Genomic DNA, 57,671 nt, shown 5'->3' with positions numbered 1-57,671 from the left:
GGGACCGCGCCCGGCCGGTGCTGGCCCGGGTGCTGGAGCGGATCGGCCAGGGCGAGACGCTGGTGGTGGTGCGGATCGACCGGCTGGCGCGCTCGCTGCCGCATCTGCTCGAGGTGATCGAGCGGCTGGAAGCCAAGGGCGCTTTCTTCCGCTCGCTGCAAGACCCGATCGACACCGCCTCGCCGCAGGGCAAGTTCACGCTTCAGGTTCTGGGGGCGGCGGCCGAGTTCGAGCGCGCGCTGATCCGCGAGCGCACCACGGCTGGTCTGGCCAGCGCCCGCCGCCAGGGGCGGATCGGCGGCAATCCCGGCCTGCGCGCGAGGGATCCGGCGGCGCTGCGCAAGGTCCGGCTGGCGCGCCAGAACGGTTATCTGGAGCGGCTGCACGCGACGGCGCCGGACTGGGTGCCCCAGGTGCGGCGCTTGCGCCCGGACATGGCTTGGGAGGATGTGCTGCGGATCGTCAACGCGCCTTTGCCCGCGGCGCGGCGCTGGACCCAAAGCCGCCTGCTGCGCGCGGTGAACGCCTATGTGCGCGACGGTTTCCTGCCCGCGACGGTGCTGGGCCGGGCCCGGCGCCGCGAGAGCGACGACCGCCTGCCCGCCATTGTCGCGGCGATCAAGGGCGCCGATCCCGAGATCACCTTGCAGGCGATCTGCGATCGGCTGGAAACCATGCGCGAACGCACCCCGCGCGGGCGGAGCAAATGGCAGCCGTCCTCGGTGAAACTGCTGCTCGAACGGGCACAGCGTCTGGGGCTGCTCGACTGAGAAAACCGCCTTTGCGCGGGCCGCTGGCGCCCTGCTTGCCCAGCGGCACGGGGCTTTCGCTGCGGTTGCCTCATGCCGGGCGAATGGATTACGCTGCGGCCATGAGCGAACATTCCTTATCCGGCAGACATGTTGCGGTGACCGGCGGCAGCGGCGCGCTGGGGCAGGTTGTCGTTGCGCGGCTGATCGCGGCCGGGGCCATCTGTCATGTTCCCACGCACCGCCGCGAAACCGCCCCCGCCAGCACCGCGGATCGGCTGCTGATCACAGCGGGGGTGGACCTGACCGATGAAGCGGCGGTGCAGGGGTTTTACGCCACCATTCCGCAGCTTTGGGCCTCGGTCCATCTGGCGGGCGGCTTTGCGATGGCACCATTGGCCGAAACCGACCGTGCGGAATTTCTGCGCCTGTTCGAAATGAACACCCTGACCGCTTTGCTGTGCTGTCGCGCCGCCGCCCGCGCCATGGGCGAAACCGGGCAGGGTGGGCGCATTGTCAATGTCGCCGCCCGTCCGGCGCTGGAGCCGCGCAGCGGCGCGAAGATGGTCGCCTATGCCACCAGCAAGGCCGCCGTCGCAGCGCTGACACAGGCGCTGGCCAATGAGCTCAAGGGCGAGCGGATTCTGGTCAATGCGATTGCCCCCTCGACGCTGGACACGCCAGCCAACCGCGCCGCGATGCCCAAGGCCGATCCGTCGAAATGGCTGAGTCCGGCGGCGGCGGCTGAGGCGATCCTGCAGCTGGTCTTGCCGGAGAATATGGAAATCAGCGGGGCGATCCTGCCGCTGTATGCGCGCGCCTGAGCGCGTTCGGGCCGGAGCAGGAGCGGTGCGTATCCGCCAGCCATGGCGGCCACCGCTCTCTTGGTGCTGCCGGCACATCAGGGCCCCGGCAGCGGGTTTTGCATCAGGCTGCGGGCATCGCCGCGATGATGATGATCTCGACGCGGGAATTGGGATCGAGCACGCTGACTTCGCCGCAGGAGCGGACCGGGGCACAGCCCTCGGGAACCCAGGCGTCCCAAACTTCGTTGACGGCGTCGTAATCGCCCATATCGGCCAGCCAGATGGTCGCCTGCAGCAGGTGCCGCTTGTCGGTACCGACTTCGGCCAGCAGGGCATCGATCCGCGCCAGGCAGCTTTTGGTCTGTTCGGTGACGGTTGCGCCTTCGCCAATCTGACCGGTCAGATAGACGGTGTCATTATGGCGCAGGACCGGGCTGGAGCGGGTTTTGACCCGAATGCGTTCAATAGTCATTTTCTTTTCCATTCAGTTGTTTGGCCGCAGCTATTCCACGGGATGGCATGCAGCTGATGTTAACGCCGCCCGTGTATAGGGGGGGCGCATGGGCGGCACAAGCGCGGCCCCCAGGATCGGGGCAGGCCGTCCGCCGCGCCGGACCCTGCGGATATGAACCAGACCCGTCCCCCTTTCAGCGAAACAGGCGGGCGTCGTCGATCGCCTGGTGCAGGAACCGGTCGCGATCGCTTTGCGGCGCCCAGCCCAGCAGATGCCGGGCCTTGCGGTTATCGAAGGGCGACAGATGGCCGCGGGATTTCCAGTCGGCCAGCGTGATCGGAACCACATCCTTGCGCCGCAGACCATGTTTCTTCAGCGCGGTTTTCACCTGATCCGCGGCCCAGAGCAGCGCCAGATTCGACGAGGACACCTTCAGCCTGGCGCCAAGACGCTGGTGGATTGCGGCGAAGTAATCATGCCCGCTCAGCAGGGGCTCGCCAACCAGGTTGAAGCTTTCTCCGGCGGCTTCCGGGTGCTCCATCATCCGGATCAGCCCATCCGAGACATCATCGACCAGAACGAATGGCAGGATGTTGCGGCCATTGCCCCACAGCCGCACCGCACCCGAACCATGCCAGCGGCCGATGCCCCAATGCTGCAAGGGCCCGCCGGCCCCGACGACGATACCGGGGCGGGCAATGACCAGCGGCACATCTGCGGTCTCTTGATCCGCGATCAGGCGGCGCTCGCATTCGGCCTTGGAGCGGGCATAGAGATTGCGCTGGCTCATGTCGCCAAAGGGCGTGTCTTCGGTGATCACGCGGGCCGGGTCGGACATATCGTAAGAGGCAATCGTGCCGGTATAGATCAGCCGGGCGACCCCGGCGCGCCGGGCGGCGCGGGCAATCCGCAGGGCGGTGCCCACATCGTTTTCCAGCGCGGCGTCCCAGGTGGTGTCATTGGAGCGGGCCAGATTGAAGACATAATCGATCCCCTCCATGGCACGGCTCAGCGCGGCTTCGTCGTCCAGCGCCACGGCGCGCAGTTCGACATGGTCGGAAATGTCATCAAAGGGCCCATTGCGCCCGCGTGAGAGAACGCGGACGTCATGGCCACGGGCCACCAGATGGCGGGTCAGGTTGCGGCCGATGAACCCGGTGCCGCCGATCACCATGACTTTCGGCGTGGGGGGTGCGGCCGGGGCCGGCGGCGGGGCTTTTTGCGGCGGCAAAGTTGCCAGGCAAGCCTCAAGCGCCTGCATGATCTGAAGCGCCCGATCCGGCGCGAAACGCGGATCCGGACGGCCCTTGCGCACCCCGTCATAAAAGCCGCTGAACGTGCCCCTGAAACTGAGGGCATAGGGGCTTTTCTGGTTCAGCGAGACCGCCTGACGCAGAGCATTGCCCATGCCTTCGCGCAGATGCGCCGCCGCCTTGCCCAGCTCCTTGCGCAGCGGGTTGAGCACCAGTTCCGACGTGTTGTCGCGGGCCACCACCAGCGTATCGGCGGCATAGTCCAGCCGCGCCATGCCCGACGAGCCACACAGCGTCACCGAGCGGTCATCAAAGGTTTCCACCAGCGACAGGGTCAGGGTGACATCCACCGCGCCGGCGCGGGCCAGGATCCGCCAGCTTTGCGGGCGCCGCTCGCCGCCGGGCAGGTCGATCCATTGGCCCAGGCTGACATGTTCGATTTCAAGCGGGCCGCAAAGATCGATGGCGAAAGAGAACGGATGCGGTCCAAGTTCAAGCAGCAGATTCCGGGTCTGCTCCAGCAGCCAGATCCCGTAAGGGCCAGAGCGCAGCGGCGGCAGGGGCAGCGCCCAATTGATTTGGAGGGCGGAGATCACCCCCAGATCCCCCGCAGCCCGGATCTTGCGCAGCTTTTGATAGGCGGGCAGGCCAAGGAAATTGTGGCAGATGCCAAGCTGCTTGCCTGCCGCAGCGGCGGCTGCCGCCATTTCCTCAAGCTCGGCCAGCGCCACGGCGGCGGGTTTCTCGACCAGGACATGCAGCCCCGCCTGCAGACATTGCAGGGTCAGGGGGTGATGCAGTTGCGGCGGGGTCAGGATATGCACCGCGTCGCAGATCCCGGCCTTGAGCATCGCGTCAAGGTCGGTGAAAGCCGCCACCCCATGGGCCGAGGCCAGCGCCGCGGCGGCGTCTTGCGCGCGGTCGCAGACAGCGGCGAGCCGGACCCCGGGCGTCGCCTGCAGCGCCTGCGCATGCCATTGCGCGATATATCCTGCACCAATCAGGCCGACGCGCCATTCTTCTGGGACCATGATGGTTTTCCTACTTGTACTCGATAATTTGCATGTCACCGCCTTTGCGGCGGCGGTGATGATAAATCAGCATGCCTGAAAGATTGGGAAATTTGGAAATCGTCAGAAAAAAAGCCTGTTTCAGCGCCAGCACCGCATCAACCCCGCGCTGCCGCAGGTTTCGCGCCGTGCGAAGATAGGACATTGCATAGACCGCCAGCACCAGAATCGAAATCCAGGGGGTCAGGCTCAGGCCCAGAAGGAAAATCAGCGGCAGCACCAGACCGTAGACCCACACGCGCAGACGTTCGCGCCGGAAATGGGCCGGGTGCATCCAGCCGACCTGGGCAAAGCCATGGCCGTCACGGATGGAACGTTTCCACCAGGGGCCAAAGCTTTTCATATTGGCATCGTGCAGGGTCATTGGCCGGGCCAGACGTTCCAGTTGCCAGCCCGCCTGTCCCAGCCGCAGGCAGAACTCGTCATCCTCGGCGGCGATCACATGGGGGGTGAAACCGCCGATCTGGCGGAACGCTTGCGTTCGCACCATCATGTCACCCCCGCAGGTTGTGATCGGCCCGGCGGGGCGGTGCCAGTCGGCTTCGAACAGGGCATTATACACCGAGGCCTCGGGGTGAATCTCGCGCCGCCAGCCGGTGACCAGACCGAGGCCGGGATTGGCCGCCAGCGCCGCCACCCCGGCCTCCAGCCAGCCCGGAACCACCTCGCAATCGCCATCGACGAACTGGACCAGATCCAGCGGCCCCTGTTGCGCCAGCGCCGCGAAGCCGGCATTGCGGGCGCGGGCGGCGGTGAAGGGGATCTCGAGGTCCAGTTCGACCACGATAACCCCCAGGCTGCGGGCGAAGGCGACACTGTCATCGGACGAGCCGCTGTCAACATATACGACCCGGTCGCAGACCCGGATCAGCGAGCGCAGACAGGCCCGCAGCCGCGCGCCCTCATTGCGCCCGATTGCCACCGCACCAAGATTGGGGCGGCTCATGATGACCTTCCTGGGTCAGGATCAAAGCGGTTTCGGACGGTGATGACCATGTCTTCCGGATTACGCCGAAGCCAGAGCGGTTGCGAGAAAAATTTGCCCGCTCGCAGACAGGGACAGGGGGCGATTGCGCACAGGTTTTCTTGATGCCAGCGCGCGGGAACCGCTTCGGGAGTACAGTTTAGCGCGCCACCCTGACCCGAAACGCGCCGGGTTTTCAGAGGGTTCAGACCCTTGCGCAGGCTCTGCCGCATCCCGAATCACGTATCGGATTGAGGGGGCTCTGCCGACCTTGCCGGGGGATCGAATCCCGCTTGGGTTGACGCGTACAAAACTTGGTCGACCAAGTGCAGAAATGTTCCGGCGGGATTTGGGATTCTGATCCTAACTATATTCCAATAGTTTTATCAGATGGTTGCGCAATCTTAAAATAAACGTTGCGCAAGGTAATTTTTGGCATACCATGCAACTGACATATCAGATGACTTGGGAGGTCTCACCGATGGCACAACACACGCGCGCCCTTATGCAGTCTAGCGAAGGCGCGGTTTCTTCGCCCCATTACCTTGCATCAGTGGTCGGGCTTGAGGTCTTGCAGAAAGGTGGCAATGCCGTCGATGCAACGATTGCGATGAATGCGACTCTGGGGGTCGTCTATCCGCATATGACGGGCATCGGCGGGGATGCGTTCTGGTTGATTTACGATCAGGCGGAAAAAAAGGTTCACGCGCTGAACGGCACCGGGCGCTCGGCCCGCAATGCCAGCCGCGATATCTATCGCAATGCCGGCCTGAACCAGATTCCCGAGCGCGGCGCGCTGGCGGCGGTGACGGTTCCGGGCGCGGCCGACAGCTGGTGCAAGGCCCATGAGCGGTTTGGCAAACTGGGTCTGGAGGAGATCCTGAAACCGGCGATCGGCTATGCCCGCAACGGCTTTCCGGTGACCGCCGGGCAGGCGCGGTTCTCGGCCGACCGGTTCGATGTGCTGTCGCAGTCCGACAGCACCCGCAACACCTATCTGCCCGGCGACAAGGTGCCCGAGATCGGCAGCATCATGCGTCTGCCCCAGCTGGCGGAAACGCTGGAAGCGGTGGCCAAGAATGGCCGCGAAGGGTTTTACGACGGCCCGGTCGCCGATGAGATCCTGCGCTCGCTGAATGCGGCCGGCAGCTATTGGCAGAAATCCGACCTGCAGGACCATCACGGCATCTGGGACGAGCCGATTTCCACCACCTATCGCGGCCTCACCGCCTATCAGCATCCGCCGAACTCGCAGGGGTTTGTGCATCTGATGCTGCTGAACGTGCTGGAACAGTTCGACCTGTCGAAGATCTCCGACACCAGCGCCGATTACGCGCATCTGATCGTCGAGGCGTCCAAGCTGATCTTCCAGGATCGCGACCGCTATCTCACCGATCCAGCGCATTGCGACATCCCGATGGAGCAGCTGCTGTCCAAGGAATACGCCAAGGAACTCGCCGGGCGGATTAGCATGGAGAAAGCGGCCGATGATCGCCGCGAGGCGATGGGCCGGGACACCACCTGCACCGTGGTCGTGGACAAGGACGGCAACGCGGTCTCGATCATCCAGAGCATCTATCACGAATTCGGCTCGGCCTTCGTGGCCGGGGACTCCGGGGTCCTGTTGCAGAACCGCGGCGCGTCCTTCTCGCTGGACGAAAACCACGTGAACAGCCTGGAAGGCGGCAAGCTGTGCTTCCATACCCTGATGCCGGGGATGCTGCTGAAAGACGGGCGCCCGCATCTGGTCTATGGCACCATGGGCGGCGAAGGGCAGCCCCAGACCAGCACGATGCTCGCCTCGCGGGTGGTCGATTACGGGCTCGATGTGCAGACCGCGCTGGACCGGCCGCGCTGGCTTTATGGCCGGACCTGGGGCGAGGACACCAAATCGCTGCGGGTCGAGACCCGGTTTGGCGAGGCGGTGCTCGACGATCTGCGGGCGCGGGGCCACAGCGTGGAACCGGTGGGCGAATGGAGCGACCTGGCCGGTCACGCCGCTGCGATCCAGTGCAATCACGACACCGGGGTTCTGGCCGCCGGCGCCGATGCGCGCGGTGATGGGATCGCCCTGGGCTGGTAACAGAGGGGCGCGCGCGAGGGGCGCGCGCCCGCATTTCGGATAGGGAAAGTCATTGGCCGAATGACAAGCCGGGGAAACACCCGGTCGCAGGGAGGAGAGACTATGACGATCGATATTACCTGGGTCAGCTGGGGGTTGGCATTTCTGCCCCTGGCGATCCTGTTGCTGCTCATGCTGGGCGCGAATTGGGGCGCCGCCGAAGCCGGGCCGGTGTCCTGGATTGTCGCTTTGGCGATGGCCTTCTTTTATTTCGGCGCCCCGCTCGATGTCATCGGCTATGAAAACGCCAAGGGCATCTGGAGTGCGTTGACCGTGCTTTACGTGGTCTGGGCGTCTATTCTCATCTACGAGGTCTCGCATGAAGGCCAGGCCTTCGAGCCGTTGCGCCGGGGCATCACCCGGATGCTGCCCGATCCGCTGATGCAGGTCATGGCCTTTGGCTGGGCCTTTGCCTCGTTCTTGCAGGGGGTGACCGGGTTCGGCGTGCCGATCGCGGTTTGTGCGCCGCTGCTGGTCGGCATCGGGGTGCGGCCGCTTTATGCGGTGACGATCCCGCTGATCGGCCATGCCTGGAACAACACCTTCGGCACGTTGTCGGTGGCCTGGCTGGGGCTGAAAGAAGTCACCGGCATGGATGTGGTGACCGCGGCGCAGACCGCGCTTTACGCGGCCAGCTTCATCTGGGTGCTCAACATCTTTGGCGGGCTGCTGGTGTGCTGGCTCTATGATCGCTGGACCGGCATCCGCAAGGGGCTTCCGGTTGTCATCGTGATGTCGCTGATCCAAGGCGGCCTGACCCTGGGCCTGTCGCAGTGGAACGACACGCTGAACGGCTTTATTGCCAGCAGCGTCGCCTTTGTCGCGATCTTCGTGGTGGGCCGGATGAAGCTGTACCGGGATCCCAAACCCGCAACCAGCCACATCTTTACTGAAGAGCGCCGCCAGGCGGATGTCGCGCCCGAGGAGATCGACACCGGTGCTGCCCCTGCAGCCGTGCTCGGATCCGGTGGCGCCGCGGTGGCGGTGGAGAGCCGCCAGGAGGCGGGGGGAATGTCTTTGCAACAGGCGTTCATTCCCTATTTCGCCTTGCTGATCATCACCTTTGGCGTGCTGCTGATCCCGCCGGTCAAATCCGCGCTTGGGGCCTGGTCCTTTGGGCTGAGCTTTCCGCAAACTGTGACCGAGCTTGGCTTTATCCGCCCCGAAAGCGCGGTCCGGTTCTCGCCATTGACCCATGCCGGCACCTTCCTGCTGCTGTCGGCGGTGATCGGTTACCTGGCGTTCAACAGCTTCGGCACGATCTCGAAAGGTGGGCTGGGCCGGATCGTCAGCCGCACTGTGGACAAGTCGATTCCCTCGACCATTGCGGTGGTCGCGCTGATCGCGATGTCCAACGTCATGGCGGGATCAGGTGCGGTGAACGTGCTGGCGCAGGGCGTGGCGGCGGCCACCGGACAGGGCTATGGCTTCCTGGCGCCGATGGTCGGCGGGCTGGGGTCGTTCATGACCACATCCAACCTGGCCTCGAACCTGCTGTTTGGCACCTTCCAGCAATCCACCGCGCAGGTCACCGGTCTCTATGGCCCGGCGATCCTCGGGGCGCAGACTGCAGGGTCTGCCGCTGGAAACATGATTGCCCCCGGCAACGTGCTGCTTGGCACCACCACCGCGGGGATTCTGGGCCGAGAGGGCGAGGTGCTCAAGATCACCATCCCGCTCTTTGCCATCGTCGCGGTCATCATCGGTGCCTGCGTCGTTCTAGTCGCCTGAACCAACCAAGGGAGAGAGAACCAATGAACAATGTAATCAAACTGCAAGTTATCGCCGGAATTACCGCCGTGATCGCCTTGCCCCTGATGTATCTCGGGCTGCACAATGGCAGCACGACCATGCCATGGCTTGGCATCACCCTGTTCCTGCTGGCGATGTTGGTGACCCCGGCCTTGCGGGTGCTGCCGGCACATCTGATCGCGGGGAAAAAGCCAGCCCATGTTTGATAGCATTCTCGCCCCCACGGATGGGTCAGAGCATGCCGGGCGCGCAATCGAAGCGGCCGTCGACCTGGCGTTGAAATATGACGCCAGGCTGGTCATCCTGCATGTCGAGATCCATCACGCGACCGCGCAGGAGATCACCCATATCCTGCGCGACAGCACGATCCCGGCCGAGATCCAGCGCGAGATCGGCCGGCTGCAAAACGTTTCGGCGCCGATCCCGGTCGGCGGCTCGCGCGGCAAGCGCACCTTGTCGTCAAAGCTGGAACAATATGTGGGCGAATTCCTGGTCAAACGGGCGGTGGATTATGCCACGGAAAAAGGCGTCACCAACGTGACCTCGCATATCACCGATGGCAGCCCCCACCGGCGGATCATCGAGGCCACCGAACAGGAGAAGGTCGACCTTCTGGTGATGGGGACCCGCGGATTGGGCGGGATCCATGGCTATCTGCAGGGCAGCGTGTCGCAATCGGTGCGCAGCCATTGCCGCTGCGCCTGTCTGCTGATCCCGTAACGTGATCCGGGGCGGCGGGCCGGTCCTGAGCCGGTCCGCCGCCCCCCGAACCTTGTGCCGGGCGCGGGCAGCGCGCCCGGACGCGGCTCACCGCTTCAGCGCCGCCACCGTCCGGCGGGTATATTCCTCGACATAATCCATCAACGCGTCAAATGCCCTTTGGGCCGCCTGTTCATCGTTGGCGGCAACCGCCTGGGCAATCCTGGCATGGGCCGGGCTGACCTGGTCCAGTTCCCCGAACCGGTCGAAGGTCAGATACCAGAAGCGCCGGGTCTGGGCCTGGATCTGGGCCATCGCGGTCGCGGCATATTTGTTGTCTGCGGTGGTGGCGATCATCAGATTGAATTCGCGATCCGCATCGATGAAAAGCGTTTCTCTGCCGGTTTTGGCCGCCGCGTGAAACTGCCCCGCCAAACGGGTGAAACTCGCGCGGGCGGGGGCATCGGCCAGACGCGCCGCCTGAATGGTGACAAACCGTTCCACTTCCCGGCGAAAGGCAATCAGCTTGAATTGATCGGTCACGTCGACTTCGGACACGATCGCCCCGGCGCGGGGCAGGATCCGCAGATTGCCCTCGCTGGCCAGTCGCTGCATCGCCTCGCGCACCGGGGTGCGGCCCAGACCCAGATGCTGGCTCATCTTGGCTTCGGAAATCCGGCTGCCGGGCATCAACTCGAGCGTGATGATCATTTCCTCGATCTGCTCATAGGCTTGCTGGGCCTGGGTTCGTGGCGGCAGCGTGGCCTGATCGGTTTTTTCCTGCATCTTGCTTCCCGGTATTACTCGTTCTGAACAATCCAGGGACTGCCCCCTTTGCACGGGCAATCCCCGGGCAGGGGGATAGGCCCAGAAGGCGTCTGGATCAGATGCCTAACCTATATACAAGACTGAAACTTTTTGAAATCCGGTGACCGGATAAATCGCCCGTGCCGCATCCGAAAGGGCACTCGGCCCGGCAAGCCACAGCCGGGCCGTGCCATTGTGCTGGTCTGGATCGCCGATCAATCACGGTGGAGGCCGGTTTTGCTGCGCGCGGCGCTTGGGTTTTGGTCCTGAATGGGACCGGCATGGGGCCGGAGATCGCCCATGCGCGCGGGCCCGGCAGCAGCCGAATCGGTTGGCGACAGGTCGCGCGCAGGGCGGCTTCGCCATGCCCGGGCGGTCCGGGGCATGGCGGGAGATATGATCCGGGCCGGGCCCGGGGCAGGTTCAGCCGGCGGCTTTGGCGTTTTCGGCCAGCTTGCTATCGACCAGGGCCACGGTGGCGTCGATCTCTGGATGCGCCACGCCGCTGGCCTTGGCCACCAGCTGGATCAGCTTGTCGACCCGTTCGATATTCTGCGCGCCGGCATAGACCGCCCGCGCCGCCGAAGAGGGCTTCAGCAGGTTTTCTGCGGCCTTGGCGTATTTTTCGAACGGCACCAGATCTTCGGGATCAGCGCCGAGCTTGACCACCAGATCGTTGACGAACCCGTAAATCTCTTTTGATTTCGCCGGATCGCCATGGACCGCATCCTTGATCGCGCGGGGCCCGTCGGGGGTGATGCAGCGATAGTTGCCGGTGGCCAGCATCGCCCATTTCGCGAAGGGCACGAACAGCGAATCAAACACCCGCAATTTCACCGGCACGTCCTTGCCATCGATGCGGTAGTCGAGAATGCCCTGCTCCAGCTCGGCCAGCATGGCGTCGTGTTTTGCATTGTGAAAGCGGGTGACCTTGAAGTTGGTCGGCAGGCCCACATGCAGCACATTGGCTTCTTCTTCAGGCGGGCGGAACGCCTGCGGATCGGGCGAGCACAGGGTCATCAGCGCCGGATCGAACTTTTCCCAGATCGAGGGGCTTTCAAAGGCCCCGTCCATGCCCGAACAATCGAGGCCGGGAATCCGCTTCATATAGGGCAGCGGCGGCATGTTCATGATCGACATGCAGGGCACTTTCGCCTCGGCCACCCGGGCCAGCAACTCGCGCAGGGAGGGGTGTGAATATTGCGGTTCCTGCATCGCCAGGCAGACCAGGTCGTAATCCTGCGGTTGCGCCTCTTCCGGAGTCTTGGCGTCAAGCGTTCCGGCCAGGTCGCCGGAGAAGAAACTGCGATGGTCGTCTTCGTCGCGCAGCTTGATCCGCACTTCGGTGCCCTTGTCGTTGATCAGGGCGGCGGTCTGGTCGCGGCAGACCAGCGTCACATCATGTCCGGCTGCGATAAGTTTTGTACCGAGAAGCGACCCATAGGACGCTCCGAGAATCAGGATACGATAAGACATTGAATTTTCCTCTTTCTCTGTTGCGGGTGGGTACCATCCATTGGCAGGAATTTCCCGGAAAATTGTGTTGAGGAGTGAAGACAAGTTACCAACAATCGTGTAGATTGTTAATTTGTTAACTTTGGATGTGACATGAGCAAAGCCTTCGTCGGCCCGCAACTGCGCCAATTGCGCCGTCAGCACGATCAGAGCCAGGCCGAAATGGCCAAGGCACTGGGGGTCAGCAGCGCCTATATCAACATGCTGGAAAACAATCAGCGCAGCCTGTCGGTGCGGATGCTGATGGCGCTGTCCGAGGTCTATCAGGTGGACTGGCGCGCGCTGGTCAAGGACCCGCCGCAAACCCTGTTGGTGGATCTGCGCAACATTCTTCAGGATCCGATATTCGAGGACGAGGCGCCGGATCTGCAGGAGCTGCGCGCCGCCATTGAACACGCGCCCCGGCTGGCCGGATGTTTCGTGAAACTGCATGGCCACCATGCCCGCACGCTGGACCGGATCATGCGCCAGAGCGAGACCACCACCCGCGACGCGCTGGCCGAGGCCTCGCCGGAAACCCTGATTCATGATTTCTTCCGCAGCAATGAGAATTATTTCGATATTCTGGAACGCGCCGCCGAAGCCCTGCACGAGCAGATCCCCGGCTCAAGCGAAGACATCTTTCAGGGGCTGCGCCTGCGGCTGCAATCGATCCATGGCACCCAGGTGGCGATCCGCCCCGCCGAGGCGATGCAGGAAGCGCTGCGCATCCACGACCGGCAGGCGCGCATGGTCTATCTCTCCGAGGCGCTGGATTTTCAGAACCGGGCGTTCCAACTGGCCCATGTGCTGGGGCTGATCGAGATCGAGGGCATTCTGGAGCGGCTGATCGAGGACAGCGAAATCGCCCCCGGCCGCGGGCGGGCGCGGCTGCAGGTCGAACTGGCCAATTATTTCGCCGCCGCGTTCCTGATGCCCTATGCCCGGTTCCGCAAGACCGCCGAAGAAGCCCGCTATGATGTCGAGCGCCTCGCCACCCGGTTCAACTGTTCCCATGAACAGGTGTGCCACCGGCTGACCACGCTGCAACGGCCCTCGGCCAGGGGGGTGCCGTTCTTTTTCCTGCGCATCGACCGGGCCGGGAATGTCACCAAACGGTTCAATGCGACGCCGTTTCAACTGGCGGAATTCGGCGGCTCCTGCCCGGTGTGGAACATTCACAGCGCCTTCATGCAGCCCGGCGAGATCATTCCGCAATTCGTCGAAATGCCTGACCGGCAACGGTTTTTCACGCTCAGCCGCACCGCGGACCGGCCCGCGTTCAACCCGGCGACGCGCAACCATCGGGTCGCTGTGGCGATCGGTTGCGAGATCCAGTACGCCCACAAGATCGGCTATGCCAAGGCGTTCAATTTTCAGGTGCCCAACCGGTTCAGCCCGATCGGGATCAATTGCCATATCTGTCCGCGCCAGGCCTGCGCGCAGCGGGCGCACCAGCCGCTGGTGGTGGACCTGCCGATCGATCCGGGGCGGCGCGGCAATACCCGCTACGAAAGCTAAAGCGCGCAGATCAAGCCGATAAAAAAAGGGGCGCTCCGCAGAGCGCCCCAAGCTACTTACCAATCCAGGGAGGACTTGGTCAGTAAACTCAGCCCAGAAGATCCAGCAGGGTTTCGCCCAGTTTCGCCGGCGATGGCGAGACCCGGATCCCGGCGGATTTCATGGCCTCGATCTTGTCCTCGGCGCCGCCCTTGCCGCCCGAGATCACTGCGCCGGCATGGCCCATGGTGCGGCCCGGCGGCGCGGTGAGTCCGGCGATGAAGCCGACCACCGGTTTCTTGCGGCCCTTCTTGGCTTCGTCCTTGAGGAACTGCGCCGCCTCTTCCTCGGCCGAGCCGCCGATCTCGCCGATCATGATGATCGATTCGGTTTCGTCATCCGCGAGGAACAGTTCGAGGATGTCGATGAACTCGGTGCCTTTGACCGGATCGCCCCCGATGCCGACCGCGCTCGACTGGCCCAGCCCGGCATTCGAGGTCTGATAGACCGCCTCATAGGTGAGCGTTCCCGAACGCGACAGCACACCGACCGAGCCCTTCTTGAAGATCGCGCCGGGCATGATGCCGATCTTGCACTCGTCCGGGGTCATCAGACCGGGGCAGTTCGGGCCGATCAGGCGGCTGGAGGAGCCTTCCAGCTTTTCCTTGACGCGCACCATATCCAGCACCGGCACACCTTCGGTGATACAGGTGATCAGCTCGATCCCGGCATCAATCGCCTCTTCGATGGCCGCCGCGGCGCCAGCCGGGGGCACATAGATCACGCTGGCGGTGGCGCCGGTGGCATCCTTGGCTTCGGCCACGGAGGCATAGATCGGCAGGCTCTGGCCGTCGGCGCCGGACCATTCGGTGCCGCCCTTCTTGGGGTGGGTGCCGGCCACCATCTGGGTGCCGTGATAGGCCAGCGCCTGTTCGGTGTGGAAGCTGCCGGTCTTGCCGGTCAGGCCTTGCACGATGATTTTGGTGTTCTTGTCGATCAGAATGGACATTCGCGTTACCCCTTCACGGCCTTGACGATTTTTTGTGCGGCGTCGTCGAGATCGTCCGCGGCGATGACGTTCAGCCCGCTGTCATTGATGATGGCCTTGCCTTCTTCCACCTTGGTGCCCTCAAGACGGACCACCAGCGGCACTTCCAGCCCGACATCCTTAACCGCCTGGACCACGCCTTCGGCGATCACATCACAGCGCATGATGCCGCCGAAGATGTTGACCAGAATGCCTTTGACATTGGGGTCCGAGGTGATGATTTTGAACGCTGCGGTGACCTTTTCGGTGGTCGCGCCACCGCCGACATCGAGAAAGTTGGCCGGCGAGGCGCCGTACAATTTGATGATGTCCATGGTCGCCATGGCCAGCCCGGCGCCGTTCACCATACAGCCGATATCGCCGTCGAGCGCGATATAGGCCAGATCGTATTCCGAAGCCTCGATTTCTTTTGCGTCTTCTTCGGTCTTGTCGCGCAGTTCCATGATGTCGGGATGGCGGAACAGCGCGTTGCCGTCAAAGGACACCTTGGCGTCGAGAACCTGGACATCACCGGCTTTGGTGACAATCAGCGGGTTGATTTCCAGCAGGCTCATGTCCTTTTCGACAAAGGCCTGGTAGAGCGATTTGAACAGTGTCTTGCCCTGTTCGCGGGTGTCGCCGCTCAGTTCGAACGCATCGGCGATGCGCTCGGCATCGGCGTCGGTCACACCTGTGGAGGCGGTGATGCCGATGGTGTGGATCTTGTCCGGGGTCTCTGCGGCCACGGCCTCGATATCCATGCCGCCCTCGGTCGAGGCGACGAAGGACACTTTGCCGGTTTCCCGATCGACCAGGATCGAAAGGTAAAGCTCGCGCTCGATATCGGCACCGTCTTCAATATAGAGGCGGTTGACCTGTTTGCCCGCCGGGCCGGTCTGCTGGGTCACCAGCGTCTTGCCGAACATTTCCCGGATGTTCGCCAGCGCTTCCTCGGCCGAGAACGACACCCGCACCCCGCCCTTGGCGTCGGGGCCCAGTTCCTTGAAGGTGCCCTTGCCGCGCCCGCCGGCATGGATCTGGCTTTTCACCACCCGGACCGGACCGGGCAGGTCCGCAACCGCGGATTCGGCCTGATCGAGACTGGTGATCGCAACGCCGCGTGCGACGGGGGCGCCATACTCCTTCAAGAGCTGTTTGGCCTGATATTCATGTATGTTCATTTAGGGTCTCCCGGTTTGTCGGACTATTTTATCAGTGGCAACAATTCTTTGAACTCGGCCGTGCCGGCGCGGCCGAGCCATTCGAAAATGACCATCTCGGTCGTGACCACGGTTACGCCGGACGCCCGTAGACGTTCAAGACAGGCGTGTTCGCTTTCCAGCGTCCGCGAGGCGGTCGCGTCGGATACGACAAAGACGTCGTGGCCCTCTTCGACCAGGCCCTCGGCGGTCTGCACCACGCAGATATGCGCCTCCATCCCGGCCAGCACCGCCTGTTGACGGTCCAAGGCGCGAAACGCCTCAGCAAAGCCGGGGTCCTCCATGCAGGAAAAATGCATCTTGGGCAGGATCGGCGCGGGGCCCGCGACCTTTTTGATTTCGGGGACGGTGGCGCCCAGACCTTGCGGATACTGCTCGGTCAGCAGCGCCGGCACGCCGGTGCAGTGCGCCGATTGCAGCAGCCGCCGCGTATTGGCGATGGTGCGGGCCGGGGCCTGCATGGCAGGAACCAGCCGCTCTTGCATGTCGATCACGACAAGCGCCGATTCCTCTGCTCTGATCAGCATTGATTTGCCCCCGGAATTCCGTTGGTTGCTTCATGGTGTTTTGTATACCACGGCCCCGCTTGTCAAGTTTTTTAACTGTAAACCGGCAAATTGTTTTCGTTGACGGATGGCAGATCAGGTGTATGGTATACAAAATGTTGACCGTTCGGAGAGCTGGCTGGAGGAGGCTGGAGCGCCGATCGCCTGGAGGGGGTGAAATCGCGTGTCGATCAGTGACAATCTGAGGCCCATATCTGTCAGTTTCACGCTGAAGGATCATACGTTTCAGGTCCTGCGCGAAGCCATTCTTAACATGGATATCTATGCGCCGGGTGCGAACCTGAAGCTGGACGAGCGGCAGCTGGCCGAACGGATGGCGATCTCACGCACGCCGATCCGCGAAGCATTGGCCCGGCTGGCGCAAGAAGGGCTGGTCGAGATCATCCCGCGCCGGGGGGTCTTTGTCACCCGCAAGACCCGCGAGGAAATCCTTGAGATGGTCGTGGTCTGGGCGGCGCTGGAAAGCATGGCGGCGCGGCTGGTGGTGCGCAACGCCACCGATGAAGAGCTGGCGACGCTGCGCAATTTTGCGCTGCGCCATAGCAGCGACCCCGAGCGGGCGGAATTCAAGGAATATTCCGACGACAACATCCGGTTTCACCAGGCGATTCTGGAAATGTCCGGATGCGAGCTGCTGCGCACCACCGCGGACGGGCTGTTCCTGCACATCCAGGCGGTCCGCCGCCGCGCGATGGGCGAGAGCGATCGCGCCCGCCGCTCGGTTGCCGATCACATGGAGATCATCGAGGCGCTGGAATCCCGGGATGCCGATCTGGCCTCGCGCAGCGTCCGCAAACACACGATGCGGTTGCATGACCACATCCACAAAACTTGGTCCGGCCTGAAACATGCCGAGGAGCAAAAGGCCTCGGCGCTGGAAGCCAAGTGAAATCACTGAAAGGGAGAGATACTATAATGTCACAAGTCGCAGTTGCCGAAGTGCAGGCCGAACAGACCCTGACCGACGGATTTCACCTGTTGCTCGATGCGCTGAAGCTGAACGGCGTCGAAACGATCTATACGGTGCCGGGGATCCCGATCTCCGACCTGCTGCGGATCGCCCAGGGCGAAGGGGTGCGGGTGCTGTCGTTCCGCCACGAGCAGCACGCCGGCTTTGCCGCTTCGGTCGCGGGGTTCCTGACCAAGAAGCCGGGCATCTGCATGACGGTATCGGCACCGGGTTTCCTGAACGGATTGACCGCGCTGGCCAACGCCAATGTCAACTGCTGGCCGATGATCCTGATCTCGGGCAGCTCGGAACGTGAGGTCATCGACCTGCAGCAGGGCGATTACGAAGAGATGGACCAGCTGGCGATTGCCCGGCCCCATTGTAAGGCGGCCTATCGGATCCTGAACGCCGAGGATATCGGCATCGGGGTCGCCCGCGCCATCCGCGCCGCGGTGTCGGGGCGTCCCGGCGGGGTCTATCTGGACATTCCCGGCTCGCTGCTGGGTCAGGTGATGGACGAGATCGAAGGCCAGAAGTCGCTGGTCGAGGTGATCGACCCGGCACCGGCGCAGATTCCCGCCCCCGCTGCGGTTGATCGCGCCCTTGACGTGATCAAAGGCGCCAAGAAGCCGCTGATCATCCTGGGCAAGGGCGCGGCCTATGCGCAGGCCGACGACACCGTGCGCGAATTCGTCGAGAAAAGCGGCATCCCCTATCTGCCGATGAGCATGGCCAAAGGCCTGCTGCCCGATACCCATGACCAGGCCGCCGCGGCAGCGCGCTCGCTGGTGCTTAAGGAATCCGACGTGGTGATCATGGTCGGGGCGCGGCTGAACTGGCTGCTCAGCCACGGCAAGGGCAAACAGTGGGGCGAGCCGCATTCCACGAAATTCGTGCAGATCGATGTCGAGCCCACCGAGATGGACAGCAACGTCGAGATCGCAGCACCGCTGGTTGGCGATATCGGCTCGGTGCTGGGCGCCCTGCTGGAGAAGATGGGCGACAATTGGCAGAAGGCCCCGACCGACTGGGTAACGGCGGTCAAGGAGCGCAAGGACGCCAATATCCAGAAGATGGCGGCGCGCCTGCAGAACAACGCGGTGCCGATGAACTATCAGGGGGCTTTGGGCGCTCTGAAACGCGTGGTCGACGAGCGCCCGGATGCGGTGGTGGTGAACGAGGGGGCCAACACGCTGGATTTCGCCCGCAGCATCATCAATATGCACAAGCCGCGCAAGCGGATCGATGTCGGCACCTGGGGTGTCATGGGCATCGGCATGGGCAGCGCCGTCGCCGCCGCGGTCGAGACCGGCAATCCGGTGCTGGCCATCGAAGGCGACAGCGCCTTTGGCTTCTCCGGCATGGAGGTCGAAACGATCTGCCGCTACAACCTGCCGGTCTGTATCGTCGTGTTCAACAATAACGGCATCTACAAGGGCACCGACACGAACCCGCTTGGCGGCCCCGATGTCTCGCCGATGGTCTTCGTCGAGGACTCCCGTTATGATCTGATGATGGAGGCCTTCGGTGGCGTTGGCGTCCGTGTGACGGCCCCTGACGAGCTGTACCGGGCGGTCAGCGAAGCCATGGACTCGGGCAAACCGACCCTGATCAACGCGGCCATCGATCCGGCCGCTGGTAAGGAGAGCGGGAATATCGGCAACCTGAACCCGACCAGCGTCGTGACACAGCAAAAGCTGCAGCAGCTGCAGCAGATGCAGCAGAAATAACCACTCGAATACGTGTTTCGCCTTTACATGATATACTAGGGGCCACAGGTTGCGCGGAAATGAAGAACCCGCAGCAAACTGTGCCCGAGTAAGGGCGAAACACTTTACGGAATACATCCAATAACCAAGGAGTATGTGACATGAAGGCTCTTGAAGGGATCAAGGTGCTTGATTTCACCCACGTTCAGTCCGGACCGACCTGTACCCAGTTGCTGGGCTGGTTCGGTGCCGACGTGATCAAGGTGGAGCGTCCCGGCGTCGGTGACGCGACCCGTCAACAGCTGGTGGACAAGCCGGGCGCCGACAGCCTGTATTTCACCATGCTGAACCACAACAAGCGCTCGATCGAACTGAACTCGAAGAACGAGACCGGCAAGGAAGTCCTGACCCGGCTGATCGAGGAATGCGACGTGCTGGTGGAGAACTTTGCCCCCGGCGCGCTGGATCGCATGGGCTTTTCCTGGGAGCGGATCCAAGAGATCAACCCGCGCATCATCCTGGCCTCGATCAAGGGGTTCGGCCCCGGCCGCTATGAAGATTGCAAGGTGTACGAGAACGTCGCGCAATGTGTTGGCGGCTCGGCCTCGACCACCGGGTTCCGCGACGGTCTGCCAATGGTCAGCGGTGCCCAGACCGGCGATTCCGGCACCGGTCTGCACCTGTGCCTGGGCATCGTCACGGCGCTGTTCCAGCGCGAAAAGACCGGCCGGGGACAGAAGGTCTCGGCGGCGATGCAGGACGGGGTGCTGAACCTCTGCCGGGTCAAACTGCGCGACCAGCAACGTCTGGAAGCCGGCCCGCTCAAGGAATACAGCCAGTTCGGCGAGGGCATCGAATTCGGCGATTCGGTGCCGCGGGCGGGCAATGATTCCGGTGGGGGTCAGCCCGGACGCATCCTGAAATGCAAGGGCTGGGAAACCGATCCCAACGCCTATACCTATTTCATCATCCAGGCCGCGATCTGGGACAAGGTCTGCGATGTCATCGGTGAGCCCGAGTGGAAAACCGATGAGGGTTACGCCACCCCCGACGCGCGCAACGACAAGCTGAACCAAATCTTCGAGCGGATCGAACTCTGGACCATGGAGCGGAGCAAGTTCGAGGTCATGGAGATCTGTAACCCGCTGAACATCCCGGTCGGCCCGATCCTGTCGATGAAGGAAATCATGGAGGACGAAGGGCTTTACAAGACTGGGACGCTGGTCAAGGTCGATCACCCCGAGCGCGGCGAATATGTCAGCGTCGGCAGCCCGATCAAATTGTCGGACAGCCCGGTCGAGGTCAGCCGTTCGCCGCTTCTGGGCGAGCACACCCAAGAAATCCTGTCCTCGGTGCTGGGCTACAATGGCGCCGATCTCGAACGGGTGATCGACTCGGGTGCGGTTGGCGAAGTCAAGCGCCAGGCAGCGGAATAATAAGGGACCAATATCTTGCGTATCATAGTCATGGGCCAGCAGGCGTTCGGCAAGGACGCCCTGGCCAAGATTCTCGAAGCCGGCAAGGACGAGGTGGTCGCGGTCTATTGCGAGCCTGACCGCGACGGCAAACCGGTGGACCCAATCAAGGAATTCGCGCTGGAACAGGGGCTGCCGGTCAAGCAGCCCGCCCATTTCAAGGACCAGGCGACGATCGACGAACTGGCCGGCTTTGATGCCGACCTGATGGTCATGGCCTTTGTCAACGTTTTCGTGCCCGAAGTGGCCCGGGACACGCCGAACCACGGCTCGATCTGTTTCCACCCCTCGCTATTGCCGAAATATCGCGGCCCTTCGGCGGTCAACTGGCCGATCATCATGGGCGACAGCAAATCGGGCTTTTCCTGGTTCTACCCCACCGACGGGCTGGACGAGGGCGATGTGCTGCTGAGTTGGGAATGCGATATCGCCCCCGACGACACGGTGATCGACCTCTATTTCAAGAAGATCTACCCGGCGGCGATCGAGTCGGTGCTGGAGGTCTGCGACCTGTATCGTTCGGGCAACCCGCCGCGCATCGCACAGGACGAAGCCGCCGCCACCTACGAGCGGCGCTGCACCAAGAAACACGCCAAGATTGATTGGAACAAGCCGGTCAAACAGGTCTACGATCTGATCCGCGGCACCAATCCGGCCCCCGGTGCCTGGACCACGGTGAACGGTGAGGAACTGCAAGTTTTCGATTGCGCACGCGTCGAAGGCGACGGAATATCCGCGCGGGTGATGGAGGTTTCGGACGAAGGGGTGACGGTCCAGTGCATTGGCGGTCGCATCCTGATCAAACGCGTCAGACCCGCCGGTGGCGGCAAGATTCCCGCCCCTGAATGGGTACAAAGCTCCGGTCTCAAGGCCGGCGACACTCTCGGCGAATAAAGGTAAAACATGGCTTATAAGACCGACATCGAAATCGCCCGCGAAGCGACCAAGCTCCCGATTCAGGAGGTTGGCGCCAAGCTTGACATATCGGACGCCGATCTGGTTCCCTATGGACATGATAAGGCCAAGGTCTCCGCGGATTTCATCGCCAGATCGCAAAGCAACAAGGACGGCAAGCTGATCCTGGTGACCGCGATCAACCCGACGCCTGCGGGCGAAGGCAAGACCACCACCACGGTGGGGTTGGGCGACGGGCTGAACCGCATTGGCAAAAAGGCGATGGTCTGCATCCGCGAGGCCTCGCTGGGGCCGAATTTCGGGATGAAGGGCGGGGCCGCCGGGGGTGGCTATGCGCAGGTCGTTCCGATGGACGATATGAACCTGCATTTCACCGGTGACTTCCATGCGATCACCAGCGCCCACAACCTGCTGAGCGCGATGATCGACAACCACATCTACTGGGGCAACGAAGAGAAGATCGACATGCGCCGGGTGGTGTGGCGGCGGGTCATCGACATGAACGACCGCGCCCTGCGCCAGATCACCACCAGCCTGGGCGGGGTGTCCAACGGCTTCCCGCGCGAATCCGGGTTCGACATCACCGTGGCCTCCGAAGTCATGGCGATCCTCTGTCTGGCCAATGATCTGGATGACCTGCAGAAACGTCTGGGCGACATGATCGTGGCCTATCGCCGCGACCGCACCCCGGTCTATGCCCGCGACATCAAGGCCGATGGCGCCATGACCGTGCTGCTTAAAGATGCGATGCAGCCCAACCTGGTCCAGTCGCTGGAAAACAACCCGGCCTTTGTCCATGGCGGACCGTTCGCCAATATCGCCCATGGCTGTAACTCGGTCGTGGCCACCAAGACGGCGCTGAAACTGGCCGATTATGTGGTCACCGAAGCCGGGTTCGGGGCCGATCTGGGTGCCGAGAAGTTCATGAACATCAAGTGCCGCAAGGCCGGGATCGCGCCCGATTGCGTGGTTCTGGTGGCGACGGTGCGGGCGATGAAGATGAATGGCGGCGTCGCCAAGGGCGATCTCGGCGACGAGAACGTCGCGGCGGTCACCAAGGGCTGCGCCAATCTGGGCCGTCACATCGAGAACCTGAAATCCTTTGGGGTGCCGGTGGTCGTGGCGATCAACCATTTCGTCACCGATACCGAGGCCGAAGTGCAGGCGGTCAAGGACTATGTCCACAACCAAGGCTCCGAAGCAGTGCTGTCGCGCCATTGGGAGCTGGGCGGCGAAGGCGCCGAAGAGCTGGCCCGTCGCGTCGCCGAAGTCGCCGATAGCGGCATGGCAGCGTTCTCGCCGATCTATCCCGACGAGATGAGCTTGATGGACAAGATCGACACCATCGCCAAGCGCATCTATCGCGCCGACGAGGTGCTGGCCGATCAGAAGATCCGCAATCAGCTCAAGGATTGGGAAGATCAGGGCTATGGCAATCTGCCAATCTGTATGGCCAAGACCCAGTACAGCTTTACCACCGATCCAAGCCGGCGGGGCGCCCCAACCGGGCACAGCCTGCCAGTTCGGGAAGTACGACTGAGCGCGGGTGCCGGATTTATTGTGGTAATTTGCGGCGAAATCATGACCATGCCAGGTCTGCCGCGGGTGCCAGCATCCGAATCCATTCACCTCAATGACAACGGCCAAATCGAGGGTCTCTTCTAAAGGATACACTGTAATGATCAAAATCCTGGTACCGGTCCGGGGCGATGGGAAAGGTGACAATGTCATCGCCCACGCCGCGGCGTTGGCTCACCGAACCGACAGCCATCTCGCAATCACCCATTGTCGAGCGAGGCCGGAGGATATGCTGCCCTTTGGCGTGCCTATCCCCAGGATGTTTCACAAACAGATCATGCAGCAGGCCGAAGAACTGGCCAATGTCGAAGAAGAGGAAATGAAAAAAGAACTGAAAGCCCTGGCTGAAAAACTGGGGCTTTCACTGAACGGGACGGCGGGCTCCGGCAAGGGCGTGACAGTGTCCTGGACCGAGGCCACCGGCCGGATGGCCGATGTGGTGCGCCGCCATGGCCGGCTCGCCGATCTGATCGCGGTGCCACAGCCGGATGTGGACCGCAATCTTGGCTGGAATGTGATGAAATCCGCGATGTACCGGACCATTCGGCCGGTCCTGATGGTGCCAAATGACGTGGCGCCGCCGGAAAATCTGGGCCGAAATGTGACGATTGGCTGGGACGGTTCGCTGGAGGCCACCAAGGCCGTTGCCATGACCTTGCCGATCCTGCGCACCGCGGAACAGGTGACAATCCTGTCTTCCGGCGGCGAGCCCGAGGCGGCGACCGCCGATGATCTGGTGGACTATCTCGCCGCCCATGGCATCCCGGCCACGATCCACCGCTTCAAGGGCCAGGGCAATGTTGGCCGAATTCTGCTGTCGGCCAGCAAGGAGGTGGGGGCCGACCTGCTGATTATGGGCGCCTATGGCGAGAGCCAGGAAAAGGAGCTGGTTTTCGGCGGCAATACCCAACACATTATCGATCATGGGAAAATGCCCGTGATTTTCGTGCATTGAAGCTGCAGATTTTATGAAAAAACCCAAAATAGGGCGCAAAAAGACTTGTTGTTTCAACAACAAGACGTGAAAAGATACGATGGCGGTGCCCGATTGATCGGCGCCCCGAGAGACGACATAAAAAAGACTGGCCGAGCCAACGGCGAGCGCGTGCGCGCAACACCTTTGCGCAAGATGCAAATATCCAGGGAGGATAGCATGAAAATCACCAAACGTCTTTTCGTCAAACTGGCGGGTGCCACCGCATTGGCTGGGGCGCTGGCGGGGCCTGCCGCCGCGTGGGAACCGACCAAGCCGGTTGATTTCGTGATCATGGCCGGTGCCGGTGGCGGCGCTGACCAGATTGCGCGCTTCCTGCAATCGGTGGCCGAGAAGAAGGACCTGATGAACCGCCCGCTGGTGCCCAATAACAAGGGCGGCGGCTCTGGCGCCGAGGCGTTGATTGCCCTGAACACCAGCCGCGATCCCGACCACACCATCCTGGTGACGCTGAACTCCTTCTTCACCACGCCGCTGCGGCAGGAGAATCTCGGTATCGACGTCATGACTTTCTCGCCGGTGGCGATGATGGGCGTCGATCCGTTCATCCTCTGGGTCCACAAGGACAGCGGCATCACCACTTTCGAGGAATGGCTCGAAGAGGTGAAGAAGGGCGGCTATGTCATGGGCGGCACCGGCAAGGGGCAAGAAGACAGCCTGGTGATCACCTATCTGGAACAGGCCTTTGATCTTGATATCAAATATATCCCCTATAAGGGCGGGGGCGATGTCGCCAAGGATCTGGCCGGCAAGCAGGTCATGGCCACGGTGAACAACCCCTCCGAAACCAAAGGCTTTTACGCCAATGGCGATGTGGTGCCACTGCTGTCCTTCTCGGACGAGCGCATGGAGGCGTTCCCGGACGTGCCCACGCTCAAGGAAAAGGGCGCGGATTTCAGCTATTACAACCAGCGCGCCGTGGTCGGTGCGCCGGGCCAGTCGGACGAGGCCGCCGCCTATTATCAGGATCTGTTCGAGACCATCTACGAGACCGAGGAGTGGCAGAATTATATGGATACGGAAAGTATCTCGCCGCTGTGGTTGAGCCCGGAAGAGCAGAAAGACTACTGGGCCACCCAGGTCGAACGCCACAAGGAACTGCTCGCCGCGATGGGCGAGTGATCCGACGGATCCGGGAAACAACATAAATTCAGGGAGGGCCATATGCGCCTTGCAGAAATCATAACCGCGGGGGTTATGGCCCTCCTGTCCATCTACCTGATGTGGAAAAGTACGGAACTGAATGTTGGCTATATCACCGGCGAAGGCCCCGGCGGCGGGGCCTGGCCGTTTTGGCTGTCCGGGATCATGCTGATTTGCACCGTGATGATCGCGATCAACTGGTTCCGGCGGACCTCGCCGCCATCGCGCTCGAAAGAGGTGCTGCTGGATGGCTATGGCAGGCGGACCCTGGTCCTGGTGGGCGGCGGGCTTTTGGGCTTTATCGCGCTGGTCAACATCATCTCGATGTATGGCGCCATGCTGGTCTTTCTGGTCTATTACCTGCGCTTTCTGGGGCGGCACAGCTGGACCCTGACGGGAATCCTGTCGATTTCGCTTCCAGTCACGTTCTTCCTGTTCTTCGAGGCGGTGATGCGGATCACCCTGCCCAAGGGCATGCAGTTCACCGAACCGTTCTACAATTATCTGAACACCATCATCTACTGAACCGGCCCGAACAACGACGCACGGACAGGGAGGAAAACACACGATGGAAATTCTTGGGCTACTGACCGACGGGGTCTTGGTGTCGCTGATGCCGATCAACATCCTGTTGATCGTGATCGGGGTGACGCTGGGCCTGTTCATCGGCGCCATGCCGGGGCTGGGATCGGTGAACGGGGTGGCGATCCTGCTGCCGATCACCTTTCTGGTGCCGCCGGGGTCGGCGATCATCTTTCTGGCGGCGATCTATTACGGCGCCATGTATGGCGGTGCGATCAGTTCGATCACGCTGGGCATTCCGGGCGCCTCGACGGCGGTCGCCACCACCTTTGACGGACGGCCGCTGGCGATGAAGGGGCGGGCCAGTCTGGCGCTGGTCACCGCAGCGCTGGCCTCGTTCATCGGCGGCACCGTCTCGAATGTGCTGTTCACCATTTTCGCGCCGATGCTGGCCAAGGTGGCGCTGGCCTTCGGGCCGCCGGAAATCTTTGCGCTGATGCTGCTGGCCTTCGCCACCTTCGTCGGGCTGGGCGGCGATGACATCCCCAAAACCATCCTGTCGATCTGTCTCGGCCTGGTCTTCGCGGCGGTCGGGTTTGACGAGATCTCGGGCGCGCCGCGGCTGGTCTTCTTTGACATTCCGGGATTCCTGCACGGCATCAACTTTCTGGTGCTGGCGATCGGGGTCTATGGGATCGGCGAAATGATCTGGACCATCGAGAGCACCCGGGGCGAGATCACCACCACCGAGGCCAAGATGTCGGTCAAAGGCATCGTCAATGACTCCAAGGAGGGCATGAAACGGGGCTGGAAAGGCACCGCGATTGGCTCCTTCCTGGGCTTCTTTGTCGGGATCCTGCCGGCTGCCGGGGCGACGCCCGGCTCGCTGATGTCCTATGGTGTGGCCAAGATGGTGGCCCGCAAGCCCGGGGAATTCGGCAAGGGCCATCCCGGCGGTGTCGCGGCCCCCGAGGCGGCCAATAACTCGGCCTCTACGGGTGCGATGCTGCCGATGCTGACCCTGGGCATTCCCGGCTCGCCGACTACGGCGATCCTGCTCGGGGGCATGGTGATCTGGGGGCTGACCCCGGGGCCGCGCCTGTTCATTGAACAACCGGACTTCGTCTGGGGCCTGATCGGGTCGTTCTATGTCTCGAACTTCTTCGCAGTGCTGGTCAACCTGGCCTTCATCCCGCTGTTCATCTGGATGTTGCGCATGCCCTTCACGGTGCTGGCACCGCTGATCTTCGTGCTGTCGGTGGTGGGTGGCTATGCCGCCACACAGGACATGCATGATGTCTGGCTGATGCTGGCCTTCGGGTTTGGTGCGTTCTTCCTGCGCAAGCTGGACTATCCGCTGGCACCGGCGGTTCTGGCCATTGTTCTGGGCCCGATCGCCGAGCCGACCCTGCGCCAGTCCTTGCTTCTGTCTTCGGGGGATGCGACGATCTTCTTCACCCGGCCGATCGCCGGCCCGATCACCATCATCGCGATCATCCTGATCCTGCTGCCGCTGCTCAAGTTCATTCGCGACAAGTTCAGCGGCAAGACGAAAAGAGAGGTCTGACGCCGGTTCCGCACAGATGACCCCCGCGCCGGTTGCGGCGCGGGGGTCTCTATCGAAAAACCACCGTCAGGCCCATGCCGAGAGGGGAACGCCAATGTCTGGCAAAACCGAAGAATTCAATGCCTGGAACCCCGGCTTCAGCTCTGACATCCCGGCGCGGCTATTGCCGCTGGTGACGCTGTATCGGCCGGAAAATTCGACCGTCTCCTATGCCGAGGCGAAGGAGGCCGCGGATTTCTGCGGCCGCAAACCCGCCGAAATGAACGCCTTTACCGCGGCGCGGCTGGTGCGGCACGAGCTGTTCATCCGCCTGATGGCCGATATCAATGTTCCCGACGGGCCGGAATATCCGGAACTGGGCGAACATCTGCGCGGCATCGCGAAAACCATTCTGGATGGCTATGTGCAGCCGCAGATGCCGATGCTGGAACAGGAATTCGACCGATTGCGCAAGCGGATCGAAAACCGCCTGGCGGTGCGGCTCGATCAGGATATCTACAGCCGCGACAGCGGAGCGGGCACTGGCACCGCCGGGCTGCTGGAGCGGCTCGGCCTGCGCAAGCCGAAACCGGACGCCAAGGACAAACTGCCCGAAGCCCCCGAGGTCAAGGCGCTGTTGCAATGGCAGGACGAGGTCAACCGCGGCAGCGACGCCTTCGAGACCGGCTGTCTGCGCGGGTTGCTGGCGATTGTCGGCGGCATTGTCGGGCAGCGCGGGCGGCTGTTCGCGGATCGCGCCCTGGTGCTGAAATGGGCGGCGAATTGGGTCTGCAACACCTATGGCGGGCATCGCATCGGCCAGTTGATCCAGCCGATGATCGCCGAGGCCGCGCGCCGCGAGGGCTATCGCGTGCTGCCGTTCCAATCGGCGCCGCTGTTCATGAGCGTCAAGGGCGGCCCCGGCGCGGGCAAGAGCACCCTGCGCCCCTTGCAGCGCGAACTGGCCACCCGCCTGGGCGTCGCCTGGGAGGATTTCGCCAAGATCAGCCCGGATTACTGCCGCAAGTTCCTGCTCGATTACGACAGCCTGGGCGCGGATTACAAATATGCCGCCGCGCTGACCGCGCAGGAACTGGAAATCATCGACAAGAAGATCGACCGCTATATGGAGCAGAAAGCCGCGAAATCGGAAATGCCCCATGTGCTGGTCGACCGGTTCCGCTTCGACAGCTTCATGCCGGCGCCCTATCAGAAACCCGGCGGCACATTGCTCAGCCGGTTTGCCGATACCGCCTATCTGTTCTTTATGATCACCCCGCCCGAAGCAACGGTCGAACGGGCCTGGGAGCGCGGGCTCAAGACCGGCCGGTTCAAGGCGCTGGACGACATGCTGCATTTTAACATCGAGGCGAATGTCGGCATGCCACAACTGTTCTTCAACTGGGTGAAAAAGACCAACCAGAAAGTACATTTCGAGTTTCTGGACAATGATGTGCCGCTGGGCGCGGGGCCGAAAACCGCCGCCTTTGGCTGGAATGACAGCCTGACCATTCTCGATCCCGACTGCCTGCGCTCCATGGACCGCTACCGGTGCATCAATATCGACGCACAGCGCCCCGAAGATGTGCTGCGGCCGGAAACCGGATCGGAGGAGGATTTCGTCAAGACCTGTATGCTGCAGGTGGCAAATGTCACCTTTGCCGATCCCGATACCGCTCAAGTGCTGGCCCAGACCCGGGACAACACCTGTGTCTTCGATCAGGGCGGGGTCTTTGCGCAGCTCGGGCTGAGCGGCGAATGCAAGCGTCTGGCCGACCGCAACAGCACCGCCCCGGCGATCAGCGACGATCCCGCCGCCGCCATTGCCGTGGACGTGGACGCAGAGCGGCGCTTTACCGTGGGCCGCTGGGCCGAGCCGGACACCTGACCGGCCCCGGCCCCTGGCTGCGGGGTCAGCCCGCCGGGGTCAGCAGGATCTTGCCCCGGTGGGTGGCCGTTTCCATCGTCTCATGGGCCGCGGTTGCACGGTCGAACGGGAAGGTGGCATGGGTCTGCGCCGCCAGTTTGCCGGCCGCAAACAGCGGCCAGACCTTGGCGCGCAGATCGGCGGCGACGGCGGATTTGAACACCTCGGGGCGCGAGCGCAAGGTCGCGCCGGTATAGACCAGCCGTTTCAGCATGATCGGCATCAGGTTGATCTCGACCTTGGACCCGGCATTGAACGCCAGTTGCACGATCCGTGCATCGGGGCTGGCCGCCTTGATGTTGCGCGCCACGTAATCGCCGCCAATGATATCAAGGATCAAGTTGGCGCCGCCGGCTTCGCGCACCAGGTCGACGAAATCCTCTTCGTTGAAGTTGATCGCCCGCTCGGCGCCCAGACCTTCGGCATAGGCGCAATCGCCGGCATCGGCGCAGGTGGTGAAGACCCGCAGGCCAAGCGCGCGGCCCAGCTGGATCGCGGTCGAGCCGATCCCGCCAGCACCGCCATGGACCAGCAGCAATTGCCCCGGCGTGATGTTCTGCTCGAAGAACAGATTGCTCCAGACGGTGAAATAGGTCTCGCACAGCCCGGCCGCGTCAAGCTCGGACACGCCTTCGGGGATCGGCAGGCAATGGGTCGCATCGATCGCGACATATTCCGCATAGCCCCCGCCATTGGTCAGCGCGCAGAGCCGGTCGCCAATGGCCCAGTCGCTGACGCCGTCGCCCAGGGCCACCACCTCGCCCGAGACTTCCAGACCGAGCAGATCCGAAGCCCCTTTGGGCGGCGGGTAATGGCCGCGCCGCTGCACCAGGTCGGGGCCGTTGACGCCGGCCGCGGTGACGCGCACCAGAACCTCGCCGGCGCGGGGCGTGGGCAGCGCGCGGTCGCCCAGTTCCAGAACATCGGCCTTGCCGGGTTCGCGCATCTCGATGGTTTTCATGGTTTCGGGCAACACGGGGGAGCACCTCCTGCAATGGCATGGCAATGGGCCGCAACCCGGCCCGGTCTGCGCCGAAACCTATGTTTTCCCTGCCGGGATGACAAATGGAAACCCGCGCGACAGGCGGCACCGGGTGGCGCCGCGCCTTACTGTTCGCGAAACGCCCGGGTCATGCTGTCGGTGACCGGTTTCATCAGATATTGCATGAAGGTCCGCGCCTCGGTCTGAATCATGATTTCCACCGGCATCCCCGGGGTCGGGGAAAAGCCGCGCACCCGGTCCAGTTCCGTGGGCTCCACCGAGACCCGCGCCACATAGATCTCGCGCGGGACCTCTTGCGAACGGTCCAGGATCGCATCGGCCGAGACATAGTAAACCTCGCCCTCAAGAATCGGGGTGGTGCGCTGGTTCAGGGCGGTCAGGCGCACGGTGGCCCCCTGGCCCTTGCGCACCACGTCGATTTCGGTGCGCGGGATCTGCACCTCGATGATCAGCGGCGCGCCAGTGGGCAGGATTTCGGCAATCGCCTTGCCGCTTTCCACGACCCCGCCAGCGGTGTGGTAATATTGGCGCACCACTGTGCCGGCGACCGGGGCCAGCACCGCCGAGCGTTGCAGCACATTCTCGGCCTTGCGGGATTGTTCGCGCACGCTTTCCAGTTCCGACTGGACCGCCTGCAATTCGTGCAGCTGTTTGCTCTGACGTTCGCTGATCGTCTGCGCGATCTGGGATTCATAGCGTTTGGTCACCTCGTCGATTTCATCGATTTCCGCTTGCAGCCGCCCGCTCTGGCCGTCGCTTTCGGCAAGGGCGCGCCGGATCGTGTTGACCTCGAATTTGCGCACCAGGCCGCGCTCGAACAGGGTGCTCTTGCTGGCGAAATCCTCGCGCAGGATCGCCAATTGCATGCGCTCTGCCTGGAGTTGCTGCTCATAGCCCACCGCGCGCACCTTCAGCGCCTCGATGCTCTGGCTCAGCAAGGTGATGTCATTGCGCAACTGTTGGGTCGCGGCATTGAAGAGGACGGTTTGCGCATCCAGCATCGAGGCCACGTCGAAATCGGCCCGCAAGGCTTCCAGATGGTCGGGAAAGACCAGGTCGCTCTGTTGCTGAAATTCGCTCAGGATCCGGGCCTCCATCGCTTCCAGCCGCACCCGGCGCAGGAACAATTCGCGCCGATTGGCCAGTGCCGAGGTTTCATCCAGCAGCATGATCGGCTGTCCGGCCCGCACCTGTTCGCCCTCAGAGACCAGGATCTCCTTGATGATGCCGCCCTCGAGATGCTGCACGATCTTGTTGCTGCCGGTGGCGACAAAACTGCCCTGCGAGATCACCGCAGCGGCCAGCGGCGCGCGAAAGGCCCACAGCCCGAAACCGCCAAAGGTGAAGCCCAGCAAAAGCAGCCCGAAGGTCACGAATTTGCCGACCGAGCGGGGCACATCCGCATACCATTCGCGGGCGTCGATATGGGCGATCTCAGGCATTGGCCAGACCTCCGTTGGGATGGGGTGCGCGCAGGTTGCCCGCCTTGTTGCGTTCGGCCAGTTGCTTGAGCACCTGCTGGCGGTGGCCGAACATCGCGATATTGCCGTCGGCCAGCAGCATGATCTTGTCGACCACGCTCAACAGCGAGGGTTTCTGGGTGATCACCGCCACGGTGATACCGTTCTCGCCGGCATGGCGGATGGCATTGGCCAGGGCGCGGTCGCCATTGGTATCGAGATTCGAGTTCGGCTCGTCCAGCACCAGAAAACGCGGATTGCCGAAAAAGGCGCGGGCCAGCCCGATGCGCTGTTTCTGGCCGCCCGAAAGCGGCGCCCCATCGGCGGCCACCACCGTTTCATAGCCGTGCGGCAGCATCGCGATCATCTTGTGCACATCCGCCAGCACCGCGGCGCGGTGGACGTCCTCGTCGCTGGCCGCCATCCGCATCCGGGCGATATTGGCCTTGATCGTGCCGGGAAACAGCTGCACGTCCTGGGGCAGATAGCCGATGCTTTCGCCCAGTTGCCGGTCGTCCCAGTTGCGCAGGTCCATCAGGTCAAGCCGCACATTGCCCGAGGTTGGCAGGATCGACCCCACCAGCATCTTGCCCAAGGTGGTCTTACCGGCTCCCGAATTGCCGATAATCGCCAGCGAGTCACCGGGGTTCAGGCTGAAGGTCAGCCCGTTCAGGATCACCTGTTTGGTGCCGGCGGGCACATAGAGCAGACGTTCGACATTCAGGCGGCCTTCGGGGCGGGGCAGCAGCAGCTTTTCAAAGCGCTGCGCCGAATTCAGCATCAGCCGCGTCACCCTTCCATAGGCCGCGCGGGACATGATGAAACCATTCCAGCCCTCGATCGCGCCCTCAATCGGGGCCAGCGCCCGGCCCGCGATGATCGAGGCGGCGATCACCATGCCGCCGGTGATCTCGCCCTGGATCGCCAGAAACGCGCCCCAGCCCAGCATCGCGATCTGCGTCATCAGCCGCACCCCGCGCGACACTGCGGCCCAGACAATATTGCGGTCCTGCGCGATCACCTGGGCGCGCATCGAATTGGCGGTATCGCGCCCCCACAGCGCCACCGCTTCGGGCACCATCGCCAGGGCGTTGATGATCTGGCTGTTGCGGGCCATGGAATCGAGATGCATGTTGGCCCGGCCCTGCGCCGCATTGGCATCGGAAAAGGGCCGCGCCGTGGATTTCTGGTTGATCAGCGCGATCACCATCAACAGCAGCGCCGTGGCGACCACGATCAGGCCCAGATGTGGGTGCACCAGAAAAATCACCACGATGAAAAGCGGCGCAAAGGGCACGTCCAGAAACGAGATCAGCGTGCCCGACACCAGAAAGCTGCGCAACATCTGCAGATCGCCCAGGGTCTGGTATTCGCGCCCGTTATCATGCAGCGAGGCATGGGCGGCGGCGCTCAGCACCGGCGCGCCCAATTGCACCGACACCTCGACCGAGGTGCGCATCAGGATGAAGCGGCGCACCGCGTCGAATATCGCCTGCAGGATCACCGCCCCGGCAATCACCACGGTCAGCATGATCAGCGTGTCGATCGAGCGACTGGTCAGCACCCGGTCGGAAATCTGGAACAGGTAGATCGGGATCGCCAGCACCAGCATGTTGGTGGCGCAGGTCAGGATCATGACAAAGCCCAGATTGCGCCGCACCGCGCGCTTGCCCGTGTGCAATTGCGCGGCGAACTGATCGGGGGTGGCGCGTTTGTGGAACTTGCCTGCGCCACCGCCGCCGCCGCCCTTGCCGCCCCCCTCCGGGGCCGGTTTCATCAGCGGCCCGGTGCTGCCTTCGATCTGCGCCCCGCCCAGCCCCTTGGCGACCGGCGCGGCCGGGGCCACGCGCTGGTCGGGGCGCAGGTTCAGGGGCTTTTCCTTTTCGGCGGCGGGGCGGGTCTGGGCGGCGGCGTTTTCGGCGCGATTGGGCGTCGTGGCGTCGTTCAAGGTCATTCGGTCGCTTTCCCTGTCAGGCCAGCATCGTCTGCATCATGTCCGGAGTGCTGGTGTCCTCCGGCGCGGTCGGGGCGATGCCCATCTGTTCCATCGCGGTTTCCGGTCCGACCATGTCCTCGGCCAGAAAGGCCACCGCCTCGCTGGCCAGGGCGGGCAGGTCCACCCCCGTCGGATCGGCGTCGGTATCGATCAGCCCGGCCTGGTAGAGCAGCGCGTCGTCATAGACCTCGCCGCCCACCGAAACGGTGGAATCGACGCCATATTGCGAAATCGAGGCCAGGTTGATCGCCGCATTGGAGCCGGCGGTCAGCGTCACATCGGCCCCGGTGGCAGACTGGAAATTGTCCAGCGCCAGATGCACCTGATCGCTGTCGCCCAGCACATTGGTCTGGTCGACGCGGTTGATCGTGGTGGCGTCGCCGCTGATATAGAGCACGCGCAGCACGTCGACCCCTTCGAAGACGCTGTCATGGGCGACGCTTTCGTCGATTGAGCGCCCGCCCGCGGCCAGCTCCTCGGCGGCGCGGGCAAAATTGTCCTGCATCGGCTGATAGCTGTCGATCCCGGTGCCGGTGATCGAGGCGCCGTTGAACACCAGATTGTCGCCGGCGCTGAAATCGCCGGGCTGCACCCCGCTATAGGTCACGGTGTTAGTGTCGATCAGCACGTTCAACTGGCTGATCTGGTTGACCGTGATCATATGGCCACCGATCAGGATCAGATCATAGCCATAGCCGATTTCCACCAGATCGGTCAGGTTGATCACCGTGTTGTCGCCCAGGCCGATATAGGTTTCGGCGCTGTGGAACACGATGTCGGCGCGGTCGAAATCGGTCATGAAACTGTATTGCTGGACATGGTTGACCATCAGCAGATCACCGTCAATCCGGGTCACCACCCAGTTCGAGGGCAGCGCCAGCGCGGCTGCGCTCGGGGCCGCTGCGTCCCCTTCCAGCGCCGGCGCCGAGGCTTGCAGCGCCATTGTCGCCGAATTCCACGCCGCCGAGGGGCTGGCCGCACCGGCGCCGCCGAACTGGCCCTGTTCCACCAGCATATTGGTCTGCGAAATCAGGTTGAGATGGATCACATCGCCCATCACCGCGATCACCGGCGCATCCAGCCAGCCGGTGGCGATATTCACCTGATTGACCACGAGATTGGCCCCGGCAACGACCGCGTGACCGGGCTCGGAACTGTGCATGTCGGGGCCGCCGTCCAACCCCTTGAAGGGGCCGGGGCTCCAGGCCGGTTCGCCCGTCGGATCAGTGGCGTCTTCCTCGGCGCTGTCGGGGCTCAGGAAGGCGGGCATTACATCGTCGAGTTTGAGCGCGGTCTCGACCCGTTCGCCGTTTTCATAGGTGCCATAGGCGGCGGCGCCGGTCTGGATCGTCACCGTCAGGCCGGTCAGGCCGGGGTCGCCGGTTTCCTGAATCTGTTGGTGCAGCCCCAGGGCATAATCATGGGCGGACTCCTCCAGCGGCGGCAGCCCGTCGCCAAATATCGGGGTCACCGCCTGCGCCAACTCCAGCCAGCCCTGCAATTGCGCCATGTGGAATGCCGGATCGACAAAGACCGCGGCGCTCTCGCCGAGCAGCAACAGATCATTGTCGATAAGATGGTTATATTGCCAGGTGACGATCACCACTGATCCCGGCGGCTCCAGCATCAGGGCCATTCTGGCCCCGCCGATTCCGGTCATCATCATCGCGACCTCAACCTCCGGCGGGCCCGGCTCGGGTGCAGGAAAGAACGGGGCCGGGGGAAACTGGGGAAAGGCAGGGGCTGCCTCGGGCACGGGGTGCGGGGCGTCCGGCAGCGACTTGAGAAGGCGCAGCGTCGGAGCGAAATCGCCAAGCTGATAAGCGGCCTTGAATTGCGCCGGATCACCGGCCAGAGGATCGGTCTGGGGGGCGTCGGAGCGCAGTGCCTTGATTTTTAGATAATCGTCGCGCAGCCGCTCTTCTTCGACGGTGATCTGGAATATCCCGATCATATGCGCGACCATTTCGGTCACTTTATCAAGCATCTACGCAACCTCTATTCTGGAATAGTGCGGTCACTCATCGCGGTCGTTCTGTAACCTTGTGAAAATTCGTATGGGGCTGAAAGAAGGTGCCGGGCCCGGAAATTTCCGGACCCGGCGATTTCACGTCGTGGCTTATGCGTCGCCGCTGTCGTCGCCGGCGAAGGTCGAGCTGAACGAGCCCCCCACAACCGTCATATCGACAGTATTGCCCAGCACATTGGCACCCTGCACGATGGTCTGGTTGAACGCCGAGGTGCTGATCTGCGCCGCCGCCGAGGCATAGGATTCGCCGGTCACATAGCCATCGTGGCCATTGTTCGAACCCCAGGTGCCGCCATAGCCGCCAGCGCCACCGTCACCGGCATAGGCGTAACCGCCCGCACCGCCGACGCCGCCTTCGCCATGGCCGTAGCCGGCGTTTGCTTCACCACCATAGCCATCGCCGGTGTCGCCGCCCCAGGCTTCGCCGCCCAGGCCATCACCGCCATTGCCGGCCCAGGCCGTGTTGGTACCACCATTGCCGGCGGCGGTGTTGGTGGCCTCCGACATCGCATCGGCATAGCCGCCATCACCACCGGCCGCATCGGAAGTGCCCTCACCGGTGCCGGTGCCAATCGCCTCCGCCAGCGCATCGGCATAACCGCCATCGCCGGTGGCCGCATCGGAAGTGCCCTCACCGGTGCCGGTGCCGTCAGCATCCGACATCGCATCGGCATAACCGCCATCGCCGGTGGCCGCATCAGAGGTGCCCTCACCGGTGCCGGTGCCGTCGGCATCCGACATCGCATCGGCATAACCGCCATCGCCGGTGGCCGCATCGGAAGTGCCCTCACCGGTGCCGGTGCCGTCAGCATCCGACATCGCATCGGCCATGCCGCCATCGCCGGTGGCCGCATCAGAGGTGCCCTCACCGGTGCCGGTGCCGTCAGCATCCGACATCGCATCGGCCATGCCGCCATCGCCGGTGGCCGCATCGGAAGTGCCCTCACCGGTGCCGGTGCCAACCGCATCCGCCAGCGCCTCGGCCAAGCCGCCGTCACCGCTGGCCCCCAGACCCAGACCGATGCCACCGGCATTCGCGTCCGCATCCGAGTCACCGGTTTCACCGTTTTCGGCATTTGCCAGGCCCAGACCGATCAGGCCAAGGCCGAAGCCGATCGCACCGGCATCCCCGGTATTGCTGCTATCGGCATCCGCATCGGCAAGCCCGACCCCAACGCCAAGGCCACCGGCATCGCCGCTGTCGCCGCCATCGGCATCGGAATCCGCATCACCCAGACCGAGACCGATCCCGGCGCCCAGCGAGTCGGCATCGCCGCTGTCGCCGCCATCGGCATCGGAATCCGCATCACCCAGACCCAGACCGATCCCGGCGCCCAGCGAGTCGGCATCGCCGCTGTCGCCGCCATCGGCATCGGAATCCGCGTCACCCAGACCGATACCAAGACCGGCACCCAGCGAGTCGGCATCGCCGCTGTCGCCGCCATCGGCATCGGAATCCGCGTCACCCAGACCGATACCAAGACCGGCCCCCAGCGAATCCGCATCGCCGCTGTCACCGCCATCGGCATCGGAATCTGCATCCGCCGCGCCGATACCCAGACCGGCCCCCAGCGAATCCGCATCGCCGCTGTCACCGCCATCGGCATCGGCATCTGCATCCGCCGCACCGATACCCAGACCGGCGCCCAGCGAGTCGGCGTCACCGCCATCACCACCATCGGCATCCGCATCCGAATCCGCATGGCCGAAGCCCAGACCAAGGCCGAGCGCCGCCGCGTCGCCGCCGGTGCCACCGGTGCCGCCATCGGCATCGGCATCCCCGCCATCACCGCTGGTACCTCCGCTGGCAACCGCTGCGCCGCCCAGTCCGACACCACCCAAGGCAAAGCCGCCATTGGCATCGGCATGGCCACCGCCGGACGCGCCATCGCCACCGGCATTGATGCCGTCAGCCGCATGGGCCGTGCCGCCATTGGCATTGCCGTTCTGATATAATGTACCGCTATTGTGCACATCGCTCAGGGTGTCGTTGTCATAGAGATTATTGGACTGGGCGTTGACCGTCGCCGAATCATTGCCCGCCCCGTTCAGCGCATCGTTGAGGATGTTGTCGAGGTTCACGTCATTGCCAGGGTTATAATCGATATCCCCTTGGGCCATGATGAAATCGCCCGCCGTCGAACCGTCCATGTCGATATCGGCAAAATCGTCATCGGTGGGCATGAAGCCCGCCATGTCGAAATCGATATCCACATCGACATTGGTATCCGAGGTGTTCGAGTTGTGGTTGCCGTTCAGGTTGCCATTCAGATTACCGTTCAGGTTGCCATTCAGGTTGCCGCTCAGGTTCAGATTGCCATTGGCGTTCTCATTGCCATTGGCATTCTCATTTTCCGAGGACTGGGTCTGCTCTTGGCCCTGACCCTGGTCCTGTTCTTGACCCTGATCTTGCCCTTGACCCTGCTCTTGGCCCTGATCTTGCTCCTGATCCTGCAGTTGCGCTTCCGCCTGCAGCTGGGCCTGAAGTTCGGCCTGGGCCTGCGCCTGGTCCTGATCCTGGTGCTGGCTTTCGTGCAGCGGATAAATAAAGTTGTTAACGTTGTTTCTGGTAGACATCTTGTTTCTCCGGTTCTTGCGCTTGCCGGATCGCCAGTCATTCCAAAGCGATCATCCCGCAGTCGCAGATTTGAGAGTTTCAGTGTGCTTGCGCAGGCCCGAGGCGGACTCGCTCCGGGGGCACGCGGTCGCTATGTCGGGATTCTTTCGATGGCAGCCCTCCCTGTTTGACGCAGGGGAAGTTTTGCCGAAAAACCGGGGCGGACCTAGCTGGTCAATCGGTCTAGAACCGGACCCGATCCGGCAAGGTTCTGAGCGCAGGCGATTTTCTCGCATCTGCAGCAAAAACCTTCTGCGGATGCATCGGCTACCAAGGACAGACCTGCCCGAATGATCAGGTAACGACCCTGAAAAACGCCCTGCCAGCGGGCAGAAAAGTATCCCTAGCGTTAAGATTATGTTAACCTTTGGGAGTGGAGATGAGTCGGTTGTTCTCGGCGCAACTTCAAGAGGAAGGCTGCAAGCTCAACAACAACCCATTGATTAAGAACGTTATTTCAGGATGCCGGGAGGGCAGGTGCCAGATGAAATAAGACCGCGTCATTCAAAACAGCGACACGTGTTGAGGCGAACATCGTTTTCAGAATTCGTTCCGTGTCGGCATCTCTAAATGAGGATTTCAAGGTGAATGTTTTGACAAATGTGAAGAAGACGCAACGCGGCGTTTTCATTGGTAACAGTCTCGACTTCTCGAATACGATACTCAGGTTTGCAGCGGCCGAATTCGACTGTATCGACTTTATTCGTATTGCCGCTTTTGATGATCTGTTCGGAGACATGCCGGAATCCGACGCCCAATGCCGCATGATCATCATCAGCGAGAGCCTCGCCGAGGAATTGCAAAACAACATTACCGTCTTGCAAGAAAAATTCACGCAGGCGCAGTTTGTACTGGCCTATCGCAACCCTGAAATTGCTCGCGATTTCATCTTGCAGGGCCAGCACGGCACCGCCCTTGCCAAGATCAGCTTTCTGCCGATGACATTGGAGATCGATCGCTGGATGGCGATCCTGCGGCTTTTGGTCTGCGGCGAAAAATATGTCCCTTACGAACTGTTCGACAGCCCCGCATCGGCCGGCCCCGACGCGGCGCCGGAAGCAAGACGGAACACCGTGCCCCCCGCGAGCAAGCTGGCCAAATTGACCGAGCGCGAATTGCAGGTGCTGTCATCGGTGTCCGAGGGCAAGCAGAACAAGATCATCGCGGCCGAACTGGCCCTGTCGGAACATACGGTCAAGCTGCATATCCACAACATGATCGCGAAACTGGGGGTCAACAACCGCACCGAGGCCGCGATCTGCTATCTGGCGGATCAGAGCGGGGCGGATGGTCCGCCACGGTGACCGGCCCCCCACAGCCCCCCGATTTCGACGGGTTCCTGTTGCTGGTGGGCAAGCTCAACTATGCTTGGACCAACACCGAAAGCCTGCTGATCCACCTGATTGCCGGTCTCTCGGGCATGGACAAGGAAACCGCCACGGTGGTGTTCCTGACGCTGAACACCACCCGGGCGCGGATCGATCTGGTCGAACGCCTGTCCAAGCTCGAGCGCACCGCCCCGACCGAGCGCCAACGGGTGCTGGCCCTGACCGGACGGATCCAGAAACAGGCCGCCCTGCGCAACCGCTACAATCATTGCATCTATGCGTTCGACAGCGAGGGCAATCCGCGCACCATCCTGATGCGCATCGCCGATCGCAAGGACCGGCTGATGATCGGCCAGAGCGATCCGCTTGACGATGCTGCCGCCGGCAATATCGAGACGGCAATCGAAAAGCTGGCCGCGATCAACCGTGACATCTGGCAGGCAATCCGGGAGCTTGGCTATCCGGAATGAGCATGCCCGCCACGAGACCGCGGCGGGCAGCTGGGGTATATACAGGTCGGGCGCGCGGCCCTTAGACCACCTGCCGGCCTTCGCGCCGGGCTTTCCTCAGTTCATTGACGAAAGCGGTGACGATCAGGACCAGCACGCCAAGGGCAAGTGTGGGCCAGATCAGGATATAGAAGGTCAGCATATCGGTAGCTCCTTTTCGAGAAACATTCAGGACTTCGCCGGCGCGGCGGCATCCGGCGCACTTTCCGTATCGCCATGGAACAGGGTGACCCGCTCGCCGATCAGGTCAAAGTCGAACTCTTCGCGCGCCATAAGGCTGAGCACCACACAAACGATGGAACTGGCACCATAAGCGGTCAGCGAGCCCAGCAGAACGGTATAGTCATGCAGGAAGCCGTGGAAATACCAGATGAAGAAGATCACCCCGAGGCCTCCCACGATCATCCCGGCGATGCGTCCGAAGAAGCCGAAGGTCATCAGCCCCAGCACCACGCCACCGCCCACGGCCGCGACCACTTCGAAGAAGCCGCCCACCAGCGGGTTGTTCAGCGGCAGCCACTCAAAGCGCACGACGCAGAACAGCGCCAGCGCCGCCACCACCGACCAGATGAAGGCAGCATTGGTGACCCGCTTCCAGTAGCAGCTGACAATCACCGGGAACACGATCGCGCCCCAAAGTGCGCCGACAAAGACCAGCATCACCAGAATATTGAGCGAGAAGCTGGCCAGGATCAGCCCGATAACGGTCGCCACGATCATGGTGATCCGCCCGACCAGCAGCATTTTGCGCGGGTTGGGCCGGCCCTTGGCGATGTTCTTGCCGTAAACGTCGGTCATCATGATCGCCGACAGCGCCGAAAGGTCGGAATCCGCGGTCGAGGACAGCGAACCGATCACCAGCACCAGGAACAGCCCGATCGCCACTGGCGGCAGATAGGCCGAGGCCATCTGCGGAATCAGGTTGTTGAGATCACCCTGATAGGGTTGCATGCCGATCAGCAACGCCATCAGGCCGAGCATGCCCAGACCGATGACAATGGCACCATAACCGACAGTGGCGGTGACGAAGGTGGATTTGATCAGATCCTTGCGCACCGCAAACAGGCGCTGCGCAATGGTCTGGTTGCCGATCGCATAGGCCAGAACCGCAACGAAAAATGGCGCGCCCTGCTCGAGAATCGCCTCACGCGACCAGAAATTTGCCTGTTCGGCGGTGATCCGGCTCAGCCCCTCGGTCATCGCGGCGGTGCCGCCGGCGTTGAGGAACACCCAAGGAATGATCACGACCGCGATCCCCATCATCGCCACCACTTGGGCAAAATCGGTCAGGATCGAGGCCCGGAAACCCGACCAGATCGTGTAGGACAACACCCCGACCCCGGCGATCAGCACGCCGGCCTCGAACGGCAGCGGCGACAGCACGGACACCAGCGCCCCGGCGGCGGTGAAGTTGACCATCAGGCTGATCAGGCTGCCCAGAAGATTGGACACCGCCAGAATCATCTGGCTACCGGGCCCGTGGCGGGCGTGGATGACCTCGGCCAAGGTATGGGCATGCGGGGCCAGTTCGCGAAAGCGCAAGCCGAAGGGAATGATGAACAGGATCATCAGCGCGCCCCAGAACCCGTAATGCATCGGGCCGGACAGGCCGTAATTATACCCTGAAATCGCCGCCCCATAGAACGAGGCCGCCCAGATCCAGGTGGCGGTCATACTGGCGGCGGAAATGCCGAAACCAACCTCGCCGCTGGACACCATGTAGCCGTCAACATTCTCTTTTTTCTTGCCGACAAATGTCGACATGTAAAAGGTCAGACCATAAAATAAAACTAATATAGAGACGATCACCGTGGTCGAGAATTGAAACAAGGGGACGTCTTCCATTTTCCATTGTCCTTTCAGGAACTGGTTAGATTATCTGCACCCGTCAGCGTGAACTAACGGACGGGCCGACCGCTCTGGCCGGCAGTGAATTTCGTGCTGTCGGATTGCTCTGGCAACCTGATCATCCTCTGACAGCTTTCGATAAAGTGCCAGATTTCCCCGCACATTTGTGACGGCCTGATCAGGCAGCGCGCTAAACTTGCATGATACGACCCCCTAACTCAACCCCCCTTCGAAACGCCTTCGAAAATCAAGTTAAGCGATTGATATTAAAGTAAATTATGCCTAAATAACCGGGGTTGACTTTACCGTCCCCGCGTCCAATCCGCGGTCGAACGGCGCAGGCGGACCGCCAGATGCACCGCCAGATAGACGCCAAATCCGACCGGTGCGCTCAACATTAACCCGGCCAAATCCCGCGCCTCGGGCGCGGTCTTCCTGGCGTTGGCCGTGAGGGCGGGAAACTGCCGGTTTACCTCGGCCACGCCGCGGTCCTGCCGGCGGCGCACCCGCACCAGATTGGCGAACCCCTCGACCATCGGCCAGTGATAGCGCGCCGGCACCTCGATGCGCTCGTCCGGCGCGAAATTGAGCCGCACGAAAGTATCGTCCGAGATGATCTCGGGGAATTCCCCCCAGCGCGCCCGCCCGGCCCGGTTCACCGCAAACAGCCCGGCCCCGACCGCGCCGCCCCGCACGAAAGGCAGCCGGGTCCAGAACCCGGCATAGGCTCGGGTCACCCATGAGCGGGCCGGCTGAACCGCCAGGGTTCCGGTGGCATAACGCGGCTGGGCCACGTCCAGCGCCTGTTGCAACTGCCCCAGAAGCGCCGGCTCGCAGCGCACATCCGCATCCAAATAGACCAGCGCCGCGCCGCGCGCACGCTGCTCGGCGGCGTTCAGCGCCGCCAGTTTCCCGCCATCGGCCAGATCAAGCACCACCAGCGCCCAGCCGCGCGCGGCGAATTGCGCGCCAAAAGACTGCGCCACCGCGACGGTCCGGTCCCGGCAGCCATTGGCCGCGACGATGATCTCGCTGGCGGGGGCAGCCCGGTCCTGCGCCAGCAGCGCCGACAGGCAACCGGGCAGATAGTCCTCTTCATCGCGGGCGGCGATGAGCACGCTGAGCGGCCAGTCTGCCGCGCCCCCCGCAGTGCCAATGTCGTGAGGGTCGGTCATCGGGTGGAGCATCCTCGTGGCGCTGTGCGGACTGGGGCACACAGGGCCATATATCGCAACGATTCGCGCCGGGTCCAAGCCCTTCATGGTGCCGGTGCGGCGCCGCACCTTGAAAATGTTCGCCGCACCTGCCAATAGCTCCGGCGGGAATGATCGGGGCCAGCCAATCCGCCCGGCCCCCATGCGCCGCGCACCGCGGTGTGTTTGACAGGAGTTTGCCCCATGGCCCCCGATCCCGACCCCAAAGCCGTCGAGGTCATCGCCCCGAATTTCAAGCGCCGCCTCTCTGGGGTCACCGCCACGGTGGTGCGGCTGGTGCCGTTGCAGGCGCGCGACATCGCGATTGCCGCCACCGGTCCGGCGCTGCCCCCGCATGTGCCGCAGATTCGCCTGCGCGATCTGCTGACCATGCCCCGGCGCGGCCCCTCGGGTGCGCGGGTCTGGCATGCGCGGCGCAATGTCGAGATGCTGGGCGGGCTGGCGCTGAAACTCCTGTTGCGCAAACGGCTGAAATTGCTGTTCACCTCGGCCTCGCAGCGCCACCATAGCGGCCTGACCCGCGCCCTGATCGCGCGGATGGACGGGGTGGTGGCGACCTCGCGCAAAACCGCCGCCTATCTGCAGCGCGACGCCACCGTGATCTTGCACGGGATCGACACCGACACGTTTCAGCCCCCGGCCGACAAGGCCCGGCTCAAGGCCGAACTGGGCCTGCCGCCGGGGCCGCTGATCGGCTGTTACGGGCGGATCCGGGCGCAAAAGGGCACCGATGTGTTCGTCGAGGCGATGATCACGGTGCTGCAATCGCGCCCCGATATGGGCGCCATCGTGATGGGCCGCGCCACCGGCCAGCACCAGGAATTTGAGCGCGGATTGCAGGACAAGGTGGCGCAGGCCGGGCTGGCCGAGCGGCTGCTGTTCTGCCCCGAGGTCGCGACCCATGACATTGCCCGCTGGTATCAGGTGTTGGATCTTTTCGTGGCCCCCCAGCGCTGGGAAGGGTTCGGGCTGACCCCGCTTGAGGCGATGGCCTGCGGCGTGCCGGTGGTCGCCACCACGGTCGGCGCTTTCGAGGAACTGGTGGTTCCGGATGAGACCGGCCATCTGGTGCCCCCCGGCGATGTGGCGGCGATGACCAGCGCGGTTGCAGCCCTGCTGGACGCGCCCGACCGACTGGCGCGCCAATCCGGCGCGGCGCGAAAGCACATGGTAGAGAATTTCCGCATCGAAGACGAGGCCGCCGCCCTGAATGCGGTCTATCGGGCGCTGCTGAAGGATCCGTAGGGGCGGGTGTCGCCATGCAACGAACGCAGCGGTCCGGCTTATAACACTTCGGTTTCAGCCCATTTCATAACGTGGTTCCAGCGTAGCCCGATGTCGCGACGGTGCCGCAAAGAGTGTGCCACGCGCATCCGTCACAGGCTGATCTTACGCGGTTGGCCGTGAACGCCCGGCGCAGCCGCCGGATAAGCGCCGCATCCAGCACCAGCCGCGTACCCGGTCGAATCGCCAGCGTCAGTCGCGCGCCAATCTCGTTTGCGGCGGCCTGATCGCGCGCGACCACATTGCTGCGGTAACAATGCGCCTCTGGATCATCGAGCAAGGGGGCGCAAACCGCGTCCGGACCATCGACGATCTCGACCTCTTCCCCCGCGGCAAGGCGCGCCGCAATCGCGGTCAGGTTCGCCGTGAAGGCAGGGGTATACCCCTTGCCCACATAGGTGAGCACGCAAAGAAGGTGATGGGGGCGCAGCCGCACCGTCATCCGGCCGCGCGCTTCATCCTGCCGCAGATCAGTTTGAGCACCATCGCGGCAAGCGCGGATTTCAGGACTGCGCCGAGCAGGAACGGCACCACTCCGGCCATGATCGCCTGTTTGAGCCCGATAAGAACCGCCAGCCAGGCCGCCCCGATGACGAGACACACAGCGTTGCCGATCAGCATTGCGATGAAGGCCAGCCCGATGCGGTGCCCGCTCCACCCCCGTTCGGCAAGCCGGCCCACGATCATACCGGCGATGGGGAAGGCAAGAAGATAGCCGCCCGTCGGTCCGAGAAAGTGCTGTACTCCGCCAGCCCCTCCGGCCAGGACCGGCAGTCCCGATGCGCCCGCGACAAGCCATGCCGTGATCGTGAGGCCGCCAAGCCGCCAGCCGTAAAGCGCACCGACCAACACCACCGAAAAGGTTTGCAGCGTCACCGGAACGGGGTACATCGGAATCTCGACATATGACGAGACCGCCAGGAACAATGTGCCCAGAATCACCGCCCCGATCTTCCACGCAAGTGAACGGCGGTGCAGGTCGAGGGGGTCGAAAAATGTCTCGGTGGGGCCGGAGATCGAAGCGGTCATTTCTGCTTCCTTCCTGATTATAGATAAAGCTTGTCTTGACGCCAGTGTTGGCCCCAGATTTCGAGTGATTGCAAGAGCGGCGAAAGCTGTTGCGGCGGATGGCCGTGTCGGAAGCTTCCCGAGCTCTCGGGTCAAATCGGCGCGGCATTCTTTGCCGAAACCGGTGGTTTTCATCCGACAGAATCCTATCGTATACCACCAGTCCGATAGAAAATCGCTATCCCAAAGGGGGTGCCCATGCTCGACAAACTGGAAATGTTCATTGCCGTCGCCAAGATCGAACATTTCGGCAAGGCGGCGGAACATCTGGGGATCACCCAGCCGACCCTGTCGACCGGGATCAAAACGCTGGAGGACCAACTGGGCGTGAAGCTGGTTTTTCGCGGTTCGCGCTATGGCGGACTGACCCCCGAGGGGCAAAGCGCCCTGGCCTGGGCGCGCCGCATCGTTGGCGATGCGCGGCAGCTGCGCGACGAGATGCGGTTCAAGAAACACGGGCTGGCCGGGCAATTGCGCATCGCGGTGATCCCCACGGCGCTGACCTGGGCGGCGCAATTGACCGCGAAATTCACCGAGAAACACCCCAAGGTGCGCTTTACCCTGCTGTCGCGCACCTCGATCGAGATCCTGTCGATGATGGACAATCTCGATGTCGATGCCGGGATCACCTATCTCGACAATGAACCCACCGGCAAGGTCAGCACCGAACCGCTCTATCGCGAACATTACATGCTGGTCTGTCGCAAGGATTCGCCCTTTGCCGGCCGCGATTCGGTGGGCTGGAAGGAGTTGGAAGGCGAAAAACTGTGCCTGCTGACCCCGGAAAACCAGAACCGGCGGATCATCAACCGGCATTTCCGCGAGGCCGGGGTCACCCCGGATGCCTGGATCGAATCGGATTCGACCGTGGTGCTGGTGGCCAATGTCGAAGACAGCAGCAATTGGCTGACCATCCTGCCCGCCGATCTGGCGATCTTTCTGTCGCGCGGCAAGGAACTGGATCTGGTGCCGCTGACCGGCACCAGCACCGGCCCGCTGGTCGGGCTGGTCGCCCCCTATCGCGAGCCGCACACCCCGATTCTACAAGCCCTGCTGGGCGCGGCGCGGCGCATGTCCTGCGTTGATTGATAGCGCCTATCAGCTAACGGCATGTTGATATTGATTACTGATCATCTGTCTGGTGTCTTCTGCGAAACACCAGACAGAGGCCAGCAATGCAAAACCCGACGCCAGCCATCCCAGATCCTGAAATTCAGGCCGTGATCGACAAGGACCTGCACCTGGAAGGGCCGCTCTTGCCGATCCTGCACGGTCTGCAGACGACCTTCGGCCATATTCCCGACACGGCAATCGCGCTGGTCGCGGCGGCCCTCAATATCACCAAGGCCGAAGTGCACGGGGTGATGTCCTTCTATCATGATTTCCGCCAAGTCCCGGCCGGCCGGCATGTGCTGCGGATCTGCCGCGCCGAGGCCTGCCAAGCCATGGGCGGCAAAGCGCTGGCCGATGAGACCTTGGCATCGCTGGGGCTGGATTGGCACGGCACCACCGCCAATGGCGCGGTCACGATCGAGCCGGTCTATTGCCTCGGCCTGTGCGCCTGCGCCCCGGCGGCGATGGTCGACGACAAGGTGATCGGGCGGGTCGACAAAGCCCGCATGGACACGATCTTGCAGGAGGCGGGCGCATGAAAATCTACGTTCCTCTGGACAGCGCCGCCAAGGCGCTTGGCGCCGATGCGGTCGCCGCTGCAATCAAAGCCGAGGCCGCCAAACGCGGGCTTGAGGTCACCCTCATCCGCAACGGCAGCCATGGCATGATCTGGCTGGAACCGCTGGTCGAGATCGACACCGGCACCGGACGGCAGGGCTTTGGCCCGGTCACGGTGGCGGATGTGCCGGCGCTGCTCGATGGCAAGATGGCCAGCCTGGGCCCGGTCGAGGAGATTCCGTTCTTTGCCCGCCAGACCCGGCTGACCTTCGCGCGCTGCGGTATCATCGATCCGCTGGATCTGGCCGATTACGAGGCCCATGGCGGCTTGGCCGGGCTGCGCCGCGCGCTCGCCATGAGCGGCCCCGACATCATCAAGGAAGTCACCGATAGCGGCTTGCGCGGCCGTGGCGGCGCAGGCTTTCCGACCGGCATCAAGTGGAACACGGTGATGGAAGCCGAAGCCGTGCAGAAATATATTGTCTGCAACGCCGACGAGGGCGATAGCGGCACTTTCGCCGACCGGATGATCATGGAAGGCGACCCCTTCACCCTGATCGAGGGCATGGCGATCGCCGGGATCGGTGTCGGGGCCACCAAGGGCTATGTCTATCTGCGCTCGGAATATCCCGACGCGATCAACGTGATGAATCAAGCCGTCAAATTGGCCCGGCAGAACCGCCTGCTGGGCGCGGATATCTTGGGCTCGGGCAAGGCGTTCGACATGGAAATCCGGGTCGGCGCCGGGGCCTATGTCTGCGGCGAGGAAACCTCGCTGCTGAACTCTATGGAGGGCAAGCGCGGCGAGGTCCGCTTCAAGCCGCCCCTGCCCGCGCTTGAGGGCTTCATGGGCCGGCCCACGGTGGTCAATAACGTGATCAGCCTGGCCACGGTGCCGGTGATTTTCGAAAAGGGCGCTGCCCATTACGCCGATTTCGGCCTGGGCCGCTCGAAAGGCACGATGCCGATCCAGATCGCCGGCAATGTGAAATATGGCGGGCTGTTTGAGACCGCCTTTGGCATGCCCTTGGGCGAATTGGTCAATGACGTGGCCGGCGGCACCGCCTCGGGCCATCCGGTGCGGGCGGTGCAGGTCGGCGGCCCGCTCGGGGCCTATATGCCGCCCGCGAAATTCGACACGCCCTTTGCCTATGAGGAATTCGACGGCCAGGAGGCGCTGATCGGCCATGCCGGGATCGTGGTGTTCGACGATAGCGTCGACATGTTGCAGATGGCCCGTTTCGCGATGGAATTCTGTTCCGTCGAAAGCTGCGGCAAATGCACCCCCTGCCGGATCGGCTCGGTGCGCGGCGTCGAGACCATCGACCGGATCGCGCGCGGCGATGCGGACGCGATTCCGCTGCTGGCCGATCTTTGCGACACCATGACCGATGGTTCGCTCTGCGCCCTTGGCGGGTTCACCCCCTATCCGGTGATGTCCGCCCTGACCCATTTCCCCGAAGATTTTGCCACCGTGAAGGAGGCCGCAGAATGAAAGATTTCATCCTCCCCGATGACCGCGACATGGGCACCCCGGCCCGCACCGGCGCCCCGGTCACCCTGACCATCGACGGGTTCGAGATCACCGTGCCCGAAGGCACTTCGGTGATGCGCGCCGCCGCCGAGGCCGGTCTGCAGATCCCCAAGCTCTGTGCGTCGGACAATCTCGAGGCCTATGGCTCCTGTCGGCTCTGCGTGGTCGAGATCGAAGGCCGCCGCGGCACCCCGGCCTCCTGCACCACCCCGGTGGCCGAGGGCATGGCGGTGCGCACCCAGACCCCGCGCGTCAAGAAGATCCGCAAAGGGGTGATGGAGCTTTATATTTCGGACCATCCGCTGGATTGTCTGACCTGCGCCGCCAATGGCGATTGCGAATTGCAGGATATGGCCGGCGCGGTCGGCCTGCGCGACATGCGCTATGAACCGGGCCAGAACCATTACGATCCGTTTGGCATCGGCACGCTCGCGCAGGGCGACGCGCGGGCCCGCTCCACCGGCGATCTGGGCAACCCGGATTACATCCCCAAGGACGACTCCAACCCCTATTTCACCTATGACCCCAGCAAATGTATCGTCTGTTCGCGCTGTGTGCGCGCCTGCGAAGAGGTCCAGGGCACGTTCGCGCTGACCATTGAGGGGCGCGGTTTTGACAGCCGGGTCTCGGCGGGCGCGGCGCTGGATGATTTCATGTCTTCCGATTGCGTCAGCTGCGGCGCCTGTGTGCAGGCCTGCCCGACCGCGACGCTGCAGGAGAAATCGGTCACTGAACTGGGCACGCCGGACCGGTCGGTGATCACCACCTGCGCCTATTGCGGGGTCGGCTGTTCCTTCAAGGCCGAGCTGAACGGCGACGAACTGGTGCGCATGGTGCCCTATAAACACGGCAAGGCCAATCGCGGCCATTCTTGCGTCAAAGGCCGCTTCGCCTATGGCTATGCCAGCCACAAGGACCGCATCCTCAGCCCGATGATCCGCGACTCGGTGGATGAGCCCTGGCAGGAGGTCAGCTGGGACGAAGCCCTGACCTTCGCCGCCGACCGCATGCGCGGATTGCAGGAAAAATACGGCAAGCGCTCGGTCGGGGTGATCACCTCGAGCCGCTGCACCAATGAAGAAACCTATCTGGTGCAAAAGCTGACCCGCGCCGTGTTCGGCAACAACAACACCGACACCTGCGCCCGGGTCTGCCACTCGCCCACCGGCTATGGGCTGGGCCAGACCTTCGGCACCTCCGCCGGCACCCAGGATTTCGACTCGGTCGCGGAAACCGATGTCATGCTGTTGATCGGGGCCAACCCCACCGATGCGCACCCGGTCTTTGCCAGCCGGATGAAAAAGCGCCTGCGCGAGGGTGCCAAGATCATCGTCATCGATCCACGCCGGATCGATCTGGTGCGTTCGGCCCATATCGAGGCTTCGCATCATCTGGCCCTGCGCCCGGGCACCAATGTGGCCGTGGTCTCGGCGCTGGCCCATGTCATCGTCACCGAAGGCCTGATGGATCAGGAGTACATCCGCGCGCGCTGTGACTGGGACGAATTCCAGGACTATGCCGAATTCATCAGCGACGCGCGCCACAGCCCCGAAGCCACCGAAGCGCTGACCGGGGTGCCCGCCGCCGAACTGCGCGCCGCCGCGCGTCTGTTCGCCACCGGCGGCAATGGCGCGATCTATTACGGCCTTGGGGTGACCGAACACAGCCAGGGCTCGACCACCGTGATGGGGATCGCCAACCTTGCCATGCTGACCGGCAATGTCGGGCGCAATGGCGTGGGGGTGAACCCGCTGCGCGGCCAGAACAACGTGCAGGGTGCCTGCGACATGGGCAGTTTCCCCCATGAACTGCCCGGCTATCGCCATGTGAAAAATGACGATGTGCGCGACATCTATGAAGAGATCTGGGGCGTGCCGATCGACTCTGAGCCGGGTCTGCGCATCCCCAACATGCTGGATGCCGCGGTCGCGGGCACCTTCAAGGGACTCTATTGTCAGGGCGAGGACATCCTGCAATCGGACCCGGATACCAAACATGTCGCCGCCGGTCTGGCCGCCATGGAATGCGTCATCGTGCATGACCTGTTTTTGAACGAGACCGCGAATTACGCCCATGTGTTCCTGCCCGGATCGACCTTTCTGGAAAAGGACGGCACCTTCACCAATGCCGAGCGCCGCATCAACCGCGTGCGCGAGGTAATGAAACCGCTGAACGGCTATGCCGATTGGGAAGTGACCCAGATGCTGGCCCAGGCGATGGGGGCCGATTGGAATTACACCCATCCCAGCCAAATCATGGACGAGATCGCCGCGACCACGCCCAGCTTTGCCGGGGTCTCCTATGATATGCTCGAGGAAAAAGGCTCGGTGCAATGGCCCTGTAACGAAGACAGCCCCGACGGCATGCCCTTGATGCATGTGGACGGGTTCATGCGCGGCAAGGGCCGGTTCATCGTGACCGAATATGTCGCCACCGATGAAAAGACCGGGCCGCGCTTCCCGCTCTTGCTGACCACCGGGCGGATTCTGTCGCAATATAATGTCGGGGCCCAGACCCGGCGCACCGCCAACAGCGAATGGCATGATCAGGATCTGTTGGAAATCCACCCCAATGACGCCGAATTGCGCGGCATCACGGACGGACAGTGGATCAAGCTGGCCTCGCGCGCGGGGGAAACCACCTTGCGCGCGCTGATCTCGGAGCGGATGTCGCCGGGGGTGGTCTATACCACCTTCCACCATCCCGACACCCAGGCCAATGTGATCACCACCGATTTCTCGGACTGGGCCACCAATTGCCCGGAATATAAGGTGACGGCGGTGCAGGTCTCGCATTCCAACGGCCCGACCGACTGGCAGGAGGAATACAGCGCCCAAGCCGCGCAGGCGCGCCGTATCCTGCCGGCGGCGGAATAGCGCCATGACCGCACCCGGCGTCGTCCACAGCATGGCGGGTCTTTCAGTCCGGCAGGACGGCGCGCGGGCTGTGGTGCGCAGCCTGCCCGAGGAAACCCCGATCGCGGTGGTCTTTGACGGGACCACCGCGGCGGTGATGATGGCCAGCCCCGAGGACCTGCGCGATTTCGCCATGGGCTTTGCCCTGACCGAAGGGTTCATTGCCTCCCCCGCCGACGTGGCCGAATTCGAAATCGCCCGGCACGATCTGGGCATCGAGGCCCGGTTCTGGCTGCACGCGGATCGCGCGGCGGCGCTCCGGGCGCGGCGGCGCAATATGCTGGGCCCGGTCGGCTGCGGTCTGTGCGGCATCGACAGTCTGGAACAGGCGATCCGCCCGCTGCCGGTGCTGGCTGCCGATGGGCTGCGGCTGCGCCAAGGCGAGGTGGCGGCGGCGACCGCAGCCCTGCGCGCACATCAGCCGCTGCACGATCAGACCCGCGCGGTCCATGCGGCCGGGTTCCTGCGCCAAGGCGCCGGCATGGTTCTGGCGCGCGAGGATGTGGGGCGGCACAATGCGCTGGACAAGCTGATCGGGGCGATGGCGGCGCAAGGGATTGACCCGCGGCACGGCGCGATCGTGCTGACCTCGCGGATCTCGGTCGAGATGGTGCAAAAGACCGTCATCGCCGGCTGTCCCGTATTGATCGCGGTCTCCGCCCCCACCGCCCATGCGCTGCGCTTGGCAAAAGGGGCCGGGCTGACCCTGGCCGCCTTTGCCCGCGGCGAGGGGTTCGACCTCTATTCCCATCCCGAACGTATCTCTACAGGAGCTTGCAATGCAGCCTGACAAACTGATCATGATGGCCAATCAGATCGCCACCTTCTTCCAGTCGCAGCCGGGCACGGGTCAGGCCGAAAGCGTGGCCGCCCATCTCAACGATTTCTGGGAGCCGCGCATGCGGCAGCAACTGGCCGAATATGTGGCAAGCGGCGGTCCGGGCCTGAGCCCTCTGGCCCGCGACGCCATCCCCCATGTCCGGGTGCCGGTCGAGTGAGGGCATCTGAGGGCGCGCGAATTCGCGCAGCCTGATCCGCGCGCATTCTCCAATCAGGCAAAGCGTTTCGGGCTAGCACCGGGGCGCTTTTGGCCTGTGCGGCGGGCCCGCGCCGCCAAAAGCTTGCGCAGCGCCCGGCTTGTGGCCCATATCCGCCCCGACCGAGCAGAGGGGGGCCAAACGGTGATATATGCACAACATGCCTTGCTGGGCGCAGAATGGGCGCGCGATGTCCGGGTGACGGTCCGGGCGGGCACGATCACCGGGGTTGAGCGCAACGTGCCGCCGCTGCCGGGGGATGTGCGCGTCGACACGTTGCTGCCGGCACCGGCCAATCTGCACAGCCATGCGTTCCAGCGCGCGATGGCCGGGCGCACCGAATTCCGCAAGGCCGGACGCGACAGTTTCTGGACCTGGCGCGAGGTGATGTATCGCTTTGTCGACCGCCTGACCCCCGAACAGATCGAAGCGATCGCCGCTTTCGCCTTCATGGAAATGCAGGAGGCGGGCTATGCCGCCGTGGGCGAGTTCCACTATCTGCACCACCAGCGGGGCGGCGCGCCTTATGATGACCGCGCGGAATTGTCCTGTCGCATCATGGCGGCGGCACAGCAGACCGGGATCGGCCTGACCCATCTGCCGGTGCTCTACAGCTATGGCGGCGCCGGGCGGGTGCCGCTGGAACCGGGGCAGTTGCGCTTTGGCAATGATGTCGCGGCGTTTCTCGACCTCACCGCCGCCGCGCGGACGGCTTTGCGCGATCTGCCCAAGGACGCGCGGATCGGCCTCGCGCCGCATTCCCTGCGGGCCACCGCGCCCGAGGATCTGCGCACGGTTCTGGCTGCCCATGACAGCGGCCCGATCCATATCCACGCTGCCGAACAACCGGCCGAAGTGGCCGCCATCGAAGCCTGGCTGGGCCAGCGCCCGGTGGCATGGCTGCTGGATCAGGCCGGGGTCAATCCGGACTGGTGCCTGATCCATGCCACCCATATGACGCCCGACGAGACCCGCCGACTGGCCGCCTCGGGGGCCACCGCCGGTCTGTGTCCCGTCACCGAAGCCAATCTGGGCGACGGCCCGTTCAACGGCGCCGCCTATCTGCGCGCCGGGGGCGGCTTTGGCCTGGGCACAGATTCGAATATCGCAATATCTCTTTTTGGGGAATTACGTATTCTGGAATACTCGCAAAGGTTGCGTGATCTGGCGCGCAATGTGCTGATCGCAGGCGAGGGCTCGGTCGGGCAGACGCTGTATATTGGCGCGGCGCGGGGCGGGGCCCAGGCGCTGGGGCGCAAGGCCGGCGTGATCGCGACAGACCATCTGGCCGATCTGGTCGCCATCGACAGCACCCACCCGAGCCTCTGCGCCCTGCCCCGCGCACAGATCTTGGACGGGCTGGTTTTCGCCTGTGAAAGCAATGCTGTAACCGATCTCTGGTCGGCCGGGCGCCATGCGGTAAAAGCCGGGCGCCACATCGCGCGCGCGCCGATCACCGCCGCCTGGCGCGCGGCCATCGCCGCGTTAACGACCGCAGCCTGAGCCGCGCCGCAGCCCGCGCCGGGGTGGTTTTCAAAGCTCTGAACCGGGGCGGCTCTTGACCGATTGCATACAATGGTGAACAGAAGGCTTGACAGTCCGGCGGTCACAATGGTTTCCTGTCTTTTAAATTAGTTTCCTGCAAGGGCAGCGTTTGCATCGTAAGAATGCCGGGAAAAGTCTCGAATTAACGGACGGAGCGAAACCGCTGACAACTGGAAAATCGAATAACAAGAAGGCCACTGTCCCCTATCGGCAGTCACCGGCCCGTATCGATCAAAGTCCAACATATCACTGACTAGGGAGGGAATCATGACCCACAGAATACCTGTTTCCACAAAAGCCCGGCATTGGCCTGCCCGGGCGGTGCCGCGATCAGCGGCCCATGTCTTCGAGCGGGGGCGGTACAAATGACCCAAGCCAGCGATACCCTCGAATATGAACAGGGCAACCTGCAGACCGGCACCAATTGGTGGGGCGCGTTCGTCATCGGTCTGGCCGGCACCATCCTTGTCACCGGTGCCGCCCCCGCCTTCCTGACGGTGTTCGGGGCCTCCTATATCCCCTTCATCACCTTCTTCACCCTGACCGGCGTGGTCTTGTGCCTGTTGCTGGCGGAACTCTCGGCGATGATGCCGGGGCGGACCGGCGGCTCGCCCTCCTATGCCTATCCGGCCTATAAGGAACGCTTTCCCCGTCTGGCCCCGCATATCAACGGCATTACCGCCTGGATGTACTGGGTCGGCTGGATGCCGGTGGCGCCGCTGAACATGATCCTGGCGTCGTTCTATATCACCCATCTGTTCGGTCTGGACACCACCGCCGGAATCCAGCCGATCAGCACCTTCATTCCCTATTGGACGCTGGCGATCACTGCGGTTGGCCTGATGCTGTTGTCGATCCCGGCCTATCTGGGCATCCGCTTCGGCACCTCGATGGCCACCATCCTGGCGGTGCTGTCGATGATCCCCCTGACCTTCCTGTCGATCGGGTTCATCTTCAATCTGGACGCTGCCAATTGGGCCGAGCTGGCCTGGTTCCCGCATCTTGACGGGTCCAGTTTCTCATCCCCGATCGACGGCTACCCGGCCTGGATCATGTATATCGCCTATGCGTTTCCATTGTTGTGGACGGTGATCGCCTATGAGGCCGCCGCCTGCTATATCGGCGAGTGCAAACATCCCGGACGCGACGCCAAGATCGCCATGACACTGGAAGGCGGCTATGGGGTGTTCGTCTACACGATGCTGCCGATCTCCTTCGTGGTGATTCTCGGGGCACAGGCGCTCTCCGATCCTGAACTGGTCGACCCCAAGACGATGTTCGTCACCTTCGCGTCCAGCGTCTTCCCCGGTATCGGCGGCAAGGTGATGGAATGGATGATGGCGATCATGCTGATCATCGCGCTGGTGCTGTCGGCGCTGAACTCGCTGATGGGCTGTTCGCGCTCGCTCTACCAGATGTCGCTGGACGGGCAGTTTCCCAAGTTCTACCAGCACCTCAACAAGAACCACGTTCCGGACCGGGCAATGATGACCAATGTCGGCGCCAGCCTCCTGATCGCGTTCATGGGCGGGGCCATCGAGATCTATTCGTTCTCGAACGTGGGCTATCTGGGATCCTTTGTTCCGGTGCTGATCGGGTACTACCTGCTGCGCAATGACCGGCCCAATGTCCACCGGCCGTTCCGTCTGCCGGAATACTTCAAGTATATCGCGCTGATACTGGCGGCATTGTACTTCTTTGTCTGGCTGGTCGGTGGTATCATCTACTCGACGATCGGCGGACAGGCGACGTACTACTATCTCGGTGTGGGGGCGATCTTCATGTATCTGCCGCTGTACTGGTACCGCAAATGGGAAGATCGCCGCGATGGCAGTGTGTCGGTCCCAACGGTCGCCGAGTAAGGAAAGGGGAAGGGCAGGATGATCCGTAATCTTTTCAGACGCTCACGGAAAACCGACAACGGTGAACCCGTGCGCCATATTCTGATCGCCTCCGAAGGTCGCCGCATCAGCAATGACGTGATCGACCTGGCCGTGGACATGTTACATGACCACGGAGGGCACGCCACGGTTCTGACCGTGGCGCGGCTCTGGGGCACCAGTTTCGGCCTGCCCAACCCCGGCCTACGCCCCAGCAAACGCGAGATGGACGAGCAGAAGGACAACATGTTCCAGGCGCTCGACCGGCTCAACGCAGCTGGTATCGAAGCGGGTGGTCACATCGTGACCACCCGCCACCCCCTGAAAAGCATCCGCAAACAGGCGCTGGAAAAGAACTGCGATGCGATCATCATGGGTGCGGATCGCCGCCAGCCATGGTTCTTGCGCAACTTCATGTGGAGCCAGGAGCCGTACCGCATCCGCGCCCGCGTCCCGCTGCCGGTATATCTGGTCTGTCCGGCTGCGACCCCGTCCGGATCGGCACCGCGCCGCCGCCGACCGCGCCGCATCAGCGTCGCAAAACAATGATCTTGCGGGCGATCGTTCCTGAGCGCCCACGCTTCTGAAAACCGCTCCCGTCGTGCTCTGGCGCAGCCTCTGCCGTGGGGCGACCGCAGAAATCGTTCCAGAACAGATCGCCTGATCCGTGGCCACGCCGCCCCGGCGCATGAATCCTGCGCGCCGATGTATCAAAATCGCGTCGAGAGACTATATTGATAAGGAAGCCTCTGACAAAAAAAGGAGAAAAGCGTTGTACAAACACATTCTGATGTCGACCGACGGTTCCGAATTGGCCATGAAAGGGGTCAAGCACGGGCTTGATCTGGCTAAGAAATGCGGCGGCAAGGTCACCGTGATCACGGTCAACCAGCCCTATCCTTTGCAAAGCGCGGCGACGACAGATTCCTGGGCCCAGGCCCAGAAAACCCACGCCGATGAGGCCCTGGCCGCGGTCTTTGATGCCGCCAAGGCTGTCGACGTTGAAATCGACGCCCGGCAGGTGACCGACCACACTCCTGCCGAAGCGATCGTCGAGGCCGCCGAGACCCTGGGCTGTGACCTGATCGTCATGGCCTCCCATGGCCGGCGCGGCGTCAGCCGCCTGCTGCTGGGCAGCCAGACCGCCGAAGTGGTCAGCCACAGCCCGATCCCGGTGCTGGTGGTCCGCTAGGCTTTTCCGGATTTCTCTGTAAGAGCGGATCTCGCAATCCGCTGCGGACAGCCCCCATGCGGGGCTGTTCTGTTTTGCCGCGCCCGTCGTTTGCGCTTTGCAAGGGCGTTACCAGATCATGTCGATGATCCGCCCATCGCTATGCTGGCAAACACCAACACCGCCACCGATTCAGCCCGCGCGTCTTGCCGCATCGGGATCATCCGAACCGCCGCTGGGGACCAAAGCGCGCACCAGGTCGCGCATTTCCAGCAAGCCGACCTGTTGTCCGTCCTGCATCACCCGGTACTGTTTGGTGGT

Annotated in this window: 48 protein-coding genes (1 of these 48 running past the window's edge); 30 read left to right on the top strand and 18 right to left on the bottom strand. The window is 63.1% G+C overall.

Annotation, left to right across the window (positions count from 1 at the left end; translation table 11 throughout):
- Both JAO82_RS12155 and JAO82_RS12150 read left to right on the top strand, forming a co-directional pair.
- Nucleotides 1-770 carry the 3' portion of a recombinase family protein gene (locus JAO82_RS12155; protein WP_198686657.1) on the top strand. Its footprint begins 115 nt before the window's first position, so 770 of the gene's 885 nt are visible here — the last part of the coding sequence; its start codon lies off the left edge, out of view; it ends in the stop codon at nt 768-770.
- Between the two features lie 101 nt (nt 771-871).
- On the top strand, nt 872-1,573 hold the full coding sequence (locus tag JAO82_RS12150; protein ID WP_198686656.1) for an SDR family NAD(P)-dependent oxidoreductase: 702 nt from the start codon (nt 872-874) through the stop codon (nt 1,571-1,573).
- 103 nt (nt 1,574-1,676) lie between these two features.
- On the opposite strand, the gene JAO82_RS12145 is transcribed toward JAO82_RS12150, so the two are convergent.
- The 3 genes from JAO82_RS12145 to JAO82_RS12135 all read right to left on the bottom strand — a co-directional run bounded on the left by JAO82_RS12145 (nt 1,677) and on the right by JAO82_RS12135 (nt 5,278).
- Nucleotides 1,677-2,027, bottom strand: a complete 351-nt coding sequence (locus JAO82_RS12145; RefSeq protein WP_198686655.1) for a RidA family protein — start codon at nt 2,025-2,027, stop codon at nt 1,677-1,679.
- 175 nt (nt 2,028-2,202) lie between these two features.
- On the bottom strand, nt 2,203-4,293 hold the full coding sequence (locus JAO82_RS12140) for an NAD-dependent epimerase/dehydratase family protein (protein ID WP_198686654.1): 2,091 nt from the start codon (nt 4,291-4,293) through the stop codon (nt 2,203-2,205).
- 10 nt (nt 4,294-4,303) lie between these two features.
- Nucleotides 4,304-5,278, bottom strand: a complete 975-nt coding sequence (locus JAO82_RS12135; RefSeq protein WP_198686653.1) for a glycosyltransferase — start codon at nt 5,276-5,278, stop codon at nt 4,304-4,306.
- Nucleotides 5,279-5,777: 499 nt separating this feature from the next.
- Here JAO82_RS12135 and ggt point away from each other — a divergent pair, with 499 nt between their 5' ends.
- The 4 genes from ggt (at nt 5,778) to JAO82_RS12115 (ending at nt 9,890) form a co-directional block, all read left to right on the top strand.
- Nucleotides 5,778-7,379: a gamma-glutamyltransferase gene (gene ggt, locus JAO82_RS12130; RefSeq protein ID WP_198686652.1), complete on the top strand. Its 1,602-nt coding sequence runs from the start codon at nt 5,778-5,780 to the stop codon at nt 7,377-7,379.
- A 102-nt stretch (nt 7,380-7,481) separates the two neighbouring features.
- On the top strand, nt 7,482-9,149 hold the full coding sequence (locus JAO82_RS12125; protein WP_198686651.1) for an L-lactate permease: 1,668 nt from the start codon (nt 7,482-7,484) through the stop codon (nt 9,147-9,149).
- 23 nt (nt 9,150-9,172) lie between these two features.
- Nucleotides 9,173-9,376 carry a hypothetical protein gene (locus JAO82_RS12120; RefSeq protein WP_198686650.1) on the top strand — a complete coding sequence of 68 codons (204 nt, stop codon included), beginning with the start codon at nt 9,173-9,175 and terminating at the stop codon, nt 9,374-9,376.
- Complete coding sequence (locus tag JAO82_RS12115) at nt 9,369-9,890, top strand: universal stress protein (protein WP_198686649.1); 522 nt, start codon at nt 9,369-9,371, stop codon at nt 9,888-9,890. Before JAO82_RS12120 ends, JAO82_RS12115 begins: the two co-directional genes overlap by 8 nt.
- 87 nt (nt 9,891-9,977) lie before the next feature.
- On the opposite strand, the gene JAO82_RS12110 is transcribed toward JAO82_RS12115, so the two are convergent.
- Together JAO82_RS12110 and JAO82_RS12105 are read right to left on the bottom strand one after the other, a co-directional pair.
- Nucleotides 9,978-10,655, bottom strand: a complete 678-nt coding sequence (locus JAO82_RS12110; RefSeq protein WP_198686648.1) for a GntR family transcriptional regulator — start codon at nt 10,653-10,655, stop codon at nt 9,978-9,980.
- Nucleotides 10,656-11,099: 444 nt separating this feature from the next.
- Complete coding sequence (locus JAO82_RS12105) at nt 11,100-12,152, bottom strand: ketopantoate reductase family protein (protein WP_198686647.1); 1,053 nt, start codon at nt 12,150-12,152, stop codon at nt 11,100-11,102.
- A gap of 132 nt (nt 12,153-12,284) precedes the next feature.
- Here JAO82_RS12105 and JAO82_RS12100 point away from each other — a divergent pair, with 132 nt between their 5' ends.
- The gene (locus JAO82_RS12100; protein WP_198686646.1) at nt 12,285-13,691 is read left to right on the top strand and encodes a helix-turn-helix domain-containing protein; all 1,407 of its coding nucleotides are present in this window, start codon (nt 12,285-12,287) and stop codon (nt 13,689-13,691) included.
- 88 nt (nt 13,692-13,779) lie between these two features.
- Here the strand turns inward: JAO82_RS12100 and sucD are convergent, their stop codons facing one another.
- From sucD to JAO82_RS12085, 3 genes are read right to left on the bottom strand one after another with little or no spacing between them, the layout of a single operon-like run.
- Nucleotides 13,780-14,679: a succinate--CoA ligase subunit alpha gene (gene sucD, locus JAO82_RS12095; RefSeq protein ID WP_198686645.1), complete on the bottom strand. Its 900-nt coding sequence runs from the start codon at nt 14,677-14,679 to the stop codon at nt 13,780-13,782.
- 5 nt (nt 14,680-14,684) lie between these two features.
- The gene (gene sucC, locus JAO82_RS12090; RefSeq protein WP_198686644.1) at nt 14,685-15,878 is read right to left on the bottom strand and encodes an ADP-forming succinate--CoA ligase subunit beta; all 1,194 of its coding nucleotides are present in this window, start codon (nt 15,876-15,878) and stop codon (nt 14,685-14,687) included.
- 23 nt (nt 15,879-15,901) lie between these two features.
- A complete protein-coding gene (locus JAO82_RS12085) occupies nt 15,902-16,444 on the bottom strand; it encodes a hydrolase (RefSeq protein ID WP_198686643.1) in 543 nt (180 codons plus the stop codon).
- Nucleotides 16,445-16,646: 202 nt separating this feature from the next.
- Here JAO82_RS12085 and JAO82_RS12080 point away from each other — a divergent pair, with 202 nt between their 5' ends.
- From JAO82_RS12080 to JAO82_RS12035, 10 genes are all read left to right on the top strand, one after another.
- Nucleotides 16,647-17,372 (top strand): GntR family transcriptional regulator, encoded by a 726-nt coding sequence (locus JAO82_RS12080; protein WP_198686642.1) that lies wholly within the window; start codon nt 16,647-16,649, stop codon nt 17,370-17,372.
- 26 nt (nt 17,373-17,398) lie between these two features.
- Nucleotides 17,399-19,162: an oxalyl-CoA decarboxylase gene (gene oxc / locus JAO82_RS12075; RefSeq protein WP_198686641.1), complete on the top strand. Its 1,764-nt coding sequence runs from the start codon at nt 17,399-17,401 to the stop codon at nt 19,160-19,162.
- A 140-nt stretch (nt 19,163-19,302) separates the two neighbouring features.
- Nucleotides 19,303-20,577: a formyl-CoA transferase gene (gene frc / locus JAO82_RS12070; protein WP_198686640.1), complete on the top strand. Its 1,275-nt coding sequence runs from the start codon at nt 19,303-19,305 to the stop codon at nt 20,575-20,577.
- A gap of 15 nt (nt 20,578-20,592) precedes the next feature.
- Nucleotides 20,593-21,510, top strand: coding sequence for a methionyl-tRNA formyltransferase (locus tag JAO82_RS12065; RefSeq protein WP_232897373.1), 918 nt, complete (start codon nt 20,593-20,595; stop codon nt 21,508-21,510).
- A 9-nt stretch (nt 21,511-21,519) separates the two neighbouring features.
- Nucleotides 21,520-23,196: a formate--tetrahydrofolate ligase gene (locus JAO82_RS12060; protein WP_198686639.1), complete on the top strand. Its 1,677-nt coding sequence runs from the start codon at nt 21,520-21,522 to the stop codon at nt 23,194-23,196.
- Between the two features lie 13 nt (nt 23,197-23,209).
- Complete coding sequence (locus tag JAO82_RS12055) at nt 23,210-24,064, top strand: universal stress protein (RefSeq protein ID WP_198686638.1); 855 nt, start codon at nt 23,210-23,212, stop codon at nt 24,062-24,064.
- Nucleotides 24,065-24,262: 198 nt separating this feature from the next.
- Nucleotides 24,263-25,225: a Bug family tripartite tricarboxylate transporter substrate binding protein gene (locus tag JAO82_RS12050; protein ID WP_198686637.1), complete on the top strand. Its 963-nt coding sequence runs from the start codon at nt 24,263-24,265 to the stop codon at nt 25,223-25,225.
- A 42-nt stretch (nt 25,226-25,267) separates the two neighbouring features.
- On the top strand, nt 25,268-25,771 hold the full coding sequence (locus tag JAO82_RS12045) for a tripartite tricarboxylate transporter TctB family protein (RefSeq protein WP_198686636.1): 504 nt from the start codon (nt 25,268-25,270) through the stop codon (nt 25,769-25,771).
- Between the two features lie 43 nt (nt 25,772-25,814).
- Nucleotides 25,815-27,335, top strand: coding sequence for a tripartite tricarboxylate transporter permease (locus tag JAO82_RS12040; RefSeq protein ID WP_198686635.1), 1,521 nt, complete (start codon nt 25,815-25,817; stop codon nt 27,333-27,335).
- Nucleotides 27,336-27,429: 94 nt separating this feature from the next.
- The gene (locus JAO82_RS12035) at nt 27,430-29,202 is read left to right on the top strand and encodes a DEAD/DEAH box helicase family protein (RefSeq protein ID WP_198686634.1); all 1,773 of its coding nucleotides are present in this window, start codon (nt 27,430-27,432) and stop codon (nt 29,200-29,202) included.
- A 25-nt stretch (nt 29,203-29,227) separates the two neighbouring features.
- On the opposite strand, the gene JAO82_RS12030 is transcribed toward JAO82_RS12035, so the two are convergent.
- The 5 genes from JAO82_RS12030 to JAO82_RS12010 form a co-directional block, all read right to left on the bottom strand.
- Nucleotides 29,228-30,202 (bottom strand): NAD(P)H-quinone oxidoreductase, encoded by a 975-nt coding sequence (locus JAO82_RS12030; protein WP_198686633.1) that lies wholly within the window; start codon nt 30,200-30,202, stop codon nt 29,228-29,230.
- A gap of 146 nt (nt 30,203-30,348) precedes the next feature.
- Nucleotides 30,349-31,686, bottom strand: coding sequence for an HlyD family type I secretion periplasmic adaptor subunit (locus tag JAO82_RS12025; RefSeq protein WP_198686632.1), 1,338 nt, complete (start codon nt 31,684-31,686; stop codon nt 30,349-30,351).
- Complete coding sequence (locus JAO82_RS12020) at nt 31,679-33,658, bottom strand: type I secretion system permease/ATPase (RefSeq protein ID WP_198686631.1); 1,980 nt, start codon at nt 33,656-33,658, stop codon at nt 31,679-31,681. The genes JAO82_RS12025 and JAO82_RS12020 overlap by 8 nt, the downstream gene beginning before the upstream one ends.
- 16 nt (nt 33,659-33,674) lie before the next feature.
- A complete protein-coding gene (locus JAO82_RS12015) occupies nt 33,675-35,687 on the bottom strand; it encodes a type I secretion protein ATPase (RefSeq protein WP_198686630.1) in 2,013 nt (670 codons plus the stop codon).
- Nucleotides 35,688-35,819: 132 nt separating this feature from the next.
- Complete coding sequence (locus JAO82_RS12010; protein WP_198686629.1) at nt 35,820-38,306, bottom strand: hypothetical protein; 2,487 nt, start codon at nt 38,304-38,306, stop codon at nt 35,820-35,822.
- 624 nt (nt 38,307-38,930) lie between these two features.
- Between JAO82_RS12010 and JAO82_RS12005 the strand changes: the two genes are divergently transcribed.
- Both JAO82_RS12005 and JAO82_RS12000 read left to right on the top strand, forming a co-directional pair.
- Nucleotides 38,931-39,650: a helix-turn-helix transcriptional regulator gene (locus tag JAO82_RS12005; RefSeq protein WP_332872526.1), complete on the top strand. Its 720-nt coding sequence runs from the start codon at nt 38,931-38,933 to the stop codon at nt 39,648-39,650.
- Nucleotides 39,647-40,144 carry a hypothetical protein gene (locus JAO82_RS12000; protein ID WP_198686628.1) on the top strand — a complete coding sequence of 166 codons (498 nt, stop codon included), beginning with the start codon at nt 39,647-39,649 and terminating at the stop codon, nt 40,142-40,144. Before JAO82_RS12005 ends, JAO82_RS12000 begins: the two co-directional genes overlap by 4 nt.
- A 61-nt stretch (nt 40,145-40,205) precedes the next feature.
- Here the strand turns inward: JAO82_RS12000 and JAO82_RS14305 are convergent, their stop codons facing one another.
- The 3 genes from JAO82_RS14305 to JAO82_RS11990 all read right to left on the bottom strand — a co-directional run bounded on the left by JAO82_RS14305 (nt 40,206) and on the right by JAO82_RS11990 (nt 43,206).
- Complete coding sequence (locus tag JAO82_RS14305) at nt 40,206-40,325, bottom strand: putative transporter small subunit (RefSeq protein WP_232897372.1); 120 nt, start codon at nt 40,323-40,325, stop codon at nt 40,206-40,208.
- Between the two features lie 26 nt (nt 40,326-40,351).
- Nucleotides 40,352-42,028, bottom strand: a complete 1,677-nt coding sequence (locus JAO82_RS11995) for a sodium:solute symporter family protein (protein WP_198686627.1) — start codon at nt 42,026-42,028, stop codon at nt 40,352-40,354.
- Between the two features lie 305 nt (nt 42,029-42,333).
- Nucleotides 42,334-43,206 (bottom strand): glycosyltransferase, encoded by an 873-nt coding sequence (locus JAO82_RS11990; protein ID WP_198686626.1) that lies wholly within the window; start codon nt 43,204-43,206, stop codon nt 42,334-42,336.
- Between the two features lie 222 nt (nt 43,207-43,428).
- On the opposite strand from JAO82_RS11990, the gene JAO82_RS11985 reads away from it, so the two are divergent.
- The gene (locus tag JAO82_RS11985; protein ID WP_198686625.1) at nt 43,429-44,490 is read left to right on the top strand and encodes a glycosyltransferase family 4 protein; all 1,062 of its coding nucleotides are present in this window, start codon (nt 43,429-43,431) and stop codon (nt 44,488-44,490) included.
- Between the two features lie 64 nt (nt 44,491-44,554).
- Here the strand turns inward: JAO82_RS11985 and JAO82_RS11980 are convergent, their stop codons facing one another.
- A complete protein-coding gene (locus JAO82_RS11980) occupies nt 44,555-44,971 on the bottom strand; it encodes a DUF1284 domain-containing protein (RefSeq protein ID WP_198686624.1) in 417 nt (138 codons plus the stop codon).
- Entirely contained in the window at nt 44,968-45,558 is a 591-nt protein-coding gene (locus JAO82_RS11975) for a biotin transporter BioY (RefSeq protein WP_198686623.1), read from the bottom strand. The genes JAO82_RS11980 and JAO82_RS11975 overlap by 4 nt, the downstream gene beginning before the upstream one ends.
- Nucleotides 45,559-45,795: 237 nt before the next feature.
- On the opposite strand from JAO82_RS11975, the gene JAO82_RS11970 reads away from it, so the two are divergent.
- The 10 genes from JAO82_RS11970 (at nt 45,796) to JAO82_RS11925 (ending at nt 57,371) form a co-directional block, all read left to right on the top strand.
- Nucleotides 45,796-46,686 carry a LysR family transcriptional regulator gene (locus JAO82_RS11970; RefSeq protein WP_198686622.1) on the top strand — a complete coding sequence of 297 codons (891 nt, stop codon included), beginning with the start codon at nt 45,796-45,798 and terminating at the stop codon, nt 46,684-46,686.
- A gap of 86 nt (nt 46,687-46,772) precedes the next feature.
- Nucleotides 46,773-47,249 carry a formate dehydrogenase subunit gamma gene (locus tag JAO82_RS11965; RefSeq protein WP_198686621.1) on the top strand — a complete coding sequence of 159 codons (477 nt, stop codon included), beginning with the start codon at nt 46,773-46,775 and terminating at the stop codon, nt 47,247-47,249.
- Nucleotides 47,246-48,763, top strand: coding sequence for a formate dehydrogenase beta subunit (locus JAO82_RS11960; protein WP_198686620.1), 1,518 nt, complete (start codon nt 47,246-47,248; stop codon nt 48,761-48,763). The genes JAO82_RS11965 and JAO82_RS11960 overlap by 4 nt, the downstream gene beginning before the upstream one ends.
- On the top strand, nt 48,760-51,678 hold the full coding sequence (fdhF, locus tag JAO82_RS11955; RefSeq protein WP_198686619.1) for a formate dehydrogenase subunit alpha: 2,919 nt from the start codon (nt 48,760-48,762) through the stop codon (nt 51,676-51,678). Before JAO82_RS11960 ends, fdhF begins: the two co-directional genes overlap by 4 nt.
- A gap of 4 nt (nt 51,679-51,682) precedes the next feature.
- Nucleotides 51,683-52,507, top strand: a complete 825-nt coding sequence (gene fdhD, locus JAO82_RS11950; RefSeq protein WP_198686618.1) for a formate dehydrogenase accessory sulfurtransferase FdhD — start codon at nt 51,683-51,685, stop codon at nt 52,505-52,507.
- The gene (locus tag JAO82_RS11945; protein ID WP_198686617.1) at nt 52,497-52,715 is read left to right on the top strand and encodes a formate dehydrogenase subunit delta; all 219 of its coding nucleotides are present in this window, start codon (nt 52,497-52,499) and stop codon (nt 52,713-52,715) included. Before fdhD ends, JAO82_RS11945 begins: the two co-directional genes overlap by 11 nt.
- 183 nt (nt 52,716-52,898) lie before the next feature.
- A complete protein-coding gene (locus JAO82_RS11940) occupies nt 52,899-54,257 on the top strand; it encodes a formimidoylglutamate deiminase (protein WP_198686616.1) in 1,359 nt (452 codons plus the stop codon).
- A gap of 407 nt (nt 54,258-54,664) precedes the next feature.
- The gene (locus JAO82_RS11935; RefSeq protein WP_198686615.1) at nt 54,665-56,161 is read left to right on the top strand and encodes an APC family permease; all 1,497 of its coding nucleotides are present in this window, start codon (nt 54,665-54,667) and stop codon (nt 56,159-56,161) included.
- An 18-nt stretch (nt 56,162-56,179) separates the two neighbouring features.
- Complete coding sequence (locus JAO82_RS11930) at nt 56,180-56,728, top strand: universal stress protein (RefSeq protein WP_198686614.1); 549 nt, start codon at nt 56,180-56,182, stop codon at nt 56,726-56,728.
- 139 nt (nt 56,729-56,867) lie between these two features.
- Nucleotides 56,868-57,371, top strand: coding sequence for a universal stress protein (locus JAO82_RS11925; protein WP_232897371.1), 504 nt, complete (start codon nt 56,868-56,870; stop codon nt 57,369-57,371).
- Nucleotides 57,372-57,671 lie beyond the last annotated feature (300 nt).

Source organism: Pontibaca salina, from assembly GCF_016307205.1.
Classification (GTDB): Bacteria; Pseudomonadota; Alphaproteobacteria; order Rhodobacterales; family Rhodobacteraceae; genus Pontibaca; species Pontibaca salina.
The sequence above is the reverse complement of the archived record's forward strand: the minus strand, read 5'-3'. Positions and strand labels throughout refer to the sequence as shown.

Excerpts from the sequence above, each read along its gene's own strand:
- JAO82_RS12025 (WP_198686632.1), bottom strand. The coding sequence starts at position 31,686 with ATGCCTGAGATCGCCCATATCGACGCCCGCGAATGGTATGCGGATGTG.
- JAO82_RS12140 (WP_198686654.1), bottom strand. The coding sequence starts at position 4,293 with ATGGTCCCAGAAGAATGGCGCGTCGGCCTGATTGGTGCAGGATATATC.
- JAO82_RS11925 (WP_232897371.1), top strand. The coding sequence starts at position 56,868 with ATGAATCCTGCGCGCCGATGTATCAAAATCGCGTCGAGAGACTATATT.
- JAO82_RS12145 (WP_198686655.1), bottom strand. The coding sequence starts at position 2,027 with ATGACTATTGAACGCATTCGGGTCAAAACCCGCTCCAGCCCGGTCCTG.
- JAO82_RS11975 (WP_198686623.1), bottom strand. The coding sequence starts at position 45,558 with ATGACCGCTTCGATCTCCGGCCCCACCGAGACATTTTTCGACCCCCTC.
- JAO82_RS12040 (WP_198686635.1), top strand. The coding sequence starts at position 25,815 with ATGGAAATTCTTGGGCTACTGACCGACGGGGTCTTGGTGTCGCTGATG.
- JAO82_RS12105 (WP_198686647.1), bottom strand. The coding sequence starts at position 12,152 with ATGTCTTATCGTATCCTGATTCTCGGAGCGTCCTATGGGTCGCTTCTC.
- JAO82_RS11990 (WP_198686626.1), bottom strand. The coding sequence starts at position 43,206 with ATGACCGACCCTCACGACATTGGCACTGCGGGGGGCGCGGCAGACTGG.
- JAO82_RS14305 (WP_232897372.1), bottom strand. The coding sequence starts at position 40,325 with ATGCTGACCTTCTATATCCTGATCTGGCCCACACTTGCCCTTGGCGTG.
- JAO82_RS12085 (WP_198686643.1), bottom strand. The coding sequence starts at position 16,444 with ATGCTGATCAGAGCAGAGGAATCGGCGCTTGTCGTGATCGACATGCAA.
- JAO82_RS11930 (WP_198686614.1), top strand. The coding sequence starts at position 56,180 with ATGATCCGTAATCTTTTCAGACGCTCACGGAAAACCGACAACGGTGAA.
- JAO82_RS12110 (WP_198686648.1), bottom strand. The coding sequence starts at position 10,655 with ATGCAGGAAAAAACCGATCAGGCCACGCTGCCGCCACGAACCCAGGCC.
- JAO82_RS12015 (WP_198686630.1), bottom strand. The coding sequence starts at position 35,687 with ATGCTTGATAAAGTGACCGAAATGGTCGCGCATATGATCGGGATATTC.
- oxc (WP_198686641.1), top strand. The coding sequence starts at position 17,399 with ATGTCACAAGTCGCAGTTGCCGAAGTGCAGGCCGAACAGACCCTGACC.
- frc (WP_198686640.1), top strand. The coding sequence starts at position 19,303 with ATGAAGGCTCTTGAAGGGATCAAGGTGCTTGATTTCACCCACGTTCAG.
- JAO82_RS11985 (WP_198686625.1), top strand. The coding sequence starts at position 43,429 with ATGGCCCCCGATCCCGACCCCAAAGCCGTCGAGGTCATCGCCCCGAAT.
- JAO82_RS12045 (WP_198686636.1), top strand. The coding sequence starts at position 25,268 with ATGCGCCTTGCAGAAATCATAACCGCGGGGGTTATGGCCCTCCTGTCC.
- JAO82_RS12055 (WP_198686638.1), top strand. The coding sequence starts at position 23,210 with ATGATCAAAATCCTGGTACCGGTCCGGGGCGATGGGAAAGGTGACAAT.
- JAO82_RS12135 (WP_198686653.1), bottom strand. The coding sequence starts at position 5,278 with ATGAGCCGCCCCAATCTTGGTGCGGTGGCAATCGGGCGCAATGAGGGC.
- JAO82_RS12035 (WP_198686634.1), top strand. The coding sequence starts at position 27,430 with ATGTCTGGCAAAACCGAAGAATTCAATGCCTGGAACCCCGGCTTCAGC.
- sucC (WP_198686644.1), bottom strand. The coding sequence starts at position 15,878 with ATGAACATACATGAATATCAGGCCAAACAGCTCTTGAAGGAGTATGGC.
- JAO82_RS11945 (WP_198686617.1), top strand. The coding sequence starts at position 52,497 with ATGCAGCCTGACAAACTGATCATGATGGCCAATCAGATCGCCACCTTC.
- fdhD (WP_198686618.1), top strand. The coding sequence starts at position 51,683 with ATGACCGCACCCGGCGTCGTCCACAGCATGGCGGGTCTTTCAGTCCGG.
- JAO82_RS12060 (WP_198686639.1), top strand. The coding sequence starts at position 21,520 with ATGGCTTATAAGACCGACATCGAAATCGCCCGCGAAGCGACCAAGCTC.
- JAO82_RS11995 (WP_198686627.1), bottom strand. The coding sequence starts at position 42,028 with ATGGAAGACGTCCCCTTGTTTCAATTCTCGACCACGGTGATCGTCTCT.
- JAO82_RS12115 (WP_198686649.1), top strand. The coding sequence starts at position 9,369 with ATGTTTGATAGCATTCTCGCCCCCACGGATGGGTCAGAGCATGCCGGG.
- JAO82_RS11965 (WP_198686621.1), top strand. The coding sequence starts at position 46,773 with ATGCAAAACCCGACGCCAGCCATCCCAGATCCTGAAATTCAGGCCGTG.
- JAO82_RS12010 (WP_198686629.1), bottom strand. The coding sequence starts at position 38,306 with ATGTCTACCAGAAACAACGTTAACAACTTTATTTATCCGCTGCACGAA.
- JAO82_RS12100 (WP_198686646.1), top strand. The coding sequence starts at position 12,285 with ATGAGCAAAGCCTTCGTCGGCCCGCAACTGCGCCAATTGCGCCGTCAG.
- JAO82_RS12020 (WP_198686631.1), bottom strand. The coding sequence starts at position 33,658 with ATGACCTTGAACGACGCCACGACGCCCAATCGCGCCGAAAACGCCGCC.
- JAO82_RS12030 (WP_198686633.1), bottom strand. The coding sequence starts at position 30,202 with ATGAAAACCATCGAGATGCGCGAACCCGGCAAGGCCGATGTTCTGGAA.
- JAO82_RS11980 (WP_198686624.1), bottom strand. The coding sequence starts at position 44,971 with ATGACGGTGCGGCTGCGCCCCCATCACCTTCTTTGCGTGCTCACCTAT.
- JAO82_RS12125 (WP_198686651.1), top strand. The coding sequence starts at position 7,482 with ATGACGATCGATATTACCTGGGTCAGCTGGGGGTTGGCATTTCTGCCC.
- sucD (WP_198686645.1), bottom strand. The coding sequence starts at position 14,679 with ATGTCCATTCTGATCGACAAGAACACCAAAATCATCGTGCAAGGCCTG.
- JAO82_RS11970 (WP_198686622.1), top strand. The coding sequence starts at position 45,796 with ATGCTCGACAAACTGGAAATGTTCATTGCCGTCGCCAAGATCGAACAT.
- JAO82_RS11935 (WP_198686615.1), top strand. The coding sequence starts at position 54,665 with ATGACCCAAGCCAGCGATACCCTCGAATATGAACAGGGCAACCTGCAG.
- JAO82_RS12050 (WP_198686637.1), top strand. The coding sequence starts at position 24,263 with ATGAAAATCACCAAACGTCTTTTCGTCAAACTGGCGGGTGCCACCGCA.
- fdhF (WP_198686619.1), top strand. The coding sequence starts at position 48,760 with ATGAAAGATTTCATCCTCCCCGATGACCGCGACATGGGCACCCCGGCC.
- ggt (WP_198686652.1), top strand. The coding sequence starts at position 5,778 with ATGGCACAACACACGCGCGCCCTTATGCAGTCTAGCGAAGGCGCGGTT.
- JAO82_RS11960 (WP_198686620.1), top strand. The coding sequence starts at position 47,246 with ATGAAAATCTACGTTCCTCTGGACAGCGCCGCCAAGGCGCTTGGCGCC.
- JAO82_RS12150 (WP_198686656.1), top strand. The coding sequence starts at position 872 with ATGAGCGAACATTCCTTATCCGGCAGACATGTTGCGGTGACCGGCGGC.
- JAO82_RS12120 (WP_198686650.1), top strand. The coding sequence starts at position 9,173 with ATGAACAATGTAATCAAACTGCAAGTTATCGCCGGAATTACCGCCGTG.